Origin of the sequence: Citrobacter sp. TBCS-14 (genome assembly GCF_005280805.1) — a bacterium.
Classification (GTDB): domain Bacteria; phylum Pseudomonadota; class Gammaproteobacteria; order Enterobacterales; family Enterobacteriaceae; genus Citrobacter; species Citrobacter gillenii.
Window position 1 is genome coordinate 1 of sequence record NZ_SZWM01000164.1, and the last position, 57,218, is coordinate 57,218.

Here is a 57,218-nt window from a genome sequence, read left to right on the forward strand (position 1 = left end):
GTTAAAGGTATGAGCGGTGCGATCAACGCGAAAACCGTAACCTATGACTTCGAACGTCTGATGGACGGCGCTAAGCTGCTGAAATGTTCTGAGTTTGGTGACGCGATCATCGAAAACATGTAATCCACATTCTGGGTTGTATGAGAACGGGGGCCGATTGGCTCCCGTTTTTTTATACCTGTAAAATTCCTTCCCCAAAACTCTCGCCAAAACGTTTCCCCAAAACCAGGTTTGGCACTTATGTCAGCTTATCCGGTGCCAGGGGGGAAGAAACCGGACTGTTAGTTTAATTATCATTATATTAATGGATTGTTGTTCTCGACATCTTCCATGTATAAAAGTGTATCGTCGACAGAGTAGTAATACCGTTTGTTATCATTGACATCAGTAACCCATCGGAAAACGCCAGCACTAACAAGTGTTGTAATATATTCCCGAAATGTGGATTCCCCGGAAATATGTGTCTGGGCTGCTTTTTTTACTTGTTCAGGGTCCTTGGTTGTACTGACTTTTAATAAATCTCTTTTCCCTCTTATTAATATTACTTCATCATTCGCTGTAACAGCTCTGATGTTATCAGTAGCCAGGTAGTAAATATAATGAGCAATATTCTGGCGTTTTAGTTCAGAGTAAAACCACGAAAAATTATGTTCCTTTCTCACTTGCTCAAACATCTTTTCAAGAACAGTAACCTGATCCATCAGGGTTATAACCTATTGTTAGTTATGAGAGCGTGTAGTGTGCACGATCAGTTTTGTCGCTTCAATCTGGTCAGATCTCTTGGTGTGGTGCGGATAGCGAGGTCATGGGACGATTAAGGGTTCTCCCAGTAGGGGGGCCTTGCTACGGGGCGGGTGCGGCGCGTAGCAAGGCTGGTTTTTGCATTTTCATCGGCCATCACTGTTAGTATAATTTATTGATATTTAATGAGATAAATTTCATAGTGTCGAATATGTGCGCTTTGTTCATCACTGACGCCGTTTTTAAAAGGTGCTTGCAGGATGCAAGTTTTTTCCTCGGGTGAACTATGGATTGTGAACTAAAAAACTTACAACTAAATGTTAGCCAACTGGCCACATTGTCTGATGTGCATCGTCAGACCATTGCGGCGTGCATTAAAAATGACCGGCACCGCTCATTGCGTGAATATTCAGTAGTAGGGGAGACAGCCACAGATGTGGCTGTCGTTTCCATCCTTGGTTAGAAGTTGATGCGGAAACCTACGCTACCGGTTACCGGAGACTCGATATTCTCTCCTTTCTGGTAGTTTGCCTCAGCCCACACCCCTGCGTTTGGTGTCAACTGGGCACTCACCCCGACACCGTATTTACCTGTCGTGCCTGAGATATCGTTGGTAAAGTCATAGCGGTTGTTGATCTGCACCTTGTTGTTGTCCGAAAACTCGTGGCTGACCGCAGCCTTGAGGTACGGTTTGACTGTTTTTCCGGCAACGTCAAGATTCATACCCAGATTCACACCGGTCTCGGCCTGCAAAGACTTGGTTGCCCCGATGCTGGCTGTCATGCCGTTATTCAGGTTGATATCCTTCTCATCTGCCCGGAACGCCGTTGTCCGCACGTATGGCTGCGCCCATGTATTCTCATTCAGGTTGAAGGTCTTACCAGCTTCGAGACTGCCGCCAAAACCATTCTGGCTGTAATCTCCCTTCACCGCCGAGCCGTCACTCATCCAGGTGCGCAGCTCATTACTAAAGCGGTTGAATTTGATAACCCCGTCCACGTAGTAGCCGTCATTATCAAACCAGGTTGCGTACAAACCACCGCCTGTGCTGTCGATAGTACTTTTTCCACCACGGGCATGCTTAATGCTGTTGTCGGTGTAAGAGAAGAAAGCACCCACAGCTAAGTGGCTGTCACCCAGCTCAAAGACCTTGTCGCCACCAGTTTCGAAACCGTTCTGGGTCAGAGAATAGCCCGAGCTGGCCCCGCCGCTGATGCGGTTATCTGACCCTGTATAACGGCCCCATACTCCTCCTGGTGCACGGGTGTTCTGCATCACGTCACCGTGACGGAAACGCAGATTCTGCAGTTCGCTGTTGAAGACGTATGCCGGTGCTGTCGCCATGCCCAGTACCGCGTCGGCAGATTTTGTTGTGCGATGTGCAGGAGACGGCACACCTGCATCCGGGTTACCTGCATCCGGGGTGGTCGGCGGAGTAACCGGAGGTGGGGTGTCAGTCTTCAGATACCAGTTGGTATTTTCCTTGCTCAGGCTGTATTCCCAGGTACCAGCATCGACTTTCCCGCCTTTCAGGGTAAACGCGGCGTCACCGCCACCGGTCTGCACCACCTGAAGCGGCGCACCAGCGGATACTGGCTCCCGGCCGGTATTTTTGATATCCAGCACAAAGTTACCACTGGCGTTGCCCGCGACATTCAGCATATCTCCGGTATGCGACGCGATATCAGTGTTCATCCGGAATGTCCCGCTACCCGACAGGCTCCCGAGCGACAGCGAAACCGCCTGGAAGGCTGGCGTCAGACGTGTGGTTGTTGACGGACGGAAATCAACGGTCCCGTTATCCAGCGTTAATGCGCCGACAGTGGAGTCACCATCGAGATGCCAGACAGATGCACCTTTAATCGCCATGTCACCTGCGCCGGTGCTGTCTCCTGCAACGTTCCCCGTCAGGATAGTCCCGTTATCCAGAGTCAGGGTGGTGCCTGATTGTGTCGTCACATTGGCTTTAGCCTGAAGGGCATCCATCGTCATGGCACCGCCACTCTTAAGGACAATCCCACCGTCCTGAGACAACAGACCGCTGAAGCGGGTGTTTCCTCCTTCCTGTGTCAGGGTACCGGTCCCCGTCAAGGTACCTGCAAAGGCTGCAGCACTGTTGTTGAGGTAATACAGGTTGCCTTCATTTGTGACTACGTCACCGACCAGCGTCCCTTTATCAGTCAGGGTGGTGGTGCCGTAGAGCACACCGCCGCTGCGAATATCCAGCGTCCCGTTGCTGCCAACAGTTGTATCGCTGGCCTGATGACCGCTAAATACTGTCAGATAGCCTTCGTTCTCCAGCAGCATATTGGCTGCACTGCCGCCCGCGATACTGAAATTGCCATTATGGTTGGTACCACTCAGGACTGCACTGGTATTGGTGACGACAGCACCGCCACTGTTCTGGGTAACCTTAGAGGCTGAACCACCGGCCTCCACCTGCAGCATGCCGCCGCTTGTAATGGTCGTTTCTGTGACATTTCCATCGATGTAAACATGCTGACGTCCACCGCTGTAAACGGTTGTGTTAGTGGCGCTGCCACCACTGGAGACGTACTGGCGTCCGCCGTTGTAAATAGAGGTGCCCGTGGCACTTCCGCCGTAGAGATACACCCTCCCACCGGAATTAATTGTAGTGTTAGTGGCACTGCCGCCGCTGGAGACAAACTGGCGTCCAGTATCGTTAATCACGGTGTCTGTGGCACTGCCATCGCTTGAAACATACTGGATCCCGCCGCTGTTGATGGTGGTACTAGTGGCACTGCCGCCGCTGGAGACAAACTGGCGTCCAGTATCGTTAATCACGGTGTCCGTGGCACTTCCGCCGTAGATAAACTGCCCCCCACCGGAATTAATTGTAGCGTTAGTGGCACTGCCGCCGGTACTGACAATCTGTTGCCCACCGGAATTAATTGTAGTGTTAGTGGCACTACCACCGCTGGAGACAAACTGACGCCCAGTATTGTTAAGCACGGTGTCCGTGGCACTGCCGCCGTCACGGACATACTGGCGACCACCGCTATTAACAGAAGTCGCCTTGGCGATGCCGCCACTGGAGACAAACTGTCGCCCACCGTTTTCGACCGAGGCGTTCAATGCATTAGCACCGTTGTAGACATACTGGTCTCCACCGCTGTTAATTATGGTGTTCATGGCACTGCCGCCGCTGGAAACAAGCTGAACCCCGCCGTAGTTAATGGTGGTATTTGTTGCCGTATCATTAGCATTCAAAACCATGGATGAGTTTGCTCCGCCACTCTCCAGCGTCTGATTGTCGTAGGTCGCCGCCAGCACGGGCTGTGACGGCATAAGCAGGCCCGCAATCAGCCCTGCCAGCGCGGTTCGCTTGATTTGACGGGGGCGTCGGCCCCCTCTACGGGTCAGTTCTGAGGTTACGACCCACGTTCCTGTGGATTCATTCCAGACAGTGTTATAAACCTTATTCATTGCTTACTCCTTTTTTCAGGGTGGCCTCAACACCCTGTTCAGTTAAAGAACGGTGAAGTTTGTTGATGACGCCTTTGACCTGGGCGCCGGTTATCAGTCGGGTACATTCAAATTGCCGGTCGGTGTTTTTATGTCTCGGGCACCACAGAAAATCGTGGTGGTCAAAATTCAGCGATGTATCGTCCCAGCATCCGTAGCAGCCATGGGGGTTAAATACCCGCCACGGGGTATAAAATTCGCTGTTCGGGAGGCTGAAGCCACTTATCAGCACCACCGGAATACGGGCAGCCCATGCCAGCCATGACAGGCCGCTTGGCAGGCCAATGAAAAAGCTGGCATGGCGCAGCAGGTTCACCCGTTCCTGAAGGGGGAGCTTACCGGTAAAGTCTTCGGCTCCCCAGGGAATGTGATTCCAGACAAAACCCTGGCCATAATGGGCATCCCGGTCAATGCACAGCACCCGGTAACCCAGTGATTTCAGGTGTGCGACAACCTCACTCCAGCCGGTGCCGTTGTTCCAGTACTTCGCCTGACAGGTGGACTGTGTGGCGATACACACATAAGGCTCCTGGATAACTCGGGGTGCAGACAAGTCAAGCCGGACGGGGGCTTCACGCGGGTCAACGCCCAGAATGTAGCCTGCAGAACGATGGAAACCGACTTTGCGAAAATCCACGGGCTGATTATCTGTATCGCCACCAAAGTAGAGACCTACGCGGTAAGTTGCGTAAGGTGCTACCGTGCGTGGATTATCCGGCGTGGAAAACTGTATCTGCGGGTACTGAGGTGCCAGCAGGTCGATAATGTCCTGTGCCATCGTGCACTCCAGCTGGCACTTGTGCAGAGTCTGGAAGCGTTCGACATAAGGAAACCAGCCGAGCAGGTCGCCTAACGTCCCGGTGGGGAATGAAATCAGCACAGGCCGGTCTTTTAATTTCAGGGTTTCATCCAGCAGGGGAGTCTCTTCCCCCTGACGGAATACCTGAATGCGGAAGCGCACAAAATATTTCTTACTACTGGTCACCCACCCGTTATCTGCATCGCAGCAGAAAAGAATGTTATCGGAGTCGGCATCAAGCAAACGTACGTGCCATTTCCCTTCAGGAAGCAGAACACGAGCGCCATCATTAAAATCATAAAAGATATTTTCAGGTCCGGCCTGCGTTGGAATATCAGGCGGAGGGATAAAAAATGTATTCTTCAGCGTTGACATATTCCCACCTTAAAAATATATAAGCGTTGAAAAGTACAGAAATCATTAAGTATTAGTTGCGGAAAACTGACAGCAGTATCCGCAAACCTCATGCGCCCAGGATGTGTAATGATTTCAATATCGTCTACCGGTTACAAATTTGAGATGCTCTTAAAACTCACTGCATTACTCGAAAATATTGAATGGTTACGCAGGGAATTCATTCGGTCATTTCGCTTTTTGACATCTTATAATAATTAAGTAGCGCATTAACAACCTGGATGACATGCTCAAATCTGCTGATGCATACCCCAAAGTAGCCATTGCTAACACCATGTTTATCGCAACAGTGAGATCTTGGGCGATTCAATACAAAATAATCGTGCAACGCCCTGATGATTTTATCGCTGCGGATGGGTGTCAGTTCGATCAGAAACCAGAACTCATCATCAGACATATTTCCTGAAGGAAGAATATGATTCTTTTTTTCCAGGAAAGAGCCCTGCTGAGGTTGCTGGCTATGTTCTTTTATGTATTCCACCTTCGTCTCCATTAAGCATTATCTAATTCATAACAAGGACTGTCATCATTAAAAACAATACCATCCGGGAGCGGTTGGAAGTATACCAAAGTGAATTTCAAGAAAAAACAAAAACTAGTAGTGTAAAAATCTGACATAATAAATAATAGTATATTTTATGCTAATTAATGTTGGTTATTAAAAATATTATTTTGCAAAAATGTATTTTATTGGAATTATTATCTTTTTTTAACAATGTTGAATTTGTTTTGTTTTTTGAAATTAGCAACATTTCAAATATGGCTTATCTATGAAAATGGTAAACAATGTGATTGTTTGTTGAGATATCATCAGATGCTTAATTTTCTCAAGGAACAATGTTGCGTTAAACTATATAGCGTTGTATTAACTATTTTCACAATTTAACAAAGAAATCTTCAGGGGATTACCAAACCGTGCAGGGTGATAAGTACGACAATTCCAACCACGTCACTGCTTTGACTAAACGTGTTTAATTGCTGATATGAATATATACTGACCTTCAGCGATGAAGATTACTCCCCAACGACAGAGTGTGGAGGTTTAAATAACTTCATAGGAACTGCGCCACTCCTGGAGTTAACAGGAGATGAATCTATGAGTTTTTTACGTCATCATGAGTAATTTAATGAAATAATGACTGCCCCACATGGGTTGGACTGAAGCGGCTGACCTGATCGTTAAAGGTATGGACGGCGCGATTAACGCCAAGACCGTAACCTATGACTTCGAACCTCTGATGGACGGCGCTAATCTGCTGAAATGTTCAGAGTTTGGTGCCGCGATCATTGAAAATATGTAATCCAGATTCTGGGTTGTATGAGAACGGGAGCCGATGGGCTCCCTTTTTTTTATTTATGGAAGACCCCAAATAGGCTCTGTTTCTTAATCCTGCTATCTGATCAATAGACAGGACTAACCTGGAGGATATCTATTGCGGGCATGCTGATTTTTCAACGACGTGTATCAACGGACATTTCGCCATTCATACTGTTTACCCGTGGTATCCATGATGAAAATAGTTTTATCGTAATTCATTAACCAGGAACTCAGCGTATTGATTGGCGCACCCTGACGATGAATACCCAGCCACAACTCCGCAAGCGTATTAAGATCATCGGAAGACCACTGGGTACGATAATCCCCAGTGAGTTTAGTTTTTGCATCAACCAGTTGGCTGTACCAGATAAACATCGGAATATGCAGCGCCTCTTTTGGCGGTGTGACGCCACCGTGTGAATAAACGACTGCGCGCTTGGGGTCTCGGATCAGTGCATGATCGGAAAAATACATTACAGATGAGCGGGTATTTTGCAGTGCACTAAATATGTTGCCCATAAGTGTGTCAGTATAACGAATAGAGTTGTCGTAACAATCATCAGCCTGACTTTCCCCGGCTAATATAGTACTACTTTCAGGAAAACGCTCACAGGATGGTTCATGGCTGCCATAGAGATGCAGCACAATTAGTTTCTTACCGGACTTCTGTAAGGCATTTTGCAATAATGGCAGTAAGGCCTCATCATAGCCATGATCCACCCATTCTTGCTGATGGGCGTTCATGGCAATCCCGGTAATAATATTGTTATGCGCCCCCCCTTTTCCTTGACGACTATACCAATAAGTATCGTAACCAGCTTTGTTACTGATATTGATAACATTATCGCTATATTTTCGAGGATCGTGGGCGTTCACGGAATCCGCTGTCATTGCCATTGGGACAGCCATAATGGTCACCGGTGCCGGGGCAATCGCGTTTTGAAACAGCAAAAGCTGATGTTTTTGCTTGATGAGTTCAGGCGTTGTATCTCTTGGATAGCCATAGAGCCCCATATTTACCGCACGTGCAGACTCTCCAATAATAAGTACATAGTTTTCAATGCCGGTATCGGTTAAAGTAATTTTATAATCTGGTATATTGTTACCGATATCAGACATGATAGAGATATCCTGTATTGCCTGCATAAACACTTTGCCGGTACTGAGGGGAGTGGCAGACAGGACTCGTTGCATCAGGCTTTCAACATTACTTTTCCTTATTTGGTGTAGATATGCCTGGCCAACAAATGCAATGATGGTTATAGCAAGAAGAATAGGGGGATAGCGATGAAATCGATACGGTATCAGGTTTGCTCCAGTATTCGCCGCATATATAAAAAATGCTGCTAACGTGACAAACGAAAGACAATCGCGCCAGTATAACCCGAGCATCCCTTTGGCCTCACTCGGCGTAGTATCCAAAATACTTAGTGCGAAACCATAGCTAAATTCTGTTCTAAAGTTATGCCAGGCATATAATTGAATCGTAGTGTCCAATGCAACAGGGATCAAAATCACAACGGCCAGAGTATTTCTCAGTAAATTATGCTGTATGCATCGCAATGAAAACATGATCAATATAAATACTAGCGTCCGGTTGATTACCGCGTTATATTTCGCGGTTAAAATATTAACACCAAAAACTATTAGCACGGAAATAATGAGTGGGGAAACTTCAGATAGTCGCGAAACCTTTTCAGCTGTTTTAAGTCTAAGTTGGATGAACATAATTTATAATTAACTGATCCGATTTTTAAATTAGAGTAAAGCGTATGTAGCGAAATTGTCTCTAGCTTGTTCGCTCTTTTGTGTTTATTTATGCAACTGTGTACTGATGAATAAGTGATATGGCTACGACTCGTGTAGGCCTGCCTACGGCTGAGTACCCGTAACGTCAATGTAACTCGAATTATTTAGTTTTTATTCTGCTTATCCCGTTAGTTATGAAACAGAACGCATGCCTCAACGCGTTAATCTAATCACTGGCTGGCATTCAGGCGTGCGGGCACAACCACATCACTCTGATGAAAGCATTCCGTTCCTGTAAGAAATAAGCTTGGCTGATTTAATACTATACAGTTTTTGGACTGGATCAGCTAACATCATATGTATAAATGGATATTCCCCAAGATCTTCCGGCCATGTTACTGCTCGGAGCCGGTTGATTGTGTCGCAGGGACGGTGAGTTTTTATTTGCCACGAAGCAACACTTTTAGGCGTAGCAATCTGCTTTTTAGATCTTTTTTACCGTACATTTTGAACAAATAAAACCATCTGTTTTTTCCAAGGTAGTTTAGCTTTGTCAACTCCGGGTTTAAGTAATGGCACATGATGAAAATCCCTTGATCATCATCAACTATTTTATTTCTAAGGGTCTTTATTTGGCAGCGGCGTACCAGTTTATAAAACGCTTGCCATTTTTCTTGTGTCGCAACGATGGCACCGCCAATAATATAAGAGCGATTATTGATCATGTGTTCAAAAACATGATCAATGGATTTGGGGTTTAGACCACGTTTAACTGTGAATAAATTTACTTTACGTTTATCAAATGGATAATTCCATAAGGATAAACCGTTTGTGACTTCCGGGTTACGGCAATAGCCGAAATCAATCCAGGCAACCATCTCATTGTTAACAAGATTCATCTCTAACGCTTTGTTTATGAAATAAGCTTTCAGGTTACACACCAGCACGTACTCAGCGGACCAATATTCAGGGTTTATTAGCTGGCGCGTTTCAAGTCTGTTTCTGAAAGCATCATCTTTTTGGATGTCGTGAATTTTTTGCCGAATTGCAGTGAACTTAGTGTTAATGTCAAAGGTAACAACTGTGGTTTTTTTACCCGCTCTAATTTTTTCAATTGCTGGTTTAAGGTCGTAAGAGGTAAAAATGATCATTTCGTTATCCAGAGTGGATAAGTTTTTAAAATAATCAATGTAAGTTTCAGGCGTTCTCTCTAAATGTGGCGAGAAACCTTTATTGGCTGTCCAGTTACCTCGTCCAATATCAAAAAATGCTGTAACGATAGTTATCGATGAATCCATTTCCGTCAACCTGCGTACTTTGTACTTATCCAGTAGGTAATTATATAAAAATAATAAGTCTGACATTTTTAGACACAGTTTATCAGTCCCCACGCCAAACAGGAAGTTGAAATCCATACAGTAAGTGATACGCGGTGTTGATCTAAAATTCTGGTAGTTGACAGCAGTGAATATATTCTGTGATTTTACGGACTGTTTGCAGGTGCAGAGACAACATCAGAAAGAGGCCGGGCGATTCGTTATAGCCCGGCCTGTAGGTGAAAAACCAATTAGAACTGGTAGTTTAACGATACCCAGTAGTTGCGACCCGGATTGACGTATCCGGTTGTGGATTGTGCGGTCTGGAAGTAGTCGCCCGCGTAGGTGCTGCTGCGGCCAACCTGATACAGAGTGACGTCGCTAAAGTCTTTATCTAACACGTTATTTATCGCCGTATTCAGCGTCAGTTCTTTGGTCAGCTTATAGGACATGCCCATATCGAGAACGGTCCAGGCTTTTAAATTGGCCCCTTTATCATCGTACACGGCTTTTTGGACTGCACTAAGGTTGTCATAGTTTTCGGTAAAGCGTGGGGCTTTACCACGATAGCGTGCGCTTAACCAGGCATTCATATCTTCGGTTGCCTGCCAGTTCAAACGGGCGTTAGCCATATGTTTGGGGGTATAGCTCAGCGGTGCGCCTTTGTTTTCGCCATCTTTTTGTTTGCTCTGGGTATAGGTGTAGTTGAGCGATAAGCTCAGCACGTCAGACCAAAGCGGGAAGGTGCTGGCGAATTCAACGCCGTCCGTTCTCGCCTTGCCGCTGTTGGTATAGCTGTTGGTATTGTCATCGATGGAATACGAGACAATTTTATTTTTGTATTCGGTGTAGAAGCCAGTAACGTTGGCGTTCAGCCCCGCGTCGTTCTCATAGTACAACCCGGTTTCATAGCTGGTGCTTTCTTCGGGTTTAAGGTCGGGGTTGCCGACCGTATTGACGGTTCCCTGAGCAGTCACACCGCTGATGCCGTTGTGCAACTGGCTGAGTGACGGGGCTTTGTATCCGGTTGTGACGCCACCTTTCAGGGTCCATTCTTCCGATACGTCCCACACCATGTAAGCTCGTGGGCTAAGGTGTCCGCCAAAGACATCGTTATGCTCATAGCGAGTGCCTGCGGTCAACGCCAGCGAGTCGAGAATATGCCACTCATCTTCCGCGTAGGTCGCCCAGGTTTTCTGGTGGAATGTCTCACCGGTATTGGCCAGCACCACCCCATCTTTCATGCGGGCATCCCAGTATTCGCCGCCGAGAGTAAGCAGATGCGAATCACCCAATGGCGTCAGCAGGACCGAGTCCAGGATGACGTTGGTATTTTTCAATTCACGAGCGTCACCGGCCCGGCCCGCGTTTTCTGGCGTGAGTGCGGATGAGACCAGTTGGCGGCCTTTGTTCTCGGTTTCATTCCAGCCCACGGAGGATTTCCAGGTACCAAATGTTAATGCGGTATCGTGACCCAGCGTGACCTTATTACGTTCATAGCGCAGGGTTTTATCGTATCCGCCGGTGAGATTACCCAACTGCCCATCATCATTGTCGTAGCGCTGTCTGGCGGAGTCGAGATCCAGCCACAGCGTATTATTTGCGCCGGTTTTCCAGTCCAGACGGGTACCGATGTTGTAGTTTTCAGATTCCGTTGGATACGGCACGCGCGTCGATGTGGTATCGCTCAGAGAGGTGACGCTGGAGCCTTGTCGTTGTGTCGTGCTGCCGCGTACCTGCATGTCCAGCACGCCAGCAATTAGCGGGCCGCTTGACCAGAAGTTGGCTACCGTGCTGTTACCCCATTTATTGCTTTCTTGCAGGTTAACGCCGGTATTAATGGACGTGTTCCATTTGTCCGTACTTCTCTTGGTAATGATGTTAACGACACCGCCGATAGCATCTGAACCGTACAGCGTCGACATGGGACCGCGGATCACTTCAATATGATCGATGGCTGCCAGCGGAGGCATAAAACTGGTGTTCATGGCAGAGAAGCCGTTGGGCGTCACGTCACTACTGCCATTTTGACGAATACCGTCTATCAGGATCAGCGTATAGCTGGCAGGCATGCCGCGAATACTGACCTCCAGACCGCCGGTTTTACCGGTGCTGCTTTCAACATCAACCCCTTCAACGGAGCGCAGGGCTTCACCTAAGTCATTATATTTATTGGTTTGTAATTCTTGTTGAGAAATAACCGACACGCTGGCAGCCGCGTTGGTGATCTTTTTTTCGTAACCCGACGCGGTCACGACCATGACATCATCGGCGAAGGCATAAGTACCGCTGAATCCAAGGCAGGACAGAACGACAGAGGCAACAGGTTTTAAACGCATAGTCAAACTTCCTTTGTTAAAAATTCAAAGGCAGTAAGATAATTGATGAAAATGATAATACAAATAATTATCATTACAAATTTACATAACTTGTCACTCTATGTATATTTCTTGAATAAATATACATAAGTTGTCACTAATTTTAGATAGGGAGTAATGACAAAACGCGTGAGTAGTTTTTACGGTAATTATTAATATTCATTTAATATGAGATTGAATAATAGAGAAGGAGATAAAAATCACGGCAGTGAATCACTGCACGTCGAGAGGTGAGAATTCGACAGTTGTATGATGTTTTTTTGAAATCGTCATACTTTTCTGCGCTGTATCATTTTTTTAGCCAAAGTGGTCCGCCATAATCCCTTCCCCAGGAGACCTCACAACGGGTATGTGCTGTTGTGCGGTATAAAAACAACGCAAAAGCGGGATAAGGTAATGATTAACGGCAAGCTGGCACGGTTGACGTGCGCACTGACTCTGGCATTTTCGACCTCCCTTTTCGCAGCACAACCGGCGGTGGAAGGGCAAACATTGAAACTGGCAATTGGACCCGAACCCACGGAGGGATTCGACCCAATGCTAGGCTGGAGTCACGGCAGCTATTTGCTCCTGCATGCACCTTTGTTAAAACAAAATGCCGATATGAGCTGGGGAAGCCTGCTGACGGAGAAGGTGGAGACCAGCGCTGATGGGAAAACCTGGACATTAACCTTAAAACCCGATCTTAAATTCTCTGATGGCTCCCCGCTCACGGCGGAAGATGTGGTATTTACCTTCAACAAAGCCGCGAAAAGCGGTGGGAAAATCGACATGGGGAATTTCACCCATGCCCGCCTGAAAGATAATCGCACGGTAGAAATGACGCTACGCAGTCCGCAGAGTACGTTTGTGAACGTGCTGGGCTCGTTAGGCATTGTTCCGGCAAAACAATACGATGAAAAAACCTTTGCCAGAAATCCAATTGGCGCAGGCCCTTATCGGCTGGTGAGTTTTCAGCCGGGCCAACAGCTCATCGTCGAAGCGAACCCTTGGTACGCGGGTAAGAAAAATGATTTTAACCGGCTGGTGTTTGTCTTCCTGGACGAAGATAACGCTTACGCGGCCGCACGCAGTGGTCAACTGGGGCTGGTGCGTATTGCGCCATCAATGGCCGTTGCACCTCAGCAAGATAATTTGAAGCTGTGGGTTCGCAACAGCGTAGAGAACCGGGGGATCGTGTTCCCGATGGTCCCTGCGGGTAAAAAAGATGCTAACGGTTATCCGGTCGGTAACGATATAACGGCCGACGTCGCGATCAGACGGGCTATTAACTACGCCATCGATCGTAAGCAACTGGCTGAACAGGTTATGGAAGGCCACGCTATCCCGGCGTACAGCGCGGTGCAGGGACTGCCGTGGCAGGGACCATCGGTTGCGTTTAAAGATGGCGACAGTGACAAAGCGCGCGCGCTTCTGGAACAGGCTGGCTGGAAAGTTGGCCCGGATGGTGTGCGTGTAAAAGACGGCAAAGCAGCTCGTCTGACCTTATGGTATGCGAGCGGCGACAGTACGCGTCGTGATTTAGCCGAAGCGGTGCGTGCCATGCTCGAACCTGTTGGCATTGCGGTGGCCCTGCAATCCGGAAGCTGGGAAACCGTTGAGCGCCACATGCATTCGAATCCCACGCTGTTTGGTTGGGGGAGTTTAGATCCGATGGAGCTTTTCCATCACTACAGCGGGCAGGCCGCGGGCGTTGAGTATTACAACCCCGGTTATTACAGCAATCCTGCGGTTGAACAGCATCTCAAACAGGCCATTGATGCGCCGGACTGGCAAAAAGCAGTGCCTTTTTGGCAGCAGGTGGAGTGGGATGGCAAGCAGGGTGCAGGCGTTCAGGGTGACGCTGCGTGGGCATGGTTGCTGAATATCCAGCATACTTATCTGGCTAATCCGTGCATTGACCTGGGCAAAGGGGCGCCGGAAATTCACGGCAGCTGGTCCGTGCTCAACAATCTTGATGAATGGACCTGGACCTGCCGTTGATGAAGTCTGTTGTGGGTCATTTTCTGCGGCTGATCGTATTGTTGGTGCTGGTCGCTGCTGGCACCTTCATCTTGCTCAGCTTCTCGCCGGTCGATCCGATTCGTGCCTATATTGGTAACGATCTCCTGCATGTTCCGCCAGAACAGTATGCGCGTATCGCTGCACGCTGGGGGCTGGATCAGCCGCTGTGGGAGCGTTTCGGGCACTGGTTTGCACGCGTCTTACAGGGTGATCTCGGGTATTCGATGCTGTTTAATGCACCGGTCGCCAGCGTGATCAAAGAGCGTTTTGCGACCTCATTTGCTCTGCTCTGTGGCGCATGGTTGATGTCGGGGTTACTGGGTACGGCAATGGGGTTCGTTGCCGGGCGCTTCCTGAACCGTTGGCCGGATAAAATGATCTGCCGCCTCAGCTATCTGCTTTCATCGTTGCCAACCTTCTGGATAGGAATGCTGCTTCTGGCCGTGTTTGCGGTACGCTGGCCGGTGCTCCCGGTCTGCTGCGCGTGGGAGCCTGGCAACAGTGGTGATATGGCTGGCTTCACTGAGCGTCTGCGTCATCTGATTCTTCCGGTATGCGCCCTCAGTTTATTGGGGTTAGGGCAAATTACGCTGCACACTCGAGAAAGTATCGCCAGCGTGATGAAAAGCGACTTCGTTCGCTTTGCTCGCTCGCAGGGAGACAAGGGATGGTCGCTGCTGCGCCACCAGGTCCTGCGTCATGCGATAACGCCTGCGCTGTGCCTGCAATTTGCTTCGCTTGGCGAACTTTTTGGCGGCGCATTGCTGGCAGAAAAAGTCTTTGCGTATCCCGGACTGGGGCAGGCGACCATTGATGCCGGATTACGCGGCGATGTGCCGCTGCTGATGGGGATTGTCTTGTTCAGCACCGTTCTGGTGTTCATCGGCAACTCGCTCTCTTCCTGGTTAGTCCATGTGCTAAATCGCGCGGTGGAGCGTCCAGATGCTCTATAACCCAACCCCAACGTTGATTCGCCTTCTGCTGTCTGCGGGCGGTTTACTCTTCATCGCCATTTATGGCAACGCTACGCTGGATAACGCACTGAGCGTTAATCTGCTGGCCCGCCATCTGCCCCCGGATGCGCTGCACTGGTTTGGCACCGATAATCTCGGGCGTGATTTATGGGTGCGCTGCTTTCAGGGGGCGTTAACCAGCCTGCAAATTGGTATCGGCGCGGCGGTGTGTAGCGGGGTAATTGCTTTATTGATGGCGGCGGTTTCGCGTTTGCATCCGCGCATGGATGTTCTGATGCGCTTAGTCACCGACGCGATGTTGTCGATGCCGCATCTGCTGCTGCTGATTTTGATCTGCTTTACTCTCGGCGGTGGTAAAAGTGGGGTGGTGCTGGCGGTTGCGCTGACCCATTGGCCGCGTCTGGCCTTGATCCTGCGCGCGGAGGCGGAACGCGTCGCACACAGTGACTACCTGATGCTGACCCGACGGCTGGGACACGGGCATTTTTACTGCTGGCGTCATCACTACTTACCTGCGCTATTGCCACAATGGTTGACCGGGACGTTGTTGATGTTTCCGCACGCGGTGTTACATAGCGCGGCGTTAAGTTTTCTTGGTTTCGGGCTGGCGCCGCATGAGCCGTCGCTGGGTCTGTTGCTGGCGGATGCGCTGCGATTTATCAGCCACGGCAACTGGTGGCTGGTGCTGTTTCCGGGGTTAATGCTGTTCAGCCTGGTGATGTTATTTGATCAGTTTGCCCGGGCAGTACATCGTTTGTGGTTGAGAGGTGACGCATGTTGAGTTTACAGCAGGTCTCGCTGGACGTGGCGCGCTATCGTTGGTACGGCGCGAGAAAGTGGTCATCGCTACTCCAGGATATTTCTTTTGATATTGCTCCCGGTCAAATGGTGGCATTAGTCGGCGGCAGCGGGGAAGGTAAGAGTCTGCTGTTGCAGTGTCTGCTCGATCTGTTACCAGACAATCTGCGCGTTCAGGGCGCGATAACCCTCGATGGAAAAACGCTGGATCGTAATGACATCCGTGCATGTCGCGGCAATACCTTTAGTTATGTACCGCAAGGGGTTCATGCGCTTAATCCACTGCTGACCATTGAAAAGCATTTGAAAAGAGCGAGTCAACTCTCCGGTCATCCCTGGGACGCGGGGAAGGTAACACAACTTCTTGAACGGAGCCAACTGGACACCAGCGTATTAGGTGCTTTCCCGCGCCAACTGTCCGGTGGGATGGCAAAACGTGTTCTGGCGTGCCATGCGTCACTCAGTCAGGCGCGCTATATCCTTGCTGACGAAATTACCGCCTGGCTGGATGCGCCTTTGGCGAATCAACTGCTGGGGCATTTACGAGGCCTTTGCGAGCAGGGCTGCGGTGTGCTGTGGGTAACCCACGATCTCACGCTGGCTGCACGCCATGCGGACCGGATTGTTGCCCTGCATCAGGGACGGGTATCGGATAACGTGAGCCGGGAACAGCTGCTGCGTGGCGATATCAGCGAACATTTGCAGCGGCAATGGCGGGCGTTACCTGAGAGAAACCAACTATTTGGAGAGCTGAATGCTGTGCTGTCGTGATGTTGTTATACGCCAGGGCGGTAAGGTGCTGTGGCAAAACCTGACGTTCTCGCTGGCTGTTGGGGAGCGCATGGGGATTTGCGCTCCTAGCGGGACCGGGAAAACCACGTTGGGACGCGTGCTGGCTGGCTGGCAAAAACCAACCTCCGGTGAGATTTTAGTCGATGATAAACCGTTACCGGTCGGGCAATATTGCCCGGTACAACTGGTGCCGCAACATCCTGAATTGACGTTCAACCCCTGGCGAAGTACCGGTGATGCGGTGCGGGATGCCTGGCAGCCGGATGCCTCAACGCTCGCCCGTTTACATATCAATCCCGAGTGGTTAACCCGCCGACCCGGGCAGCTTTCTGGTGGTGAACTGGCGCGTATTGCGCTACTGCGCGCGCTTGATCCGCGCACGCGTTTTCTCATTGCCGATGAAATTACCGCCCAGCTTGACCCTTCTATTCAACGAGACATATGGGCGTTGCTTCTTGAAGAATGCCAGCGTCGTCCGTTAGGAATGCTCATCATTAGCCATCAGCAGGCATTGCTTGATCAGCTTTGTTCGCGAAGGTTGCCCTGGCCGTAGTCGTCCTTTCTCCGTGTGGCCGATTTATCGCTGCGGATGAATTTTGCATAACCTCGTTGATTAAAATGTTACGTTATATTATAACAATTCACTCGCAACCATATTGAGGGTGAAATTTTGGCTATTCGTTTGGAAAGACTGGCGGTTGTTTTCGGGATGCTGTTAGCCAGTAGCCAGGTACTGGCACATGGGCACCATTCCCATGGCGCACCGATGACAGAAATAGAGCAAAAAGCGTCAGAGGGCGTTTTTGATAATAGCCATGTGAAGGACAGGGCTCTGAGCGACTGGGATGGCGTGTGGCAGTCCGTTTACCCTTATCTGCAGAGCGGTGAACTGGATCCGGTATTCAAGCAGAAGGCCGAAAAGGATAAAAGTAAAACGGCGGAGGAGTATAAAACCTATTACCGCACAGGCTATGCCACTAGCGTGGACACTATCGGTATCGAGAACGGTGTGATGGAATTTCATACGGGTAATAAGGTCGCGTCGTGTAAATATGATTACGCCGGATACAAAATATTGACCTATACGTCAGGCAAGAAAGGTGTGCGGTATCTGTTTGAGTGCAAAGAGGCAAATAGTCAGGCGCCGAAATACGTTCAATTTAGCGATCATATTATCGCGCCACGCAAATCGAGCCACTATCACATCTTTATGGGAAATACCTCACAGGCAGCGCTGCTTGAAGAGATGGACAACTGGCCAACCTATTATCCGTATCAGCTCAAAGCAGAAGCGGTTATTGACGAGATGCTGCATCATTAATTCCCATCCGGCTGTATTTAAACCCGCCGATAACGGCGGGTTGATAAATTGCGGATATTATTTTCCGGAAGCCAGCGTGCTGTAACTGGTCATCAGGTTGCGATAGTCAGGAATATGGTTGGAAAACAGCGTGCCCAGCCCTTCAACGTCATTACGCCAGTCGCGGTGTAATTCACAGGCCAGACCGAACCAGGTCATCAACTGCACGCCGGCAGAAGACATACGGTTCCAGGCAGAGTCGCGGGTCAGCGGGTTAAAGGTGCCGGACGCATCGGTAACCACGAACACGTCGAACCCTGCCTCAATGGCCGATAGTGCAGGGAAGGCGACGCACACTTCGGTGACGACACCGGCAATGATCAGCTGTTTTTTACCCGTCGCTTTAATCGCGTTGACAAAATCGTCGTTGTCCCAGGCGTTAATCTGCCCCGGGCGGGCAATGTAAGGGGCGTCAGGAAACAGCGCTTTCAGCTCAGGAACCAGAGGGCCATTAGGACCGGTTTCAAAGCTGGTGGTCAGAATGGTGGGGAGTTTGAAGTACTTCGCCAGATCGGCCAGCGCCAGCACGTTGTTTTTAAACTTGTCGGGATCAATATCACGGACCAGCGACAGTAAACCTGCCTGGTGATCGACCAACAGTACGGCAGCCTGATCCTTATCCACACGTTTATAGGTAATCGTCATTTTTTCTTTCTCCAGGTGATGAGAGGGGGCCTCGACGGCGAAATCTATTGATAAACAGTAGTGGCTATCCGGGGTATTGGGTAGTCGCAAAAATGAGTTTCATCGTTGCAAATCTGGAACGAAAAATATTCTGCAACAGAGTGCGCTATTCATAAGCTTCTCTTTCCATCAGGTGATGCATTCGTTAGCATATTGTCTCGCAGCAAGTGCATGTGTTTTATCAGGAAGAGGTTAACGTGTTCGCAGAGTATGGAGTTCTGAATTACTGGACGTATTTGGTGGGGGCTATTTTTATTGTACTGGTACCGGGGCCCAATACGATATTCGTGCTGAAGAACAGCGTAGGGCGAGGGGTGAAGGGCGGTTACCTTGCAGCCTGCGGGGTGTTCATCGGTGATGCCGTGCTGATGTTTTTGGCCTACGCAGGTGTTGCGGCATTGATCAAAACAACGCCCGTTTTGTTTAATATCGTGCGTTATCTGGGGGCTTTTTATCTGTTATATCTCGGCGCGAAGATTCTGTATGCCACGTTAAAGTCGAAGGCCACGGAGACTGCGGCCGAAGAAACGCCCTTTGGTGCTATTTTCAAACGTGCATTAATTTTGAGTCTGACTAATCCCAAAGCCATTCTGTTTTATGTGTCGTTTTTCGTTCAATTTATTGACGTCAATGCACCACATTCAGGGTTGTCGTTCTTTATTTTGGCCATTACGCTTGAAATCGTGAGCTTCTTCTATCTGAGTTTCCTTATTTTCTCCGGTGCTTTTGTCACGCAGTATATTCGCACCAAGAAGAAACTGGCGAAGGTGGGCAATTCTCTCATCGGTTTAATTTTTGTGGGATTTGCCGCCCGTCTGGCGACGCTTCAGTCTTAACGCCATTAGCCCGCTCCTGGCGGCGGGCTTTGCGTTTTCCCCATTCTTATCATTGCCCATCAGTAAGAATACTAACCAATAAATGGTATTTTAAATGTATATTTTGAGGCGTACCCTGTTCACAGCAGCGATTCAATAAGGCTCGCTGGTTGTCGACTGGAAAAGGGAAGAAAGATGCTTCAAATTCCACAGAATCACATTCATACACGCTCAACGCCGTTCTGGAACAAAGACACTGCGCCTGCCGGAATTTTCGAACGCCACCTTGATAAAGGTACCCGTGCGGGGGTTTATCCTCGACTGTCGGTTATGCAGGGGGCGGTCAAATATCTCGGATTCGCAGATGAGCACAGCCCGGAACCCGTAGAGGTGATGATTATTGAAGCCGGTCAGTTTGGCGTTTTTCCACCGGAAAAATGGCACAACATTGAAGTGATGACCGACGACACCTACTTTAATATCGATTTTTTCGTTGCGCCTGAGGTTCTGATGGAGAGTGCTAATCAACGAAAAGTCGTGCGTACCGGCAAGGAGTGAGTCATGAGTAAAGCAACCTATACCGTCACCGTAACCAATAACAGCAATGGCGTTTCTGTTGATTATGAAACGGAAGCGCCAATGACGCTGTTGGTACCCGACGTGGCAGCCGAAGTGGTCAAAGATCTGGTGAATACCGTACGTTCGTACGATACAGAAAATGAGCACGATGTTTGCGGCTGGTAACGCCATAAACGCCGTTACTCTATGATTTATATAAAAAACCGCAGCATGCTGCGGTTTTTTTATTGACTGACATCCTGTGACTGGTTACTTAAACAGTCCGAAAAAAGAATTCTTAAGAAAACCTTAAGAACATCGCATTCATTGCTAATAGGCAACCATTCACAGGGGTTATGATCGGTACACAGTAACACTACAGAACATCTTGCTTATGAAATTGAACACCCAGCTTACATTACCCACACTCATTCTTGGATTGGTCATCGTCGCGATCCCGTTCACCGCAAACTGGAATCTTCCTCTGTTAAACGGCACCGTTGTCAGATGGATTGAAAATGGGCAGGCGCTGTGGCTACTGTTTGGCGCGATATTTACTCTCGTCTATATTCGGCCTTTATCTCGTCCTGAAGGTGAGAAGCAATTTTGGCTGTGGGCGGCAGTGTGGTGGCTGGTTTTACTGGGCAGAAGCACCAGTTGGGGACGTGATTATTTCCCTGAGCACCCTAAACTTCTGTTCAGAACCATTTCAGTCGTGTTAATTGCCATGATTATTCTGCCAGTGTTATTGTCGAAGCGCTTACGGCAGGATATTGCACATCGTGTACGTAATGAACCGCTGCCGATTTGGCTGCTGGCAATCACCACCTGTGCATTTTTAATATCTGACACCGTAGAACATCATCGCCTGCTGTCGCCACTGTTTCTGCATAATGCCCATTACGGCGATCTTATTGAAGAACTGTATGAACTGCCGTTTATGGTGGGATTATTTCTGATGAACCTTGGTTTTATGCGGCGAGATAAGAAGGAAGAATACGCATCTGTTCGTGTAGGCAAGCAACTGCTGGCTAAGTGATCGAAATAACAGCCTGAGCCTTGAACAAAAGACTCAGGCTGTGTGTACTGTTATTTACGCAATAGCCTCACATAAACGTGACTTCATCTCGCTATATGATTGCGCAGCATACTTCTCTGCCCAATGTTGATCGGTGATGTGTTCGATATTCACCGCGCAATACTTGGTTTCCGGCGTTTTCGAGATAGGATCAAGATTATCCTGGGTTAACTCGTTACATGCGCCAATCCACCACTGATACGTCATATACACCGTTCCGCTATTGATGCGCTCGGAGACATCGGCACGGCTGATGACTTTCCCTCGACGGGAACTCACCCACACCAGGTCACGATGACGGATCCCCTGTTTGGCGGCATCCTGAGTATTGATTTGCACATAGCCCGGTTCATCTGCCAGCGCCTGCAGTGCTGCGCAATTGCCGGTCATGGAACGACAGGAGTAATGCCCCACTTCGCGTACGGTACAGAGCACCATCGGGTATTTTTCATCCGGTACTTCGGCAGGGGCTCGCCACTGAGCGGCAAACAGCTTGCCCTTACCGTTGGCGGTATCAAACCGACTATTCTGATAGAGATACGGGGTGCCAGGGTGATCGAGATCCGGGCAAGGCCACTGAATATGGCCCATATCGCCCATTTTCTCATACGTTACCCCATAGAATAGCGGACAGAGTTCGCGCATCTCATCCCAGATTTGCTGGTTGTTTTGATACTGCATTGGGTAACCCATTTCGGTCGCCAACAGACTGATAATTTCCCAGTCGCGCTTCACATCCCCGGTGGGTTCGATCGCCTTCTCAAAACGCTGAAAACCACGATCGGCGCAGGTAAAGACGCCACCGTGTTCGCCCCATGAGGTTGCGGGCAGGATAACGTCGGCCATTTCCGCCGTCTTGGTCATGAAGATGTCCTGCACCACGATAAAATCAAGCGCGTTGAAGCCTTCTCGAACCAGGCCCAAATCGGCTTCGGTTTGCAGCGGATCTTCCCCATGATGTAGTAGGCTTTAACTTTGCCTTCAATCGCCAGATGCGGGACTTCGGTGATCCGTGTGCCCACCTTGTCATCCATCAGGTTGACGTCAATCCCCCAGGCTTGAGCAAATTTCGCTCTCACTGCGGGATCGGTAACGTCCTGATAGCCCGGAAATTGATTGGGAAGCACGCCCATGTCGCATGCGCCCTGAACGTTATTCTGCCCGCGTACCGGGCCGACGCCGACGTTAGGTCGACCCAGATTGCCGGTCAGCAAGGCCAGACTCGACAACCCACGCACGACGTCGACAGCCTGGCCGAACTGCGTCACGCCCATTCCCCACATCACCGTCGCTGACGGTGCGGCGGCAAAGGTGCGCATCGCCTGGCGTACCTGTTGAGCTGGCACCCCGGTGAGGTGTTCAACGGTTTCAGGCGCATAGTCCTTTACGGTTTCCCAATAGCTTTCCAGGCCTTCGGCATGCTTTTGTACGTATTCACGATCGTAGAGCTGCTCTTCAATCAGCACGTGTCCAAAGGCGTTGACCAGCGCCATGTTACAGCCATTTTTCAACTGCAGGTGCTGGTCTGCAATACGCGCGGTTTCAATGCGGCGAGGATCGCAGACAATGATTTTCGCCCCGTTCTGACGGGCTTTGATGACCCGGCGGGCGACTATCGGATGAGAGTCTGCGCAGTTATAGCCAAAGATGAGCAGGCATTTGGAATTTTCAATGTCGCTGATGGAATTGCTCATTGCGCCATTGCCTAAGGTTTCCTGCAATCCGGCAACGGAAGGGCCATGGCATACGCGAGCACAGCAATCGACGTTGTTGGTGTTGAGCACGCCACGTGCGAACTTTTGCATCACATAGTTGGTCTCATTTCCTGTTCCACGGGAAGAGCCAGTAGTCATGATGGCGCGGGGACCATGAGCCTTTTTGATGTCTGATAGGCGTTTTGCGGTGTAGCGAATGGCTTCATCCCAGCTGACGGGCGTGAACTTTCCCCCTTTTTCATAACGGATCAGCGGGCGAGTTAGACGGGGAGTCAGAAGGCGCGTGTCGTTAAGAAAATCCCAACCGTAGTAGCCTTTCAGACATAGCTGGTTTTGGTTGGTCACCCCTTCAGCGGCTTCGGCGCGGATGATTTTGTTATTTTCAACAACAAGCTTGAGCTTGCACCCGGCCCCGCAGTATGGGCATACACTGGTGATTTTTTTCATCAATAACAGACCTGTTAAATGCTGAAATAGCGCGAATTGTAGACGCAGCCACGTGAATAGGTCACGGGCTACGATGTATCGTAGTGACGGGCTGTTAAAGCATAAAGTGTGCCAGAATTGAAAACGTAGTCACGGTAGGGTTGGGCTGCGAAATTAAACGTAAAGTCACTGACGAAACGACATTAATGACGATAAACGTCAGAAAAGATCGCCATTTGCGGTGATCTAAGATCATGAAACATCGGAATAAGATGAAAATCCATGGTGATGGTGATCACAAATTTTAATTTTTCAGCGCTATGCTATGCTTTTAAATAACGAGTCAATCGTTCACGTAAAAACATAAGCGAGGAAAAAAATGGGTATACTTTCATGGATTATTTTCGGTCTTATCGCTGGGATATTGGCAAAATGGATTATGCCAGGCAAGGACGGCGGCGGATTCTTTATGACTATTATTTTAGGGGTTATCGGTGCAGTCGTTGGCGGTTGGATCAGTACATTGCTTGGCTTTGGCAAAGTGGATGGTTTCAACTTTGGCAGCTTTGCCGTGGCGATTATCGGCGCGCTCGTTGTTCTGTTTATCTACAGAAAAGTCAAAAGCTAAATCAAAACAGATATTGAAGTAGAGGCCACTTCGTGTGGCCTTTATTTTTTTACCACCAGCCCAATTCGGTGCCGAGTACCACAATAATGGCGACGCCAATCATGATGAGCGTTGTTTTTTTCATGGTTATGCTCCCGGAGCGGCGTAGCCGCCAATAAAGAACCAGGATAAAAAAACAACGGCGGAAATGAAGATAATGACAGGAAAAATAATACCAATCCGCATGGTTTCACCAGCCTACGTTATGTGAAGATGAGCCAGAATAACAGGGCTTAATGCGTGACAAAAGTAGTTTTGCCCTCGCGTTTTTTATCCAGGTACATCGCGCTATCAGCGTTATGAAGCGCACAGTTTAAGTCGGTTTCTCGCGGATCGACTTCAATCACGCCCAGGCTGGCGCCAGGATAAAACAGGCTGATAGCGCCAAGCTGATAGTCGCCGCAGAGTTGTTGTTGCAACTGGTCTTTAACCCTTTGCATGCGCGTGTGTTGATCTTCTTCACTTTTTTGTGACAGACCCGCGACGAGAAATTCGTCGCCGCCCAGTCGGCCGAGAATATCGTTTTCACTACACACATGGCGCAAACGTTGCCCAACCTGGATCAAAAATTGGTCACCAACTTCATGGCCAAAACGGTCATTGATTAGCTTGAAATCATCTAAATCAATATAGGCGACGATAATTTTTTGCTGCAAATGGCGAGCCAGCGAAAAGAGGGTTTCCATATTTTCGAAAATGGCCCGACGATTAGGTAATCCGGTGAGTGCGTCGGTGTAGGAGTGTGCAATGAGTGCCGCATTCGCTTCACGTAATTGCGCCACCAGTGACTCTTTTTGAATCGACTGGGCAATCAGACTCGCAAACAGATGCAGGACCTGCTCTCCGCGTTGGCTCAACGTTTGTTGCTGCCGGCTGGTGGCGCAAAGCGTGCCGTAAAATGTCCCATCCGGAAGGTGGACAGGCGTGCTCAAAAAGGTGGTAATTTCCAGCGCGCGTGCGGCGGCGCAGTCTGGCCAGCGAGCGGGGACGTTATCACTGTACAGGCAGTTTTCTTCGATTGCGCGCTTGCACAACGTTTCATCCCACGGCACCGACAAACCCTCGGGTATATGCATCTGTCGGCTGTTACGTGCATACAGAATATGCTGCAGGCGTGCATCTAAATCGACTTTGGTTAAATAGGTCGACTCCATGTCAGTCACCATTTCCAGCATCTCCAGAAGTTGCCGAACCAGACCCTCAACAGACTGTTCGGTGGCTAATGATTGTGAGACTCTGGCAAGGATCATGTCAGACATGAGAGGTAAATACTCCTGAGTAGTAACAACGACGGTGATGCCTGCATGATAAAACAACACTGTGAAAGATGAAACAAGCCGAACTGTATGAAATGTAAGCGGAGAATGAAAACGCATCAGTAAAACATGGAGGTAGGCGGGCAGTCAGGGTAATCTTCCGCAATAACATTATTTGCAGGAGCGGTCATGAAATCTATGTTTATTGTGTTGCCAAGTATGCTGATGTTAGCGGGATGTTCGACGCAACCCGATGCACCAATGCCACCGAAAGTGGGTATGGCGAATCCGGCATCCGTCTATTGCCAGCAAAAAGGAGGTTCGCTGACTGCGGTACAAACGCCGCAAGGGGTACGTTCTGACTGCAAGCTCCCCGGAGGAGAAGTAATCGACGAATGGGCGCTTTGGCGCAGAGATCACCCGGCTAAAACGCAGTGAGAGCCTGCTACCATTGACGTAGCCACTCGGCCAGCACGAGAGCGTGGTTTTGTTGCGTATTTTTTGCCGCATACAGTAGCGTGACGGTCTGTTGACGCGCGATGTCAGCAAGCCGTTTCCCTTCCTGCTGCTGTTGAGCAAGCTCGGCGCGGTATTGTTCAGCGAAATGTTTAAAATCAATAAGTTCAGCATGAAATGCTTTGCGTAATTCAGTCGAGGGCGTGAGCGCTTTATTCCACTCATCGCAGGCCAGGTCGGTTTTTTTTAACCCCCGTGGCCACAGTCTGTCGACCAGAACGCGATAACCATCATTTTGTTCAGCCGGGTCATACACGCGTTTACATTGAATATTCATTTCTCAATCCGCTCCGTTATGTCACCGAATGGAGACGTTTTATTATCGTCTTTACGGTACATTAAGATCGTAAAACGTGACCATTATAGCATTTTGTCGCGACTGACTCCCAATTTAAGGGATTGTGAAAACAACAAAATATCGGTAGGGTGAGGCTCCTTATGTTGTCCCTTATTGTCTGGACACAAGGAAACTCTCATGGACATTTCCCCTGTAAAAAATACACTTCGCATTGCGCTGGTCGGTGACTACAACCCTGACATTGTCGCGCATCAGGCGATTCCCCTTGCTATTGATGACGCTGCCGCGGTGCTGGAATTAATGGCGGATTACGACTGGCTAACCACATCGGATATTAATAGCGGTGAGGACCTGGTCGGCTATGACGCTATTTGGGTGGTGCCCGGTAGCCCGTATCAGCATCCAGAAGGTGCGCTGACGGCTATTCGTTACGCCCGTGAAAACAGTATTCCCTTTCTCGGCACCTGCGGTGGTTTTCAGCATGCCATCCTCGAATATGCCCGCAACGTGCTGGGTTGGCACGATGCCGCACACGCAGAAACGGATACCGAAGGTCGCATGGTAATTGCCCCGTTGAGCTGCTCGCTGGTCGAAAAAACGGATGATATCGAACTGCGGGCGAATACGCTGATCGCCAGAGCCTACAATCAGGAGGTGATCTCCGAAGGTTATCACTGCAACTACGGCGTATCGCAAGCCTTTGCCGACGAACTGGAGCGTGGGGATTTGCGCGTAACGGGCTGGGATGAGGCGGGAGATATTCGGGCCATTGAACTGGTGACGCATCCTTTTTATGTTGGCACGCTCTTTCAACATGAACGGGGTGCCTTGGCGGGGAAACCCGTGCCGCTGGTTCAGGCGATGTTACGCGCGGCGCGCGGATAAAAAGTCGGGCAGGTCTGCAATGAGCCTGCCCCATGCGTTATGGCGAGGTTATCTCACGGCTGCGTCCAGCATACAGGCCAAACACAGCCATCAGCGTCGCTAGCAGGGCGACGCCAATCAACGGTATCTTCCAGTTACCGTTGAGGTCGTGAATTTTGCCCATTAACGGCGGTCCACACGCCGCCAGCAAGTACCCCACAGACTGCGCCATACCGGATAGCGCAGCCGCCTGGTGCGCAGAACTGGCACGAAGTCCGATGAACGTCAGTCCGAGGATCATCGTCGCGCCCGAGCCAAAGCCAAATAAAATCGTCCACAACACGGCCTGGTTGGGTAGCAGCCAGAATCCTGCGGCTGCAATCGCACACATTAATGAGACCAAAGCGGCAATGGCGCGTTGATCCTTCAATTTAAGCAAGATTAAAGGGATCAGTAAGCCGGGTGCGGCAGTAGCGAGTTGCAGCAAACCGTGCAGCGAACCCGCCTGCGCCTCGCTGTAGCCATGGCTAATCAAAATAGCGGGCAACCAGCCGATAATCACGTAATAGACGAGTGAGTTGATCCCCAAAAACAGCGTCACCTGCCAGGCGAGGCTGGAGCGCCAGATCCCTCGGGAATGCAACGCGCGCGAGTTACTCATCGTGGCATGGCTCGTCTGGCGATACTGCGGTAGCCAGATAAACAGCGCCAGCAGCGGAAAGACCATCAACATCATCAGCGCACCGCGCCAGCCGAATCCGTTAAGCGCCAGCGGCACCACGATGGCTGAGCCAATGGCGGCCGCAGCTCCCATCGTCAACGAGTACGCCCCGGTAAGTTTTGCGACATGTTGTGAAAAATCACGCTTAATCAGCCCCGGAAGCAGCACGTTGCCTAATGCTATCCCACAGCCAATGAGGGTGGTTCCACCAAATAAGAATGGCGGCGAGGGCAATGAACGTATGGCAATACCGGCGCAAATCAGCAGCATGGCGGCAAACAGACTGCGCTCAATACCCCATCGACGGGCAACGCCCGCCGCCAGGGGGGAAACTAACGCAAAGGCCAGCAGCGGTAGGGTAGTCAGGAGCCCCGTCTGGGCGGTCGTCAGCGCGTAATCTGCGCGAATGGCATCCAGCAGCGGCGCTGCACCCGTAAAGGTAACGCGAAGCGTGGTGGCGATCATCAGGATACCCGCAATCAGCAATGCACCTTGCTTGCCGCGGGGGGAAGGGGAATAAGTCATCTTTTTCTCTTATCGTCAGGCGAGGCGATACCTTACCGTTTTTACACCATGGATGAATCAAGCTAAAATGACAGATTATCGCTAAAATCGGACAACGTTATGCTGGGACTGAGGCTGGACGGGTATGAACCGGATCGCTATCACGATGCTGCTGTGGCTTTTTGTATTCAGGCTCAGGAAGATGAACTCTTCAGCCCGCTGCATCAGCACCGTAAAGGCCAGTTGATCCTGGCATTGCATGGCGCGATTACCTGTGAAGTTGAACACGCCATGTGGATGGTGCCACCCCAGTACGCGGTGTGGATCCCGGGTGAGATCCCTCACAGCAATCACGTCACCGTTGGCGCTGAGCTGTGTTTTTTGTTTATTGAACCGCAGGCGGTGGTGATGCCTGAACGTTGCTGCACGCTGAAAATATCACCACTCTGCCGGGAACTGATTCTTTCGCTGGCGACCAGAACCGATGCCCAGCGGCTGGAGCCGTCAACGCAGCGGCTGACGCAGGTCTTGTTTGATGAACTTCCGCAGCAACCGCAGGAGCAAATGCAGCTGCCGGTTTCCGATCATCCGAAAATTCGCAGGATGGTCGCAACGATGGCGCAGGAGCCCGCGCAATGGCAGACCTTGGGCCAGTGGGCCAGCGTGTTTGCGATGAGCGAACGTAATCTTGCCCGGCTGGTGGTGAAAGAGACCGGGCTGAGTTTTCGCCGCTGGCGTCAGCAACTACAGTTGATTCTGGCATTACAGGCGCTGGTTGATGGTCGTAACGTCCAGCAGGTCGCCCACATGCTGGGTTACGATTCAACAACCGCCTTTATCACCATGTTCAAAAAAGGCCTGGGTCAAACCCCAGGCCGTTATCTGACGGGGCTGGCTACTGTTTCCCCACAATCAGCGAAACCAGACCCGCGGCGATGAGCGGCCCCACAGGGACGCCGCGAAACAGCGCAACGCCCAGTACCGTACCGACCAGCAACCCGGCGACTAACTGCGGCTGACTGCCCATCAGTGTGACGCCACGTCCACCCAGCCAGGAGACGAATACGCCGATAGCAATGGCGACCAGTGACTTCCAGTTTACGAAGGAGTTAATGAGCGTGGAGGGCGGTAGCGTTCCGCTGGCGATCGGTGCCATCACGCCAATCGTCAGGATAATAATCCCGACAGTCAGGCCCTGTTTTTCAATCCACGGGAAAAAGGTGTTCAGCGGGGTGACACGGACAATAATCAGCACCAGGATTGAAACGGCGACAGTGGTGTTGTGGCTGACAAAGCCCAGAGCTGCCAGTCCGAGCAGGATCAGCAGAGTGACATCAAACATCGTAGTTTCCTTGCCAAAAAAGATAAGCCTGCTTACTGTACGCGCAAATGCGTGGTGGAACAGGCTTTTTTTAGTGATGTATACGCTATTTGGGCGAACGCATAACCGTGCGTTTCTGTGCCGGTAACGGGGCGTTATAGCGTGTTATTGCGTGCGGCGAAACGTGACTAACTCCGGTTGCGCAATGCGCAGGTAATCTTGGGTGTCCATAATGACCGATTTTTCCAGCACCCCAGCGTTAAAGGCAATCTCATCAAAACGCTCGAACAAGAGTGGATCGGCGACCAGCTTGAGCTGAGGATGGAAGCTGAAGGGAGGAATGGCGCCAAAGACGCATCCCGTCAGTTCATCCACTTCAGCAGGGCTTGCCAGGGAGGCCCTCAAGCCGCCAAGATGGCTGGCGAGTTGGCTCAGATCAGCCTGTTGATCGGCAGAAAGAATAGCAAGCACATGCTGATTGACGCCATTGCCTTTCACTTTACACACCAAGGCTTTTGCACCCTGACCCAAGGCTGTGCCACGAATCTCTGATACCGCTTCGCATTTGCCGACGGCGTCGTGGCTGACCACGCGGTACGTTGCGCCGTGTTCCGACAATAACGCGAGCAAACGTTGATGGGTTACATTACCTGTATTTACTTCCGTCATCTCTTACTCCTGATACCACAATAAAAATCCTGCGCAGAAAAAGTATCACGAACGAGGGTGCTTTTTCTGTTTGTTGAGATACAGCTGGGCGTCAGAGGCTTTGTAAGCATCGTTAATGGTGTCACCCGGCTGCATATTATAAATGCCGGCGGAAAAGCTAACGGAGGTCCCCGGCGCAATAATGTGTAAGTTCTCGTCGATCCGTTCCAGCAACTGAGGAGTGAGCTCGGCAGGATAATCGATCAGAATCATGCAGAACTCATCGCCCCCGAGGCGAATAGCATAATCACTTTTGCGGATCGCGTTTTGAATCGCTTTGGCCAGAATAGTGATAATACGATCGCCTTCCTGGTGTCCCAGCGTGTCATTAATGGTTTTTAGCTTGTCACAATCAATAGCGATAAATGTCACCCGCGTTCCGGCGTTGACCAGTTGCTGCAAGCGTTGCTCAAGCGTTGGCGTTAAGATTTTACGGTTGTACAACCCGGTCATCGCATCGCTGATATTTTCGCGCCGGACGTTATGATACAAACGAAAGTGGGTTCTGACCAAATTCAGCAGTAGCGCGGTTGCTAGCAGGTAAAAAACGAAAATTTTCCAGGAAGAGACAATAAAGTACATTAAATCAAGGGAGAGTGTGATCCGTATTCCGCCGGGAATATCATTAACATATTGCACATACTGGAACAGGTTTGATTCACTCTGGTTGATGACGATCTCTTTTCCTGAACTGACGTCAGACAACGTGACGTTCAGATAACGCCAGACGAGGGGACGATCGCTGGTATAAAAAATATGCCGCAGATTGTCCTTGTTCACATCGACCATCACGACGCCTTTGAGTTTACCGGCGTAATAGACCGGGGTGATAAAGCTCATGACTTTTTCTTGCGTCAGATCATCCTCATAAATACTGGAAATGACGGTGCGGCCGGTAAAAACATCATCGATATCGTTCTGGTGAATTCCCAGCGTGCCTTTTTGCAAAAAAGACCAATGATTCATCGTGAACTGATTAGAGTTAATCAGGTTGTAGAAATAGATATAGTTATTATTTAAATCAATGTAATAACGAAATTTATACTCCAGTGTGGCTAATCCATGGCCATAATCGACCAGTTCACGATTGACGTTGACCGCCTGGTCGAAAGCGGGCAACAAGAATATGTCATCAAGTTGTTCAATACAGTTTGCTGAGTGGGTCTGTAAAGTACCGCGTAACGGCAGGTAGCTATGTGAGGTGAGATTCAGCCCGTACGTGCCGTTAACGTGCTCAAATGCCTGGCACAGTGCTTTTCGTTGTTCAGCAGAAACAGGGGCTTTGGGCGATGAAAAACGGCGCATTAAATGGGCGGCAATACTCTGATTAGTGTATTTATCATACAGGAAAGAAGAGTCGGCTTTCTCAATGACATAACGCATATAGGCGTTCATTGCCCGATCGCTGGCAATCAGTTCGTACACCAGAAAAGAAGAGGTCAAAACAATAACGCTTACGGAGATAAAGTGCCGGAGCGCTTTATGATGAAATTTCATAATGTTTTTCAGCCCTGTAAGTCCGATACTTCAGTTTATCACACGCTAAACGTCCACTCTAACGGTATGGGAATGACCCATTGTCGGCTATTTTTGTAATAAAAATCATTCGTACTCTTCACCTTTAATCTTTAATGTTGTATTTATAATGCAACTTATAGAAAAGGAGACAGGCCGATGAGTACGATGGAAAAAGCAGGCCATACATTTCTGGCCAGCCTGGGGAAAACCCGCCTGCGCCCGGGGGGTATAGAAGCCACAGAATGGCTGTTCAGCCAGTCGCAATTGACGTCAGACAGTCAGGTGCTTGAAGTGGCGTGTAACATGGCGACCACGGCGATTGAACTGGTGCAACGCTTTGGCTGCACTGTATACGCCATTGATATGGATAAAAATGCGCTGGTTAAGGCGAGAAATAACGTCGCCGTCCATGGGCTGGAAAATCACATTCATGTCATGGCCGCTAATGCGAATACTATTCCTTTCGCCGACAACAGTTTTGACGTGGTGATTAATGAAGCCATGCTCACGATGTACGGTGATAAGGCTAAGACGAAGTTGATCGCGGAATACCATCGGGTACTGAAACCTGGTGGACGCTTGTTAACCCATGACATTATGTTTACGGCGCAAAAACTGGGAGAGGGCGATCAAAACCAGCTTCAGCAGGTTGTGAAGTCAAATGTGAGTCCACTGACGCAGCAAGGCTGGCGCGATCTATTTCTGGGCGCGGGATTTGAACAGGTGCTACAGCAAAATGGTGAAATGTCGCTAATGTCGCCGCAGGGGTTAATTCGTGATGAGGGATTTAACGGTGCCCTTAAAATTGCTTATAACGGACTACGCACGCATGAGAATCGCCAGCGTTTTCTTAAGATGTTCCGTTTTTTCCGCGCACAGCGTCACCAACTCAACTATATCGCCTGCTGTTCCGTAAAGGGTAAATAAAAAGGATAAAGGGATGAATCTGGATAAAATGAAACATCAGCACGTTGATATTCTCGAAAAAATATCTTTTCTACGTACGTTAAGCCAGTCCGGGGTATCATCCAATGCGCAGCAAATTGCTGCGGCGATCGTGAGCATGAGTGCGATCATTAAAACGCATCTGTCAGCGGAAGATCAGTTTCTTTATCCTCAAATTGAACAGGATGGGAATAGTAAACTCAGACAGGTCAGTACCCAATTTCAACGTGAAATGGCGGATATTGTTGGTGAGTATGATGCGTTTTCGCGCCGCTGGAATATTGCCAGCAAGCTGATGGGTAATGACGAGGCGTTCAGACGCGACGCCAATACCGTATTACGCAAAGTGTTTGAGCGTATGCAGCGGGAAAATAAAGATTTCTATCCGCTGGTAGAAAGGATGTAATGTGCGTTAAGAACATAACTGAGTAAAGGGCTACTGGAATGTCAGAAAAACACTGGTCGAGAATGGAATATCTTCACCAGACAGTGACGAATCCCAATATCGTAATTAAAGGGACGCACAGTTATTACAGCGACTGCTGGGATAAAGGCTTTGAGGCTTCAGTCGTGCGATATTTACTTGGCGACGAGGTTAGCAGAGAGTGGGAACCGCTCGGGCATCTGGATAAGTTGATCATCGGTAATTTCGTCTGTATTGGTGCCGAGAGCGTGATTGTTATGGGGGGAAACAGTACCCACCGGTTGGACTGGATAAGTCTTTACCCCTTTATGGCGTCCATCAACGATGCCTACCAGTTTCGCGGAGACACGGTTCTCAAGGATGGCTGTTGGTTAGGTATGCGCGCGATGATTATGCCTGGCGTGACGGTTGGAGAAGGCGCTGTCGTGGCTGCGGGTGCTGTCGTGACCAAAGATGTACCTCCGTATGCGATTGTCGGCGGGAATCCGGCGAAGATCATAAGATATCGACTTCCCGAAGAGGATATTAAACGATTGCTGGCGCTGGATTTGTATCAACTGGCGGAAGAGACGCTGGTGGCGTTGCAACCGCTGTTGTCATCTGGCGATATTTCAGCGTTGGAGTTGAGCGTTGCCCGGCAGAGACAAGTGTAAACGGCGAATTGTGCGTAGAGTGGGCGTATCATGTTGAAAAATCAGCCAGAAACAGTACGTAACTGGCCGATCGTCAATGGTTCATCTCAACTTGTGGCACTCTGCTTATGAAACAGTTCCCGGAACACCGGATAGATATCATCCTGGTCACGGATATGTTGCATGGCAAAGTTATCAAAGGTCGATTGCAGATGCTCGTACTCACGCCATAAGGTCTGGTGCGCGCGGCGGGTGATTTCGATATAGCTATAATATCGCACCACCGGCAGCAGTTTTTTCGCCAGAATCTCATGGCACAACGGTGAGTCATCCGCCCAGTTATCGCCATCTGATGCCTGCGCCGCATAGATATTCCATTGGGCAGGATCGTAACGATCTTTCACCACTTCATCCATCAACTTCAGCGCGCTGGAGACGATGGTGCCCCCGGTTTCCTGAGAGTAGAAGAACTCATGCTCGTCCACCTCTTTTGCCTGGGTATGGTGGCGAATGTAAACCACTTCCACGTTTTTGTAGGTACGGCTTAAGAACAGATACAGCAGAATGTAAAACCGCTTGGCCATATCTTTCGTTGACTGATCCATCGAGCCGGAAACGTCCATCAGACAGAACATCACCGCCTGGCTGGAAGGATCGGGTCGTTTTTCATAATTTTTATAGCGTAAATCAAAGGTATCGATAAACGGGACGCGTTCAATTTTTGCCCGCAGTTCAGCAATCTCTTTGCGTAGGCGTTCTTCCTCCAGCAACTGCGCCGGTTCTGTATTGGCGATGGTCTCCAGGTCAGCTTCAAGCGCGTGCAGCTCCCGACGTTTACCTGCCGTCATCGCCGTGCGGCGCGCCAGTGAGTTTTGCAGGGAACGCACCACGCTGATATTGGCTGGCACCCCATTGGAGGTGAAGCCCGCACGGTGGGTTTTGTATTCCGTTAACTGACGTTGCTGATTTTGCTTCAGATTCGGCAGTGCCAAATCTTCAAACAGCAGATCCAGATACTCATCTTTAGAAATTTGAAACACGAACTCATCCTGGCCTTCTCCATCCTGGCTGGCCTGGCCTTGCCCGCTTCCTGAACCCCCGCCGCCGCCCTGAGGGCGTTCTATACGGTCGTTCTGCACAAAATGGTCGTTACCCGGATGTACGCGATGGCGCAGGCCTCCACGCCCCTGATGGAACATCGGTTCGCTAATATCATCGGTTGGGATAGAGACAGACTCGCCACTATCGACATCAGTCACCGAACGCTTATTAATGGCCTCGGAGATCGACTGTTTAATTTGTGATTTATAACGGCGCAAGAAGCGCTGGCGGTTAACCGTGCTCTTGTTTTTACCGTTAAGACGTCGGTCTATGAACCAGGTCATATGCCCCCCGTACTGCCAACTGTTCGCCATGTCTGTAAGTGCCGGATGGCGCTGGCGCTTATCCGGCCTACGGAACATTGTTTTGCATGCCCGGTAAGCGCATGCGCCACCGGGCACTTATGTTAAGACGATTTACGTACGCGCAAATACCATTCGCACAGTAAACGCACCTGTTTACGCGTGTAGCCTTTTTCCATCATGCGGTCGACAAAATCGTCGTGCTTTTTCTGCTCGTCAGTTGAGGTTTTAGCGTTAAACGAAATGACCGGCAGCAACTCCTCGGTGTTGGAGAACATTTTCTTCTCAATAACCGTGCGCAGTTTTTCGTAACTGGTCCAGTTTGGATTACGACCGCTGTTATTCGCTCTGGCGCGCAGAACAAAGTTGACGATCTCATTACGGAAATCTTTCGGGTTGCTGATACCCGCCGGTTTTTCAATTTTTTCCAGTTCTGAATTCAGCGACTCGCGGTCAAACAGCTGACCGGTATCCGGGTCACGGTATTCCTGATCCTGGATCCAAAAATCCGCATAGGTGACATAACGGTCAAAAATGTTCTGTCCATACTCGGAGTAGGATTCCAGATAGGCGGTCTGGATCTCTTTGCCAATAAATTCAGCGTATTTCGGGATCAGATAACCTTTCAGGAACTCGAGATAACGTTCGGACTGCTCCTGCGGGAACTGCTCGCGCTCAATTTGCTGCTCCAGAACATAGAACAGGTGCACCGGGTTGGCCGCCACTTCTACATGGTCAAAGTTAAACACGCGGGAGAGGATCTTAAACGCGAAGCGCGTTGACAGACCGTTCATCCCCTCATCGACTCCGGCGTAATCCCGGTACTCCTGATAGGATTTCGCTTTCGGATCGGTGTCTTTCAGGCTCTCGCCATCGTAAACGCGCATCTTCGAGTAGATGCTCGAGTTTTCTGGCTCTTTCAGGCGAGAAAGAATGGTAAAGCGAGACAGCGTTTCCAGCGTACCCGGTGCGCACGGCGCGTGGGTCAATTCACTGTGATTAAGCAATTTCTCGTAGATCTTGATCTCTTCGGAAATGCGTAAGCAATACGGAACCTTCACGATGTATACGCGGTCAAGGAAGGCTTCGTTATTTTTGTTGTTACGGAACGTCACCCATTCAGATTCGTTTGAGTGGGCAAGAATGATGCCGTTAAACGGCAGGGCAGAAATACCTTCTGTCCCGTTGTAGTTACCTTCCTGCGTTGCGGTCAGCAGAGGATGTAGCACTTTAATCGGTGCTTTAAACATCTCCACGAACTCCATAATCCCCTGGTTAGCCCGGCACAGTGCGCCGGAATAGCCGTAGGCATCCGGATCGTTCTGGGCGTGGTGTTCGAGTTTACGAATATCCACTTTGCCGACCAGCGCGGAAATGTCCTGGTTGTTCTCATCGCCCGGTTCCGTTTTGGCGATAGCGATTTGTTCCAGAATAGACGGCCACACTTTAACCACGCGGAATTTGGTGATGTCTCCACCAAAATCATGCAGACGCTTCGCGGCCCATGGCGACATAATGGTGCCAAGATAGCGACGTGGGATCCCGTACTCTTTCTCCAGGATTTGTGCATCTTCCTGTGGATTAAACAGGCATAACGGGTGATCGTTAACCGGGCTGCGTTCACCGTTGGCGCTCAGGACATAAATCGGTACCCTCTGCATCAGCGACTTCAGTCGCTCAGCAAGAGAGGATTTTCCTCCCCCTACAGGCCCCAGCAGATACAGGATCTGCTTCTTCTCTTCCAGCCCCTGCGCCGCGTGCTTCAGATAGGAGACAATCTGTTCAATCGCGTCTTCCATGCCGTAAAACTCTTCAAACGCGGGATAACGTGCAATAACCCGGTTAGAGAAGAGTCGAGAAAGTCGAGGTTCATGGGCAGTATCGACCATGACAGGCTCACCAATAGCCATTAATAGCCGCTCTGCCGCGTTGGCATAAGCACTGCGATCTTGCCGACAAGTGGTAAGAAACTCCTGCAGCGTGAACTCTTCGTCCTTGGCAGCTTCATAACGCTGGCGATAGTGATCGAATATATTCATGGTATGCCGTCCTTTCGTTTTTTAGCACATGTTAAGAGCCGTTCATATGAATAGTAGAGGCCCCTGAAGAGGTAAACTGAACGACGTCGCTGCTGGAAAAATAAGCAACTCTCATGCCATTTTGATGGTCAGAAGATCAACGTATTCGGTGATACACCTTCTAAAATTAAGCGTAGATGGCATTTGCAAAACTTGCCTGCGCGCGCAAACGAATTTCAATGGCATATCAATAACTCATCGGCAAAAAATAGACATCTTATGTAAAGAAATAGGGCGGAATTCATGCCTTGTTCATCGGACTGCAAGTAAAATGTCATCACTCGCTGAGAAATTAGAGGGTTACATAACGAGATGAATACGTAAAATAGTTGGGCTGTCACGCAATGACGGTTACACTTTGGGTGCTTTACATTTGAATAAGGAATTATGGACTGTGACCAAACTCAAACTTCTGGCACTTGGCGTGCTTATTGCCACTTCTTCCAGCGTAGCACAAGCAGAAAGCGACCTGTCGCTGGGCGCGGGCGTTGGTGTGGTTGAGAACGCTTATAAACAATACGATAACGACGTTTACCCGGTACCTGTAGTGACCTATGACAGTGAGAACTTCTGGTTCCGTGGGCTGGGGGGCGGTTACTACCTGTGGAATGACAATACCGATAAGTTGTCTGTCATGGCTTACTGGTCACCGATGTACTTTAAGCCGGGCGACAGCGATAACAGTCAATTGCGTCGACTGGATAAACGTAAGAGCACCATGATGGCCGGTCTGTCTTACGTCCACAATACGCAATACGGCTTCCTGCGCACCAGCCTTGCGGGAGACGCGCTGGACAACAGTAATGGTATCGTCTGGGATCTGGCGTGGTTATATCGTTACACTAACGGTGGCCTGACGCTGACGCCGGGGATCGGTGTCGAGTGGAACAGCGAAAACCAAAACGAATACTATTATGGTGTATCGCATCATGAATCCTCTCGCAGCGGCCTGCGTAGCTACGATCCAAATAGCAGCTGGAGCCCGTACCTGGAGCTGAGCGCAAATTATAACTTCATCGGCAACTGGAGTGCATACGCGACGGCGCGTTATACCCACCTGTCTGATGAAGTGACCGACAGTCCGATGGTAGACAAATCCTGGACGGGTCTGATCTCCACGGGTATTACCTACAAGTTCTGATAACTGACCATTCTAAACAGAAGCCCGCATTACAGCGGGCTTTTTTTTGTCTGCTGGCAGGCCGGGCAACAAATAGCCCAAACGATGATGGTGCAATTTGTGCACCATTACAGGACACATGCGCACTGTTTTGCTTTACTGTGGTGCAAAATACAGGAGAGTGCGATGACAGATAAACAGGTGATGTTTACCGGGCAGGCCACGCTTCCTGCTATCGGGCAAGGGACGTGGTATATGGGTGAAAACGCCCATTGCCGGGGAGCTGAAGTGGCGGCGCTGCGTGCTGGACTGGATCTGGGTTTGCGCCTTATTGATACTGCAGAAATGTACGCTGATGGTGCAGCGGAAGAGATTGTCGGCGAGGCGTTATTGGGGCGACGCGATGACGCTTTTCTGGTATCAAAAGTTTATCCCTGGAATGCTGGGGGCCAGAAAGCCATCGCGGCCTGCGAAGCGAGCCTGCGGCGACTGAAGACCGATTATCTGGATCTCTACTTACTGCATTGGACGGGTAATTTTTCATTTGCAGAGACGGTTGAGGCGATGGAAAGGTTGATCGCGCAAGGGAAAATCCGCCGCTGGGGCGTTTCTAACCTCGACTATGAAGACATGCAGGCGCTATGGCAGGTTACTGGTGGACAGCAGTGTGCCACGAATCAGGTGCTGTATCATCTGGCGTCACGCGGCATTGAGTTTGATTTGCTGCCATGGTGTCAGCAACGGCAGATACCGGTCATGGCCTACAGCCCGTTGGCCCAGGCGGGGCGTTTACGCAGTGATTTGCTCACTAATCCGGTGGTGAGTGAGATTGCGCACGCGCACAAGGCCAGCGCCGCGCAGATTTTATTGGCGTGGGTTATTCGACAACCGGGAGTGATAGCCATTCCGAAGGCGGCAAATGTCGCACACGTTGAGCAGAATGCCGCAGCGCTAAATATGACGCTTTCTGACGAGGAGTTGATGTTGTTAGACTCGGCTTTTCCTGCGCCAGCAGCTAAAACACCGCTAGATATGGCCTGATAAAACGCCAGTTGCCATCAGGCAACTGGCAAAATCTTAGCGCTTAGCAACACGAATTGTTTGTGCCAGGCGAGAAGGTTTCTCAGTGGTGGTTTTCTGCGGCGCGGTCGCGTAAGCGGTTTCTACGCAGACAAATGTTTTGTACCCGTCGTCCGGCATGTCACCCATGCTGACAGACAGGGCCGGCCCTGGGTTCCAGCCGACAACGTTCAGATGGTGATGGTGTACGACGTCGATGTTGCGGTTCAGTGAATCGTCATGGATGACGCTGCACGCTTCCGGGTTCAGATACACGCGGTCGGTGCGGTCCGGGAACGTCTGGATACCGTCAGCCAGGACATCTTCTTTCGCATCGTTAACTTTATCGATCAGACGGTCACCAAGGCCACTCACTTTCACCGCTGCAATGTCACCGACGTTAAAATAGGTGTGCAGCGCGGAGGTGGTTTCAAATTCACCGTGGGCTTCCAGTTCTATTTCACAAGTAGCACCCACGTTGAAACGCGCTAACAGCGTAAACTCATGCGGCCAAAGCTGACGCGTTTCAGCACTGCTTTGCAGTTCAAACGTCAGAACTACACCGTTGTCATCTTCGTTGTGCGCTTTCAGCGTCCACGGCAGATTACGGGCAAAACCGTGCGAGGGAAGCCCTGGCTGTGCCGCCGGGCCAAACCATGGCCAGCAAATAGGGACGCCACCACGCAGCGCTACGCCCGTTTTAAACGGCGTATTGTTGCTTAACCACAGGACCTCATCTTCGCCGGTCGGTTTCCATGACAGAAGATGCGCGCCCTGTAGGGCGAAAGAGGCTTTCACCTGCGGGTGATCGACCACCACGATCTCCAGTTCATCCAACTGACGACGGGAGAGGACAGGGGAAATTTGTTCGATTATCGGAAGTGCAAAAATTTTATTAATCATGATGCAATCCTTGATGTTGAAAACCATAAAAAAAGGCGACCGAGGTCGCCTTTTTGGATCAGATTTTCATCTCAACTTATTTGGAGATGTGAGCAATCAGATCCAGAACTTTGTTTGAGTAGCCGGTTTCGTTGTCGTACCAGGATACCAGTTTCACGAAGTTGTCGTTCAGTGCGATACCTGCTTTAGCATCGAACACGGAAGTGCAAACTTCACCGTTGAAATCGGTAGATACAACGTCGTCTTCGGTGTAACCCAGAACGCCTTTCATCGGGCCTTCGGAAGCAGCTTTGATTGCTTTCTTAATTTCTTCGTAAGAAGCAGCTTTTTCCAGACGAACGGTCAGGTCAACAACGGATACGTTCGGAGTAGGAACGCGGAACGCCATACCAGTCAGTTTGCCATTCAGTTCTGGCAGTACTTTACCTACTGCTTTAGCAGCACCGGTAGAGGACGGGATGATGTTCTGTGCTGCGCCACGACCGCCGCGCCAGTCTTTGTGAGACGGGCCATCAACGGTTTTCTGAGTCGCGGTGGTCGCGTGAACGGTAGTCATCAGACCTTCGATAATACCGAAGTTGTCGTTGATAACTTTAGCCAGCGGAGCCAGGCAGTTAGTGGTGCAGGAAGCGTTAGAAACGATGTCCTGACCTTCGTATTTGTCAAAGTTAGCGCCTTTAACAAACATCGGAGTGTTGTCTTTGGACGGGCCAGTCAGAACCACTTTTTTCGCGCCAGCAGTGATGTGCTTACGAGCGGTTTCGTCTGTCAGGAACAGGCCAGTAGCTTCAGCAACTACGTCAACACCAACTTCGTCCCATTTCAGGTTAGCCGGATCACGTTCAGCGGTAACACGGATTTTTTTACCGTTTACGATCAGATGACCGTCTTTCACTTCAACGGTACCGTTGAAACGGCCGTGAGTGGAGTCATATTTCAGCATGTAAGCCATGTAGTCAGCGTCTAACAGGTCGTTGATTGCAACGATCTCGATGTCAGAACGTTCTTGAGCAGCACGGAAAACAATGCGACCGATACGGCCAAAACCGTTGATACCTACTTTGATAGTCATATATTCCACCAGCTATTTGTTAGTGAATAAAAGGTTGCCTGTAAAATTACAAAAACCTTACGCAGCGTCAAGCGGAATCGTGTCAATCATTGCGACAAATCAATCTGCTGCCTAAGCTTTGCGCAACTGACTCGCCTCACTCTTCCTTTGGGCTTGAAACCACATGGGGGCGGCGGCCCGAATTTTAAAGGGCAATCAAGATAAAAACGTGATTGCTATCACGATTTATAGGCTGCCATTTCGCAATGATCAAGTTTAGAACAAAAGTTCGCCCTGCGGTGTTAATGTTTTGTTAGAATCTGTCTCGCAATGTGAGTTTAGATAAAGCGAGATGTGAGCAAATGGCTAATCAACCTTCTCCAGAAGACCTAAAGAAAAATTTATCCGAAATGCAGTTCTACGTGACACAAAATCATGGGACAGAACCGCCATTTACCGGGCGTTTGCTGCATAACAAGCGGGACGGTGTTTACCTCTGCCTGATCTGTGACAAACCGCTGTTTCGTTCTGATACAAAATACGATTCTGGCTGCGGCTGGCCTAGCTTTTACGAGCCTGTCAGTGAAGAGGCGATTCGTTACATTAAGGATACGTCACACGGCATGCAGCGCATTGAAATTCGTTGCGGCAACTGTGATGCGCATCTGGGACATGTCTTCCCGGATGGTCCAAAACCTACCGGTGAACGCTACTGCGTCAACTCAGCGTCTTTGAACTTTACTGACGATGAAAACGGTGAGCAGATTAAAGGCTGAAGAAACGATTCAGCAAATTATTCTACGGGAATGGGTTTAAGATGAATCTTGATGAGATGATTAACAGCATGACGCCGGAAGTTTATCAGCGCTTATCGACGGCCGTTGAGCTGGGAAAATGGCCGGATGGCGTCGCGCTGACGGCAGAACAAAAAGAGAACAGCATGCAACTGGTGATGCTATGGCAGGCGCGTAACAATATCGATGCGCAGCATATGACTATCGACACCAACGGTGAGATGGTCATGAAGAGTAAGCAGCAGCTGAAAGTTGAATTTGGGATAACGCCTGAGCCGATTGCGACGTTCAAATCCTGATTGCGGAAACAACATGAATTCGCAGGTCCGGCACGGCTTACCGTAACGGACCTGCAAAGTCTTACTTCTTGTTCATCATCGCCTTAAGGTCGGCAAACGGGTTGTATTTCGCCTCGCCGACGTCTTTCTGCGCATCTTCGCCCGCTACCACGGTAGAACCATACTGATCCACTTCGGTGTATTTCGAGTGCTCATGATCGTGGCAATACAGGCATAACATCTCCCAGTTACTGCCATCTTCCGGGTTATTGGAATGGTCATGATCGATATGGTGTACCGTCAGCTCGCGCAGGTTGGAATACACGAACTCGCGCGAACAGCGCCCGCAGACCCAGGGGAACAGTTTAAGCGCCTTTTCCCGGTATCCGACTTCCAGACGGGCGTAATTTTTAGGGATAAAAGCCATAAAACCTCGTGCTCCTGTAGAATATGAAAAGCTGCGCCAACGTCAGGCGCAGCAGATGGCGATAATCATAACCTATTGTGCATGACGTGGGGATCAGTGTTTAATCCCTAACGACTCAGCCAACTGCTTAGCCAGTTGGTTTTTATCGTCCGCGCCATACTCCCAGAACATGGCCCCGCCCAGCCCCTTGCTCTTGATGTAGTCTGCTTTGATTGCCACCGATCGTGGGTTCTCGTAAGAAAGGGCAAACAGCGCTTTGCCGTCGGCCGACTGCACCGACAGCCATGGCACTTTTGCTTCATCATCCCAGTGCTGGGTAAAGCGTTTTTGCGGATCGTTGATGAGCTTCGCCACAATGTCGTTGTATTTCACATAGGTATCTTTGGTCAGATCCACGCCCAGTGATTTGAACAGTTCAATTTGCTGGGCGCTGAAGTAGGGCTGGGTGACCGGATTTTTCTGCGCATCGGGTTTGCTCCAGTCAATCCCTGGCTCGACGGCGCGTTTAGGCACCCGGCCATAGAAACCAATTCCCAGGTTCATCTGGCTCGGTTTTAATCCTGCGGCAAGATAGTTACTAACCACAAAATCGGCGCTGTATTTATCTGCCGCCGCCACCGTTGGCCATTGTGTTGAATCATAGAGATTGGCGTTGAAGTACTGAGTGCCGTAAGCCATGTCATAGGTCATCAGATTGATGTAATCGAGCGACGGGGCTATCGCCTTCATGTCCACCCAGCTTTTCGGGCTATCCGCGTTTGCGCCCACGGCAATGGTGACCAGTTTTTGCTGGCCCATTGCGCTACGCAGTTCTTTCAGTAGCGAGGTAAAGTTATCCCGATCGGCGGGTTGGCTATCGACCAGTCCCCATGCACCGTTTACCGGGTACTCCCAGTCGAGATCGATACCATCCAGGCCGTATTTCTTCACAATCTCCTGTACGGACCGAATAAACACTGCTCGCGTTTCTTTGGTTGCCGCCGCACCTGAGAATCCGCGCGCCCCCCAGCCACCCACAGAAAGCAGCACTTTCAGGTTAGGGTTTTGCTTACGCAATGTGGGGATCTTCTGCAAATCAGCCTGTACTTTTGGCGACAGCCAAATCTGATGCAGCTTGCTGGCATCTTTTAATGCGTCATTGGTTTCGTCTTTTTCGTTGTTGTAGACCAGACCAAAGGAGTAATTGAGATGGGTAATCTGGCGGACGTCCAGTTTATCAATATCGCCACCGGGACCGGCAGTAACATCGCCACCGCCGTTAAAGTAACCGACAGACATCAGGGTATTAGCGGACACAACGCTCGCGCAGAGCAGGGGTAATGCTGCCAGCAAAGGCAAAAGTTTCATCGGTGTTCCTCTTTGACATTTAAACAAGCAAACACGCCACGATAATGGCGTGGCGAAAAAAACAGCTCTCGCAGGCTAGCAGTTTACAAAAAGGAAAAATGCGAAGGGGTTCACGCCATGTTTAGCGAAGCGGCTTCCATGGTCCTTTGAAATTTGGGATATGTTCACTTCTATTTGTGATCTGAGTTGTGAAATACAGATCATTATCTTTGTTTTAAAGATTTTATGTTGACCTTGAAGATGGCGTGGTTAAGTATTGGTGCCACTGATGCAAAACTAAACACAAAGGAAGATGCAATGAAAGCACTGGCAAGATTTGGTAAGGCCTTTGGCGGCTATAAGATGATTGACGTGCCGGAACCAGTATGTGGTCCGGATGACGTAGTGATTGAAATCAAAGCGGCGGTTATCTGCGGTGCGGATATGAAACACTACAACGTCGACAGCGGTTCCGATCAGTTCAACTCCGTTCGCGGTCACGAATTTGCCGGCAATATTGTGCAGGTAGGGGAAAAGGTCAAGGACTGGAAAGTTGGCCAGCGGGTGGTTTCTGACAATAGTGGGCACGTCTGCGGCGTTTGTCCGGCCTGTGAACAAGGTGATTTTCTGTGTTGTACAGAAAAAGTGAATTTGGGTCTGGATAACAATACCTGGGGCGGTGGATTTTCAAAATACTGTCTGGTACCGGGTGAGATCCTCAAAATTCACCGTCACGCGCTGTGGGAAATCCCGCAGGGTGTTGATTATGAAGAAGCTGCGGTGCTGGACCCTATCTGCAACGCTTATAAATCTATCGCTCAGCAATCAAAATTCCTTCCCGGTCAGGATGTGGTGGTCTTCGGTACCGGTCCATTAGGCCTCTTCTCGGTCCAGATGGCGCGCATTATGGGGGCCGTCAATATCGTGATGGTCGGGCTGGAGGAGGACGTTGCGGTGCGTTTCCCAATCGCCAAAGAATTGGGTGCGACGGCGGTAGTCAACGGTTCGACCGAAGATGTGGTCACGCGCTGCCAGGAAATCTGCGGGAAAGACAATCTGGGGCTGGTCATCGAATGCTCCGGTGCCAATATCGCCCTCAAACAATCGATCGAAATGCTGCGTCCAAACGGTGAAGTCGTCCGCGTGGGTATGGGCTTTAAACCGCTCGATTTCTCCATCAATGACATCACGGCGTGGAACAAAAGCATCATCGGTCATATGGCCTATGACTCCACGTCCTGGCGCAACGCGATTCGCCTGCTGGCCAGCGGCGCGATCAAAGTTAAACCGATGATCACTCACCGTATTGGCCTCTCACAATGGCGCGAAGGGTTTGACGCTATGGTCGATAAAACCGCGATTAAAGTGATCATGACTTACGACTTTGATGAATAACCTATTTATTAAAGGAACGTTATCGCATGGAAAAAATAACAAAACCGCACTGCGGCGCCAGGTTGGACAGGCTGCCTGACTGTCGCTGGCATTCATCGATGTTTGCCATGGTCGCCTTTGGATTACTGGTGTGCTGGAGCAATGCCGTCGGCGGATTAATTCTCGCACAGTTAAAAGAACTGGGCTGGACCGATAATTCCACTACCGCCACGTTTTCTGCAATTACCACGGCGGGCATGTTTCTTGGCGCGCTTGCCGGGGGAATTATCGGGGATAAAACCGGGCGCAAAAATGCCTTTATCCTGTATGAAACGATTCATATTATTGCCATGGTCGTGGGGGCGTTTTCGCCAAATATGGCCTTCCTGATCGCCTGCCGTTTTGTCATGGGGGTGGGATTTGGCGCGCTTCTGGTGACCTTATTTGCCGGGTTCACCGAATATATGCCTGGCAGAAATCGCGGTACCTGGTCCAGTAGGGTCTCGTTTATCGGTAACTGGTCTTATCCGCTGTGCTCGCTGATTGCAATGGGGCTGACGCCGTTAATCAGTGCTGAATGGAACTGGCGCGTGCAACTGCTGATCCCGGCGGTGCTGTCGCTGATTGCAACCGCTATTGCCTGGCGCTGGTTCCCCGAGTCGCCTCGCTGGCTGGAGTCTCGTGGGCGCTATCAGGAGGCTGAAAAGGTGATGCGGGCCATTGAGGAGGGCGTGGTTCAGCAGACGGGTAAACCGCTGCCGCCGGTGGTGATAGAAGATGACGGTAAGCCCCCACGCTCTGTCCCATATTCGGCTCTATTAACCGGCGTATTACTCAAGCGCGTTATTTTAGGTTCCTTCGTTCTGATTGCCATGAATGTCGTGCAGTACACCTTAATTAACTGGCTACCGACGATATTTATGACTCAGGGTATTAACCTAAAAGATTCCATTGTTTTAAATACCATGAGTATGTTCGGTGCGCCGTTTGGAATATTTATCGCCATGCTGGTGATGGATAAAATTCCCAGAAAGACCATGGGTGTGGGGTTATTAGTTTTAATCGCTGTGCTGGGATATATCTACTCACTGCAAACCAGCATGCTGCTAATTACGTTAATTGGCTTCTTCCTGATTACCTTTGTGTATATGTATGTTTGCTACGCTTCGGCGGTGTATGTTCCGGAAATATGGCCGACCGAAGCAAAACTGCGTGGCTCCGGACTGGCAAATGCGGTAGGGCGCATCAGCGGTATCGCCGCACCTTACGCGGTAGCCGTACTGCTTAACGGTTACGGTGTGACGGGGGTATTTGTGCTGCTGGGGGCGGTATCCATTATTGTCGCCATCGCCATTGCTACTATCGGAATTGAAACCAAAGGCGTCTCTGTCGAAAGTCTCGGTATTGATGCCGCGACCAGCAAATAATATTGATGGGAAAGAAAATGCAAAATTCAAAAGCAATATTAAAAACACCCGGCACGATGAAAATTATTACCGCCGATATGCCGGTACCGAAAGAGCATGAAGTGCTGATTAAAATTGAATACGTCGGTATTTGCGGCTCAGATGTTCACGGTTTTGAATCGGGCCCTTTTATTCCGCCGAAAGATCCGAATCAGGAAATCGGTCTCGGGCACGAATGTGCAGGTACCGTGGTGGCGGTAGGGAACCGCGTATCCAAATTCAAACCCGGCGACCGGGTCAATATCGAGCCTGGCGTGCCGTGCGGTCACTGTCGTTATTGTCTGGAAGGGAAATACAACATCTGCCCGGACGTCGATTTTATGGCCACCCAGCCAAACTATCGTGGTGCGCTAACCCACTATCTGTGCCATCCGGAGAGCTTCACCTACAAGCTGCCCGACAATATGGACACCCTGGAAGGGGCGCTGGTAGAGCCTGCGGCAGTGGGGATGCACGCTGCGATGCTGGCAGATGTTAAACCGGGTAAGAAAATCGTCATTCTGGGGGCAGGCTGTATCGGCTTAATGACTCTGCAAGCCTGTAAATGCCTGGGCGCAACCGATATTGCCGTCGTTGATGTGCTGGAAAAACGCCTGGCTATGGCCGAGCAGCTTGGGGCGACGACCGTCATCAACGGAGCTAAAGAGGACACGGTTGTCCGCTGCCAGCAGTTCTCTGGCGATATGGGGGCCGACATTGTTTTTGAAACCGCAGGCTCGGCGATCACCGTCAAGCAGGCCCCGTATCTGGTGATGCGCGGCGGCAAAATCATGATCGTCGGCACGGTGTCCGGTGATTCGGCAATTAATTTCCTCAAAATTAACCGTGAAGTCTCGATTCAGACCGTTTTCCGCTATGCCAACCGCTATCCGGTCACCATTGAGGCTATCTCCTCTGGTCGTTTCGATGTGAAGTCGATGGTGACGCATATTTACGATTATGAAGATGTGCAGCGCGCGTTTGATGAATCCGTTAATAACAAACGCGACATTATTAAAGGCGTTATTAAAATTAATCATTAATTAATTGAAAAGGGAGAAATAACCATGCTAGCAGATATTAAATATTGGGAAAATGATGCTCAGGATAAACATTACGCTATCGCTCACTTTAACGTGTGGAATGCGGAAATGTTAATGGGGGTAATTGATGCGGCGGAAGAGGCAAAATCGCCGGTCATTATCTCATTCGGCACCGGGTTTGTCGGTAATACCTCGTTTGAAGATTTTTCGCATATGATGGTTTCCATGGCGAAAAAGGCGGCGGTGCCGGTGATTACCCACTGGGATCACGGGCGCAGTATGGAGATTATCCATAACGCCTGGACCCACGGCATGAACTCGCTGATGCGTGATGCTTCCGCTTTTGATTTCGAGGAAAATATTCGCCTGACCAAAGAGGCGGTCGATTTCTTCCATCCGCTGGGTATTCCGGTGGAAGCCGAGTTGGGGCACGTGGGTAATGAAACGGTCTACGAAGAAGCGCTGGCCGGCTATCACTACACTGACCCAAGCCAGGCGGCTGAGTTTGTCGAGCGCACCGGCTGTGACTCGCTGGCGGTAGCGATTGGTAACCAGCACGGCGTCTACACCTCCGAACCGAAACTGAACTTTGACGTGGTTAAACGCGTGCGCCATGCGGTATCCGTTCCGCTGGTGCTGCATGGTGCTTCCGGCATCAGTGATGCGGATATTAAGAAAGCCATTTCATTAGGTATTTCGAAAATCAATATCCACACTGAACTGTGTCAGGCCGCGATGGTCGCGGTGCAAGAAAACCAGGACCAGCCGTTCCTGCACGTCGAGCGTGAAGTACGCAAGGCAGTTAAAGAGCGCGCGCTGGAGAAAATCAAATTGTTTGGTTCAGACGGTAAAGCGGAATGACAATATGGATAGAATCGAGGTTATTTGTATAGGGGCGGCCATTGTTGATATTCCCTTGCAGCCGGTAAGTAAAAATATCTTTGATGTAGACTCTTATCCGTTAGAACGTATTGCCATGACCACCGGGGGAGATGCGATTAATGAAGCGACGATTATTTCTCGCCTCGGTCATCGCACCGCGTTAATCAGTCGGGTAGGTAATGATGCCGCCGGGAATTTTATTCTCGACCACTGTCGACGCGAGAATATTGATATCCAGAGTCTGAAACAGGACGCGGATATTGATACTTCTATTAACGTGGGCTTAGTGACCGCCGATGGTGAACGCACCTTTGTCACTAACCGCAACGGCAGCCTGTGGAAACTGAATATAAACGATGTCGATTTTGACCGTTTCTCGCAGGCAAAGCTGCTATCGCTGGCAAGCATCTTTAATAGCCCCTTGTTGGACGGCAAAGCGTTAACGGAGATATTTATTCAGGCCAAAAAGCATCAGTTGATCATTTGTGCCGACATGATTAAGCCGCGGCTTAATGAAACGCTGGACGATATTCGCGAAGCGCTGAGCTATGTCGATTATCTGTTTCCCAATGTCGACGAGGCGAAACTGCTAACCGGGAAAGAGACGCTGGATGAGATAGCAGACAGTTTTCTGCACTGCGGTGTGAAAACGGTAGTGATTAAAACCGGTAAGAAAGGCTGCTTTATCAAGCGTGCTGATATGAAAATGGCGGTACCTGCGGTTTCGGGAATTACCGCTATCGACACCATCGGTGCGGGCGATAATTTCGCTTCGGGGTTTATCTCTGCGCTGCTTGAAGGCAAACCGCTACGCGACTGTGCGCTGTTTGCTAACGCGACGGCAGCGATATCGGTACTCAGCGTGGGCGCTACGACGGGCGTGAAAAACAGAAAACTGGTTGACCAACTTCTCGACGAATACGAAGGGTAATAGCGGCAGATGAAAATGATTCCTTTAGGCAGTACGGATATTACGCTTTCCCGCATGGGACTGGGCACCTGGGCCATCGGTGGCGGCCCGGCATGGAACGGCGATCTTGATTTGCAGGTTTGCATCGACACCATTATCGAAGCGCATCGTTGCGGCATTAATCTGATTGATACCGCACCGGGCTACAACTTCGGTAATAGCGAGAAGATTGTGGGTCAGGCGCTGAAAAAACTGCCGCGCAACGAGATTGTTGTCGAAACCAAATGCGGCATTGTCTGGGAGCGGGAAGGTAGCCTGTTCAATAAAGTGGGCGAACGCCAGCTGTATAAAAATCTCACGCCCGAGTCAATTCGTGAGGAGGTGGACGCCAGCCTGCAACGGCTCGGTATCGACAGCATTGATATTTATATGACCCACTGGCAGTCGGTAGAGCCTTGTTTTACACCGATTGCGGGAACGGTCGATACGCTCAACGCGCTCAAGAAAGAAGGGAAAATCCGTTCTATCGGCGCGGCGAACGTGGATGCTGAGCATATTCGGGAGTACGTAAAACACGGCGAGCTGGATATCGTGCAGGCTAAGTACAGCATCCTCGACCGGGCGCTGGAAACTGAGCTGCTGCCGCTCTGTCAGCGGCACGGCATTGTGGTTCAGGTCTATTCCCCGCTGGAACAGGGGCTGCTGACCGGAACTATCACACGGGATTATGTTCCCGGCGGCGCGCGGGCTAACAAAGTCTGGTTCCAGCGCGAAAATATGCTGCGCGTGATTGACATGCTAGAACGCTGGCAACCGCTGTGTGCTAAATACCGCTGCACAATCCCGGCGCTGGCGCTGGCGTGGATTTTAAAGCAAAGTGATTTAATCACCCTGTTAAGCGGAGCGACGGCGCCAGAGCAGGTTCGTGAAAACGTCGACGCCCTGACGATCGCGTTAACCGACGCGGATTCTTTATTGATGCGAGAAATGGCAGAAGCATTGAATAATAAATAGGTAAATAGAAAACGCCTCTGTTTCTGTGTAAAAGACCATAAAATCTGTGATTCAGACATGTTGTTTTGAAAATAAACATAGCCTGTGAGATACTGGTAACTTATCATGATGTTGAAGGAAACAGAGGTGTAATCGTGGCGGCAAAAGACAGAATTCAGGCTATCAAGCAAAGGGTAGCCAACGACAAGAAAGTAACGGTATCTAATCTGAGCGCTATTTTTCAGGTTACAGAAGAAACGATTCGCCGCGATCTTGAAAAGCTTGAAGATGAAGGTTTTCTGACCCGTACGTATGGTGGTGCGGTACTAAATACCGCCGCGCTGTCTGATAACATTCATTTTTACAAGCGAGCTAAATCATTCTATGAAGAAAAGCAGAAGGTCGCTCGCAACGCACTGCCGTTTATTAAAAATAAGACCACTATGGCGGCTGACTCCAGCAGTACTGCAATGGAGTTATTAAAGCTTCTGAAGGAACGTAATGACCTCACATTATTAACCAACTCGGCGGAAGCCTTTCATGAACTGGCACAGTCTGAGATTAATGTCGTTTCGACGGGGGGAGAATTAAACAAAAATACGCTGTCACTACAGGGGCGTATTACCAAAGAGATCATCAGCCGATATCACGTTGATATCATGGTGATGAGTTGTAAAGGACTGGATATCGCCAACGGTGCGCTTGATTCAAACGAAGCTGAAGCAGAGATCAAGAAAACCATGATTCGTCAGGCTGCTGAAGTAGCACTGTTGGTTGACCACTCAAAATTCGATCGTAAAGCATTTGTTCAGTTGGTAGATCTTAGTCATATTAATTACATAATAACAGATAAAGCACCGGGTGCAGAATGGATTTCCTTTTGCAAGGAAAATAATATCCAGCTCGTATACTAATAACGGGATTGTGATATCGATAGCGTTTTAGTTTGCATCCGGATAATGCCCAATAAAATGATGATGGTAAATGCGGCAAAGTTAACTCTGCCGCGCGTTGCCATAATTTATTATTTTATATTTTGCTGCATTTGAGGCATCCAGATGGAACAATATGAATATATCGGTGCAAGACTAGATCGCTTACCTTTCTCGCGATTTCATTTTCGTATTTTTGGTATCATAAGTTTTGGTTTATTACTGACCGGGTTTCTTAGTTATTCCGGTAACGTGGTACTGGCAAAGTTGGTTAGTAACGGTTGGTCAAATAATTATCTCAATGCAGCGTTTACGTCTGCGCTGATGTTTGGTTATTTCATCGGATCGCTGAGTGGTGGATTTATCGGTGATTATTTTGGTCGCCGTAAAGCATTTCGTATCAATCTACTGATTGTTGGCATTTCTGCAATCGCCGCATCTTTTGTTCCCAACATGTACTGGTTGATCTTCTTTCGAGGCCTGATGGGAACCGGCATGGGGGCGCTGATTATGGTGGGCTATGCCTCATTCACTGAGTTTATTCCGCCGGTGGTGCGCGGAAAATGGTCTGCGCGTCTGTCTTTTGTTGGCAACTGGTCGCCGATGCTGTCGGCGGCGGTTGGTGTGGTTGTTATCTCATACTTAAGCTGGCGAGCGATGTTTTTAGTCGGAGGCGTGGGAATGCTGCTGGCCTGGTACATTTCTGGAAAATACTTTATTGAGTCTCCCCGGTGGCTGGCAGGTAAAGGTCAGCAGGACATGGCGGAGAAGCATTTATTCGATGTTGAGTTGCAGGTAGAAACAGAAAAGCAAATCACATTACCATTGTGTCCAATACCGAAGAGAAAGAGCGAACTCCGCACCGTAGACGGGTCATTCTGGCTGTTATTCAAAGGACAGATGCTGCGTCGGACACTGGTGGCTATTACGGTATTGATTGCGATGAATATCTCACTGTATACCATTACCGTATGGATCCCGACTATTTTTGTTAACTCGGGTATTGCTGTGACGAAGTCCATTTTGATGACTGCGATTATTATGATTGGCGCACCGGTAGGTATTTTTATTGCGGCATTGATTATCGACCGCTTTCCGCGACGTCTCTTTGGTTCGTTGCTGTTAATTATTATTGCACTTTTGGGCTATTTTTATTCGATTCAAACGCAGGAGTGGGCGATTTTAAGCTGTGGTCTGGTCATGATTTTCTTTTTATATATGTATGTCTGTTTTGCCTCTGCGGTATATGTCCCGGAACTGTGGCCAACGCATCTCAGATTACGTGGTTCAGGTTTTGTCAATGCTGTGGGTCGAATTGTCGCCGTCTTTACACCCTATGGCGTTGCCGTATTATTGACTCAATATGACTCTGTTACCGTGTTTATCGTCCTGGGTATCATGCTGGTGGTATGTGCGCTGATCCTGTTTTGTTTTGGTATTGAAACCCGCCTGGTTTCACTAGAAGAAATCTCAACTTTGGGGTGATTACTTGCCTGATGGCTGTACCATCAGGCAACGTTCTATCTTTGCGTTTCTTCCCAGTCTGCCAGCGTATACAGCGTTGCACCCGCAGCGGCCATTTCCATAAACGCCTGCGTGCTGTCCTGAGGCTGAATATTCACCCCTCGACAACCGTCGGTAATGACGTTCACCGTATAGCCCAGTTCCAGCGCATCGAGGACGGTAAACTTCACGCAGTAGTCGGTTGCCAGCCCCATGATGATGAGGTCGGTAATACGCTGTTGCATAAGCCACGCATTCAGTTCCGTTGCCTGACGGCGACCGTTATCAAAAAATGCGCTGTAGCTGTCAACCTGCGGGTTTTCGCCCTTATAGAACGTCTTATCAATGCCGTGCTGATTCAGCAGAGGGTGCAGGGCCGCTCCCTGCGAGTTCTGTACACAGTGATCCGGCCAGAACGTCTGCGCCAGGCCGTCCAGTTGTCCCTGCGTGTAAGGGGCGACCTGATGCTGGCTGGCAAAGCTGCCGTGATTAGCCGGATGCCAGTCCAGACTGGAAACAACCTTCTCACCGCGCAGCGAACACCAGTCAATCAGGCGATTGGCGACATCCACGGTGCTATCACCTTCTGGAACGGCAAGTGCGCCTCCGGCACAAAAATCGTTTTGTAAATCAACCAGCAGTAATGCTCGTGCCATCGTCACTCCTCCTTCAATCATCCGGCGTCAGTTCACCGCGCAGGTTTTGCGTCATCGCGTCACGGATGGCCTGCGTGTCCAGACCCTGGCTCAGCAAATAATGCAGCTTGGTCAGTGTTGCTTCAACGGTCATATCCGCACCGCCAATCACGCCCGCATGTGCCAGCGCATTCCCCGTCGCATAACCGCCCATGTTGACCTTGCCGGACATGCACTGCGTGAGGTTAATGACCACAATACCGCGTGAGCTGGCATCCTCAAGCTCCTTCAGGAACTCTTTATTCTGCGGGGCATTGCCCACGCCGTAAGAACGCAGAATTAACGCTTTGACTGGCTGGCGCAGGAAGTTACGCACCACGTCTGCGGAAATTCCAGGATAAATCGTGACCACGCCAATCGGCTGCGGGGTGATAGGGTGCACAATCAGCTCGCCCGCACCGTGCGGCGCGGGCGGGGTGCCCAAACGACGGATGTGGATCCCGGCTTCCAGTAAAGGTGCAAGGTTAGGTGAAGCGAAGGCGTCAAAACCGTCGGCGTGCGCTTTGGTAGTGCGATTACCACGATACAGTCGGTTATTGAAGAACAGAGTGACTTCATTGATCGGATAATTGGCCGCAACGTACAACGCATTCAGCAAATTGATTTGTCCGTCTGAACGTAGCTCAGCCAGCGGGATTTGTGACCCTGTCACAATAACTGGCTTGCCCAGATTCTCCAGCATAAACGACAGCGCCGAGGCGGTGAACGCCATGGTGTCGGTGCCATGCAGGATCACAAAACCGTCGTATTCGTCGTAGTGAGCTTTAATATCTTCCGCAATATGCTGCCAGTCTTCTGGCGTCATATCGGAGGAATCCATCAGCGGGACATATTCGTGAATGGTGAAGTCTGGCATCTCAGGGCGGTGGAATTCAGGCATCAATGCCAGTTGACGCTGAAGATGGCCGGAAACCGGAATATAACCTTGTTCTGAGCGCTGCATACCGATGGTACCGCCGGTATAGGCAACGTAAATCGATTTCTTCTGCATGACTTTTCTTCTGTCTCAAAGAAAAACCCCTCTTCATCCCGAAGAGGGGTCAAGAGTTAGCGGACGTTGGCGCAGGTCAGGCAGAACGCATAACGGTTCTGCGGGTCGTTAAACGCGGCCAGCTTATCACTTTCGGTTTTTACCACGCTTGCCGCAGAGGCCAGTGGTGCCGGGAGCATGGCCTGAATGGCTTCTGGTAGCATAGCGCGAACGGAACCAGACATGCTGTCCATGACCATATCAACGAACGTGGGCTCGTCCTGATAATACTCAATATGCCATTGTTTCAGTTTCGCCAGTTCTGCCGCTTTTGCTACAGCGTCGTCGAAATCGCCGAGACTGTCGACCAGACCATTCGCTTTTGCATCCTGACCGGTCCAGACGTGGCCCTGGGCGATTTTATCAATCTGCTCTGGCGTTGTCTTACGTGCATCCGCGACCAGCGTGATGAAGCGCTTATAGCCGTTCTCGATGCTCAGTTGCATCATCTGCTGCACTTCCGGCGGTAACGCTTTGGTGACGGAAATATCGGCCAGCGGCGAGGTCGCCACGCCGTCGGTATGTACACCAATGGAATCGAGGCTGTTTTCAACGGTGTTGATCACGCCAAAGATGCCGATGGAGCCGGTCAGGGTGCTGGGGTTCGCCACAATGTAGTTTGCCGGGGTTGAGATCCAGTAACCGCCGGAGGCCGCCATGCCGCCCATGGAAACCACCACCGGTTTACCCGCCGCTTTTGCTGCAGCCAGCTCAGCGCGGATCACTTCCGAGGCGCTGACGCTGCCGCCTGGACTGTTAACGCGCAGGACAATGGCTTTTACCTTCGGGTCGAGACGCGCTTCACGGATTTGTGCCGCAGTGGTGTCGCCGCCGACGTTCCCCGGTGTTTCTTCTCCGTCCATGATCGCGCCATTGGCGAAGACTACGCCAATGCTGTCACCGGTATCCGCCGGGGTTTTTAGCGTGTAATCGTAATAGCTGACGGCACTGTAGTTCTTCTCTGTTTTGCTCCAGCCAAACTGTTTAGTCAGCAGTTTTTCCACTTCAGCGCTGGAGGCGAGAGCATCGACCAGTTTATTGTCGAGGGCGTACTTCGCGGTGTCGCCACCCACTTTCGTCAGGCCGTCAAGCATCGCCTGTGCGCCCGGGAACACTTGCTGCGCCGGGATCTGGCGGTTAGCAGCAACGGTATCGAGATAGTTCTGCCACAACTCGCCAATCCAGCGACTGTCGGCTTCACGTGCGGCCGGGGACATATCGTCGCGAATAAACGGCTCGACGGCGGACTTATAGGTACCGACGCGGAAAACGTGGGTGGAGACTTTTAGTTTATCCAGCAGAGACTTGTAATACAGACCGTTGGTCGCAAAGCCGTGCAGGTCAACCGAACCCTGCGGGGAGAGCCAAATTTTGTTGGCAAAGCTTGCGAGGTAATACTGTCCCTGGCTGAAGTTATCGCCCACGGCAAATACCGGTTTTCCACTGTCGCGGAATTCGCGCAGTGCTTTGCCGATATATTGCATGGACGGCTGATCGGCCCCGGCAAAGTTTTTTAAATCCATCACGATGCCGGTGATGTTGCGATCGTCTTTTGCCTGGCGAATGGTGTTAACGATATCGAACAGTGAGTTTTCTTGCAGGCGATCGGAACTGGCGCCAAACAGCTGACGTCCGATGACGCTTAAGCGGCTGGTGCTCGAGGGCTTATCGACAATAACGCCAGAGATATCGAGCAGCAGTGCGCCACGCTCCGCGTGTTCGCTGGAGGTGCTACTGCTGACCTGCATCCAGATCCCCACGCCCACCAGGACCAAAAAGATAAAGAACAGGTTCAGTACACATTCGCGGACGAAATTCAGTATTCGCCACGTCCATTTAAAAATTCCGGCAATAAAACGCCACAGGGTTTGCATGTATTCTCCCTACCGATGAACAACACGCCCCCCGTTTTACCGGAGAAGGCGTTAAGATGTGGCTATCGTAATGACCCGGCAGGCACTTGTCAGCAGGAATCACCGCCGGCGCTGTAACAAAATCCGCTCACGTGTTAATTTTGTGAACAAATTTCATTGTTGGAGTTAAGCAAATGGATGCACTCGAATTACTTCTTACCCGCCGTAGCGCCTCTCGTCTTGTTGAACCCGCTCCCGTGGGTGAGCAACTGCAAAATATCCTGCGGGCGGGGATGCGCGCCCCGGATCACAAATCGCTGCAGCCGTGGCGTTTCTTTGT

General features: G+C 50.1%; 55 protein-coding genes and 4 pseudogenes (1 of these 59 running past the window's edge). 33 read left to right on the forward strand and 26 right to left on the reverse strand.

The window, feature by feature from the left end; genetic code table 11:
• Positions 1-123, forward strand: a 123-nt coding sequence (locus FDX22_RS30865) for a hypothetical protein (RefSeq protein ID WP_255432804.1), incomplete at its 5' end; no start/stop codon positions are given.
• Positions 124-296: 173 nt separating this feature from the next.
• On the opposite strand, the gene FDX22_RS03700 is transcribed toward FDX22_RS30865, so the two are convergent.
• Positions 297-701: a DUF1398 family protein gene (locus tag FDX22_RS03700; protein ID WP_117342950.1), complete on the reverse strand. Its 405-nt coding sequence runs from the start codon at positions 699-701 to the stop codon at positions 297-299.
• A 326-nt stretch (positions 702-1,027) separates the two neighbouring features.
• Here FDX22_RS03700 and FDX22_RS30870 point away from each other — a divergent pair.
• Positions 1,028-1,123, forward strand: a pseudogene (locus FDX22_RS30870) (terminase); the annotation flags it as partial.
• 77 nt (positions 1,124-1,200) lie between these two features.
• On the opposite strand, the gene FDX22_RS03715 reads toward FDX22_RS30870, so the two are convergent.
• From FDX22_RS03715 to FDX22_RS03725, 3 genes are all read right to left on the reverse strand, one after another.
• Complete coding sequence (locus tag FDX22_RS03715; RefSeq protein ID WP_146716717.1) at positions 1,201-4,188, reverse strand: autotransporter outer membrane beta-barrel domain-containing protein; 2,988 nt, start codon at positions 4,186-4,188, stop codon at positions 1,201-1,203.
• Entirely contained in the window at positions 4,181-5,401 is a 1,221-nt protein-coding gene (locus FDX22_RS03720; RefSeq protein WP_146716718.1) for an autotransporter strand-loop-strand O-heptosyltransferase, read from the reverse strand. The genes FDX22_RS03715 and FDX22_RS03720 overlap by 8 nt, the downstream gene beginning before the upstream one ends.
• Positions 5,402-5,600: 199 nt before the next feature.
• Entirely contained in the window at positions 5,601-5,921 is a 321-nt protein-coding gene (locus FDX22_RS03725; RefSeq protein WP_255432727.1) for an adhesin biosynthesis transcription regulatory family protein, read from the reverse strand.
• A gap of 658 nt (positions 5,922-6,579) precedes the next feature.
• Between FDX22_RS03725 and FDX22_RS30415 the strand changes: the two are divergent.
• A pseudogene (locus FDX22_RS30415) lies at positions 6,580-6,741 on the forward strand (NADP-dependent isocitrate dehydrogenase); the annotation flags it as partial.
• Between the two features lie 164 nt (positions 6,742-6,905).
• On the opposite strand, the gene FDX22_RS03735 reads toward FDX22_RS30415, so the two are convergent.
• From FDX22_RS03735 to FDX22_RS03745, 3 genes are all read right to left on the reverse strand, one after another.
• Positions 6,906-8,486, reverse strand: coding sequence for a phosphoethanolamine transferase (locus FDX22_RS03735; RefSeq protein WP_146716721.1), 1,581 nt, complete (start codon positions 8,484-8,486; stop codon positions 6,906-6,908).
• A 461-nt stretch (positions 8,487-8,947) separates the two neighbouring features.
• On the reverse strand, positions 8,948-9,805 hold the full coding sequence (gene yibB / locus FDX22_RS03740) for a protein YibB (RefSeq protein ID WP_135912173.1): 858 nt from the start codon (positions 9,803-9,805) through the stop codon (positions 8,948-8,950).
• A 269-nt stretch (positions 9,806-10,074) separates the two neighbouring features.
• The gene (locus FDX22_RS03745) at positions 10,075-12,162 is read right to left on the reverse strand and encodes a TonB-dependent receptor (RefSeq protein ID WP_146716722.1); all 2,088 of its coding nucleotides are present in this window, start codon (positions 12,160-12,162) and stop codon (positions 10,075-10,077) included.
• A 435-nt stretch (positions 12,163-12,597) separates the two neighbouring features.
• On the opposite strand from FDX22_RS03745, the gene FDX22_RS03750 reads away from it, so the two are divergent.
• The 6 genes from FDX22_RS03750 (at position 12,598) to zinT (ending at position 18,090) form a co-directional block, all read left to right on the forward strand.
• Positions 12,598-14,184 (forward strand): ABC transporter substrate-binding protein, encoded by a 1,587-nt coding sequence (locus FDX22_RS03750; RefSeq protein WP_146716723.1) that lies wholly within the window; start codon positions 12,598-12,600, stop codon positions 14,182-14,184.
• Positions 14,184-15,158, forward strand: a complete 975-nt coding sequence (locus tag FDX22_RS03755; RefSeq protein ID WP_096759416.1) for an ABC transporter permease — start codon at positions 14,184-14,186, stop codon at positions 15,156-15,158. Before FDX22_RS03750 ends, FDX22_RS03755 begins: the two co-directional genes overlap by 1 nt.
• Positions 15,148-15,960 (forward strand): ABC transporter permease, encoded by an 813-nt coding sequence (locus FDX22_RS03760; protein WP_115258713.1) that lies wholly within the window; start codon positions 15,148-15,150, stop codon positions 15,958-15,960. The genes FDX22_RS03755 and FDX22_RS03760 overlap by 11 nt, the downstream gene beginning before the upstream one ends.
• A complete protein-coding gene (locus FDX22_RS03765; RefSeq protein ID WP_146716724.1) occupies positions 15,954-16,748 on the forward strand; it encodes an ATP-binding cassette domain-containing protein in 795 nt (264 codons plus the stop codon). Before FDX22_RS03760 ends, FDX22_RS03765 begins: the two co-directional genes overlap by 7 nt.
• Positions 16,732-17,322: an ATP-binding cassette domain-containing protein gene (locus FDX22_RS03770; RefSeq protein WP_135912170.1), complete on the forward strand. Its 591-nt coding sequence runs from the start codon at positions 16,732-16,734 to the stop codon at positions 17,320-17,322. The genes FDX22_RS03765 and FDX22_RS03770 overlap by 17 nt, the downstream gene beginning before the upstream one ends.
• Before the next feature lie 123 nt (positions 17,323-17,445).
• Positions 17,446-18,090 carry a metal-binding protein ZinT gene (gene zinT, locus FDX22_RS03775; RefSeq protein WP_370316926.1) on the forward strand — a complete coding sequence of 215 codons (645 nt, stop codon included), beginning with the start codon at positions 17,446-17,448 and terminating at the stop codon, positions 18,088-18,090.
• A 57-nt stretch (positions 18,091-18,147) separates the two neighbouring features.
• Here the strand turns inward: zinT and ycaC are convergent, their stop codons facing one another.
• The gene (ycaC, locus tag FDX22_RS03780) at positions 18,148-18,774 is read right to left on the reverse strand and encodes an isochorismate family cysteine hydrolase YcaC (RefSeq protein ID WP_096757333.1); all 627 of its coding nucleotides are present in this window, start codon (positions 18,772-18,774) and stop codon (positions 18,148-18,150) included.
• A gap of 236 nt (positions 18,775-19,010) precedes the next feature.
• On the opposite strand from ycaC, the gene leuE reads away from it, so the two are divergent.
• The 4 genes from leuE (at position 19,011) to FDX22_RS03800 (ending at position 21,225) form a co-directional block, all read left to right on the forward strand.
• The gene (gene leuE / locus FDX22_RS03785; protein WP_117343116.1) at positions 19,011-19,649 is read left to right on the forward strand and encodes a leucine efflux protein LeuE; all 639 of its coding nucleotides are present in this window, start codon (positions 19,011-19,013) and stop codon (positions 19,647-19,649) included.
• 174 nt (positions 19,650-19,823) lie between these two features.
• Positions 19,824-20,186, forward strand: a complete 363-nt coding sequence (gene yeaR, locus FDX22_RS03790) for a DUF1971 domain-containing protein YeaR (RefSeq protein WP_096757332.1) — start codon at positions 19,824-19,826, stop codon at positions 20,184-20,186.
• Positions 20,187-20,189: 3 nt separating this feature from the next.
• Positions 20,190-20,372, forward strand: a complete 183-nt coding sequence (locus tag FDX22_RS03795) for a DUF1869 domain-containing protein (RefSeq protein WP_096757331.1) — start codon at positions 20,190-20,192, stop codon at positions 20,370-20,372.
• A 208-nt stretch (positions 20,373-20,580) separates the two neighbouring features.
• Entirely contained in the window at positions 20,581-21,225 is a 645-nt protein-coding gene (locus FDX22_RS03800; RefSeq protein WP_146716725.1) for a hypothetical protein, read from the forward strand.
• A 54-nt stretch (positions 21,226-21,279) separates the two neighbouring features.
• Here the strand turns inward: FDX22_RS03800 and fdhF are convergent.
• Positions 21,280-23,426, reverse strand: a pseudogene (fdhF, locus tag FDX22_RS03805) (formate dehydrogenase subunit alpha).
• Positions 23,427-23,784: 358 nt separating this feature from the next.
• Here fdhF and FDX22_RS03810 point away from each other — a divergent pair.
• Positions 23,785-24,033 carry a GlsB/YeaQ/YmgE family stress response membrane protein gene (locus FDX22_RS03810; RefSeq protein ID WP_115258707.1) on the forward strand — a complete coding sequence of 83 codons (249 nt, stop codon included), beginning with the start codon at positions 23,785-23,787 and terminating at the stop codon, positions 24,031-24,033.
• Between the two features lie 49 nt (positions 24,034-24,082).
• Here FDX22_RS03810 and yoaJ read toward each other — a convergent pair whose 3' ends face one another.
• From yoaJ to FDX22_RS03825, 3 genes are read right to left on the reverse strand one after another with little or no spacing between them, the layout of a single operon-like run.
• On the reverse strand, positions 24,083-24,157 hold the full coding sequence (yoaJ, locus tag FDX22_RS03815) for a protein YoaJ (protein ID WP_099530266.1): 75 nt from the start codon (positions 24,155-24,157) through the stop codon (positions 24,083-24,085).
• Positions 24,158-24,159: 2 nt separating this feature from the next.
• Positions 24,160-24,258, reverse strand: a complete 99-nt coding sequence (locus FDX22_RS03820) for a YoaK family small membrane protein (protein ID WP_096757327.1) — start codon at positions 24,256-24,258, stop codon at positions 24,160-24,162.
• A 47-nt stretch (positions 24,259-24,305) separates the two neighbouring features.
• A complete protein-coding gene (locus tag FDX22_RS03825; protein ID WP_146716726.1) occupies positions 24,306-25,331 on the reverse strand; it encodes a sensor domain-containing diguanylate cyclase in 1,026 nt (341 codons plus the stop codon).
• A gap of 186 nt (positions 25,332-25,517) precedes the next feature.
• Here FDX22_RS03825 and FDX22_RS03830 point away from each other — a divergent pair, with 186 nt between their 5' ends.
• On the forward strand, positions 25,518-25,766 hold the full coding sequence (locus FDX22_RS03830) for a DUF333 domain-containing protein (RefSeq protein ID WP_146716727.1): 249 nt from the start codon (positions 25,518-25,520) through the stop codon (positions 25,764-25,766).
• A gap of 7 nt (positions 25,767-25,773) precedes the next feature.
• On the opposite strand, the gene FDX22_RS03835 is transcribed toward FDX22_RS03830, so the two are convergent.
• Positions 25,774-26,121 carry a DUF488 domain-containing protein gene (locus FDX22_RS03835; RefSeq protein WP_096757324.1) on the reverse strand — a complete coding sequence of 116 codons (348 nt, stop codon included), beginning with the start codon at positions 26,119-26,121 and terminating at the stop codon, positions 25,774-25,776.
• Positions 26,122-26,319: 198 nt separating this feature from the next.
• Here FDX22_RS03835 and FDX22_RS03840 point away from each other — a divergent pair, with 198 nt between their 5' ends.
• A complete protein-coding gene (locus FDX22_RS03840; RefSeq protein WP_117342964.1) occupies positions 26,320-27,027 on the forward strand; it encodes a CTP synthase in 708 nt (235 codons plus the stop codon).
• A 37-nt stretch (positions 27,028-27,064) separates the two neighbouring features.
• Here the strand turns inward: FDX22_RS03840 and FDX22_RS03845 are convergent, their stop codons facing one another.
• On the reverse strand, positions 27,065-28,252 hold the full coding sequence (locus FDX22_RS03845) for a CynX/NimT family MFS transporter (RefSeq protein ID WP_146716728.1): 1,188 nt from the start codon (positions 28,250-28,252) through the stop codon (positions 27,065-27,067).
• Positions 28,253-28,351: 99 nt separating this feature from the next.
• Between FDX22_RS03845 and FDX22_RS03850 the strand changes: the two are divergent.
• Positions 28,352-29,144 (forward strand): annotated as a pseudogene (locus FDX22_RS03850) (helix-turn-helix transcriptional regulator); the annotation flags it as partial.
• On the opposite strand, the gene FDX22_RS03855 reads toward FDX22_RS03850, so the two are convergent.
• From FDX22_RS03855 to dgcJ, 3 genes are all read right to left on the reverse strand, one after another.
• Positions 29,127-29,573 carry a DUF441 domain-containing protein gene (locus FDX22_RS03855; protein WP_146716729.1) on the reverse strand — a complete coding sequence of 149 codons (447 nt, stop codon included), beginning with the start codon at positions 29,571-29,573 and terminating at the stop codon, positions 29,127-29,129. The pseudogene FDX22_RS03850 and the gene FDX22_RS03855 overlap by 18 nt on opposite strands.
• Positions 29,574-29,717: 144 nt before the next feature.
• Positions 29,718-30,221: a YbaK/prolyl-tRNA synthetase associated domain-containing protein gene (locus tag FDX22_RS03860; RefSeq protein WP_146716730.1), complete on the reverse strand. Its 504-nt coding sequence runs from the start codon at positions 30,219-30,221 to the stop codon at positions 29,718-29,720.
• A gap of 45 nt (positions 30,222-30,266) precedes the next feature.
• Positions 30,267-31,757, reverse strand: a complete 1,491-nt coding sequence (gene dgcJ, locus FDX22_RS03865; RefSeq protein WP_146716731.1) for a diguanylate cyclase DgcJ — start codon at positions 31,755-31,757, stop codon at positions 30,267-30,269.
• A gap of 177 nt (positions 31,758-31,934) precedes the next feature.
• On the opposite strand from dgcJ, the gene FDX22_RS03870 reads away from it, so the two are divergent.
• The 3 genes from FDX22_RS03870 to FDX22_RS03880 are packed head-to-tail and all read left to right on the forward strand — an operon-like array spanning position 31,935 to position 33,800.
• A complete protein-coding gene (locus FDX22_RS03870) occupies positions 31,935-32,705 on the forward strand; it encodes a class I SAM-dependent methyltransferase (RefSeq protein ID WP_115258699.1) in 771 nt (256 codons plus the stop codon).
• A gap of 13 nt (positions 32,706-32,718) precedes the next feature.
• Positions 32,719-33,129, forward strand: coding sequence for a hemerythrin domain-containing protein (locus tag FDX22_RS03875; protein WP_117342968.1), 411 nt, complete (start codon positions 32,719-32,721; stop codon positions 33,127-33,129).
• 38 nt (positions 33,130-33,167) lie between these two features.
• The gene (locus tag FDX22_RS03880) at positions 33,168-33,800 is read left to right on the forward strand and encodes a CatB-related O-acetyltransferase (RefSeq protein WP_170973041.1); all 633 of its coding nucleotides are present in this window, start codon (positions 33,168-33,170) and stop codon (positions 33,798-33,800) included.
• An 86-nt stretch (positions 33,801-33,886) separates the two neighbouring features.
• Here FDX22_RS03880 and FDX22_RS03885 read toward each other — a convergent pair whose 3' ends face one another.
• On the reverse strand, positions 33,887-35,164 hold the full coding sequence (locus FDX22_RS03885; protein ID WP_096757316.1) for a YeaH/YhbH family protein: 1,278 nt from the start codon (positions 35,162-35,164) through the stop codon (positions 33,887-33,889).
• Between the two features lie 122 nt (positions 35,165-35,286).
• Complete coding sequence (yeaG, locus tag FDX22_RS03890; RefSeq protein ID WP_096757315.1) at positions 35,287-37,221, reverse strand: protein kinase YeaG; 1,935 nt, start codon at positions 37,219-37,221, stop codon at positions 35,287-35,289.
• 433 nt (positions 37,222-37,654) lie between these two features.
• Here yeaG and FDX22_RS03895 point away from each other — a divergent pair, with 433 nt between their 5' ends.
• Both FDX22_RS03895 and FDX22_RS03900 read left to right on the forward strand, forming a co-directional pair.
• Entirely contained in the window at positions 37,655-38,401 is a 747-nt protein-coding gene (locus FDX22_RS03895) for a MipA/OmpV family protein (protein WP_115258696.1), read from the forward strand.
• 165 nt (positions 38,402-38,566) lie between these two features.
• Positions 38,567-39,421, forward strand: coding sequence for an aldo/keto reductase (locus FDX22_RS03900; protein WP_146716732.1), 855 nt, complete (start codon positions 38,567-38,569; stop codon positions 39,419-39,421).
• A gap of 36 nt (positions 39,422-39,457) precedes the next feature.
• Here FDX22_RS03900 and FDX22_RS03905 read toward each other — a convergent pair whose 3' ends face one another.
• Together FDX22_RS03905 and gapA are read right to left on the reverse strand one after the other, a co-directional pair.
• A complete protein-coding gene (locus FDX22_RS03905) occupies positions 39,458-40,342 on the reverse strand; it encodes a D-hexose-6-phosphate mutarotase (RefSeq protein ID WP_146716733.1) in 885 nt (294 codons plus the stop codon).
• A gap of 76 nt (positions 40,343-40,418) precedes the next feature.
• Entirely contained in the window at positions 40,419-41,414 is a 996-nt protein-coding gene (gapA, locus tag FDX22_RS03910; protein WP_096757311.1) for a glyceraldehyde-3-phosphate dehydrogenase, read from the reverse strand.
• A 341-nt stretch (positions 41,415-41,755) separates the two neighbouring features.
• On the opposite strand from gapA, the gene msrB reads away from it, so the two are divergent.
• Both msrB and FDX22_RS03920 read left to right on the forward strand, forming a co-directional pair.
• Positions 41,756-42,169, forward strand: coding sequence for a peptide-methionine (R)-S-oxide reductase MsrB (gene msrB / locus FDX22_RS03915; RefSeq protein ID WP_186805278.1), 414 nt, complete (start codon positions 41,756-41,758; stop codon positions 42,167-42,169).
• Positions 42,170-42,210: 41 nt separating this feature from the next.
• Entirely contained in the window at positions 42,211-42,486 is a 276-nt protein-coding gene (locus tag FDX22_RS03920; protein WP_115258693.1) for a YeaC family protein, read from the forward strand.
• Between the two features lie 61 nt (positions 42,487-42,547).
• Here FDX22_RS03920 and yajD read toward each other — a convergent pair whose 3' ends face one another.
• Together yajD and FDX22_RS03930 are read right to left on the reverse strand one after the other, a co-directional pair.
• The gene (gene yajD / locus FDX22_RS03925) at positions 42,548-42,892 is read right to left on the reverse strand and encodes an HNH nuclease YajD (RefSeq protein ID WP_003030690.1); all 345 of its coding nucleotides are present in this window, start codon (positions 42,890-42,892) and stop codon (positions 42,548-42,550) included.
• Positions 42,893-42,985: 93 nt separating this feature from the next.
• The gene (locus FDX22_RS03930) at positions 42,986-44,239 is read right to left on the reverse strand and encodes a glycoside hydrolase family 18 protein (RefSeq protein ID WP_146716735.1); all 1,254 of its coding nucleotides are present in this window, start codon (positions 44,237-44,239) and stop codon (positions 42,986-42,988) included.
• 297 nt (positions 44,240-44,536) lie between these two features.
• Here FDX22_RS03930 and FDX22_RS03935 point away from each other — a divergent pair, with 297 nt between their 5' ends.
• From FDX22_RS03935 to FDX22_RS03970, 8 genes are all read left to right on the forward strand, one after another.
• Positions 44,537-45,613 (forward strand): zinc-binding dehydrogenase, encoded by a 1,077-nt coding sequence (locus FDX22_RS03935; RefSeq protein ID WP_146716736.1) that lies wholly within the window; start codon positions 44,537-44,539, stop codon positions 45,611-45,613.
• 26 nt (positions 45,614-45,639) lie between these two features.
• The gene (locus FDX22_RS03940) at positions 45,640-47,019 is read left to right on the forward strand and encodes an MFS transporter (protein ID WP_146716737.1); all 1,380 of its coding nucleotides are present in this window, start codon (positions 45,640-45,642) and stop codon (positions 47,017-47,019) included.
• 17 nt (positions 47,020-47,036) lie between these two features.
• A complete protein-coding gene (locus tag FDX22_RS03945) occupies positions 47,037-48,080 on the forward strand; it encodes an NAD(P)-dependent alcohol dehydrogenase (RefSeq protein ID WP_137399338.1) in 1,044 nt (347 codons plus the stop codon).
• 24 nt (positions 48,081-48,104) lie between these two features.
• A complete protein-coding gene (locus tag FDX22_RS03950; protein ID WP_146716738.1) occupies positions 48,105-48,941 on the forward strand; it encodes a ketose-bisphosphate aldolase in 837 nt (278 codons plus the stop codon).
• 4 nt (positions 48,942-48,945) lie between these two features.
• The gene (locus FDX22_RS03955) at positions 48,946-49,893 is read left to right on the forward strand and encodes a sugar kinase (protein WP_146716739.1); all 948 of its coding nucleotides are present in this window, start codon (positions 48,946-48,948) and stop codon (positions 49,891-49,893) included.
• Between the two features lie 9 nt (positions 49,894-49,902).
• Positions 49,903-50,886: an aldo/keto reductase gene (locus FDX22_RS03960; RefSeq protein WP_146716740.1), complete on the forward strand. Its 984-nt coding sequence runs from the start codon at positions 49,903-49,905 to the stop codon at positions 50,884-50,886.
• Between the two features lie 134 nt (positions 50,887-51,020).
• Positions 51,021-51,779, forward strand: coding sequence for a DeoR/GlpR family DNA-binding transcription regulator (locus FDX22_RS03965; protein WP_096757301.1), 759 nt, complete (start codon positions 51,021-51,023; stop codon positions 51,777-51,779).
• A 144-nt stretch (positions 51,780-51,923) separates the two neighbouring features.
• Positions 51,924-53,282 carry an MFS transporter gene (locus FDX22_RS03970; RefSeq protein WP_137399336.1) on the forward strand — a complete coding sequence of 453 codons (1,359 nt, stop codon included), beginning with the start codon at positions 51,924-51,926 and terminating at the stop codon, positions 53,280-53,282.
• 35 nt (positions 53,283-53,317) lie between these two features.
• On the opposite strand, the gene pncA is transcribed toward FDX22_RS03970, so the two are convergent.
• From pncA to sppA, 3 genes are read right to left on the reverse strand one after another with little or no spacing between them, the layout of a single operon-like run.
• Positions 53,318-53,956, reverse strand: a complete 639-nt coding sequence (gene pncA, locus FDX22_RS03975; RefSeq protein ID WP_146716741.1) for a bifunctional nicotinamidase/pyrazinamidase — start codon at positions 53,954-53,956, stop codon at positions 53,318-53,320.
• A gap of 13 nt (positions 53,957-53,969) precedes the next feature.
• Positions 53,970-54,986, reverse strand: a complete 1,017-nt coding sequence (ansA, locus tag FDX22_RS03980; RefSeq protein WP_096757298.1) for an asparaginase — start codon at positions 54,984-54,986, stop codon at positions 53,970-53,972.
• A 56-nt stretch (positions 54,987-55,042) separates the two neighbouring features.
• Complete coding sequence (gene sppA, locus FDX22_RS03985) at positions 55,043-56,899, reverse strand: signal peptide peptidase SppA (protein WP_135912159.1); 1,857 nt, start codon at positions 56,897-56,899, stop codon at positions 55,043-55,045.
• Positions 56,900-57,072: 173 nt separating this feature from the next.
• On the opposite strand from sppA, the gene FDX22_RS03990 reads away from it, so the two are divergent.
• Positions 57,073-57,218 carry the 5' portion of an NAD(P)H nitroreductase gene (locus FDX22_RS03990; RefSeq protein ID WP_096757296.1) on the forward strand. Its footprint extends 406 nt past the window's final position, so the window shows 146 of its 552 coding nt (coding positions 1-146); it begins with the start codon at positions 57,073-57,075; its stop codon lies off the right edge, out of view.

Excerpts from the sequence above, each read along its gene's own strand:
- FDX22_RS03700 (WP_117342950.1), bottom strand. The coding sequence starts at position 701 with ATGGATCAGGTTACTGTTCTTGAAAAGATGTTTGAGCAAGTGAGAAAG.
- FDX22_RS03715 (WP_146716717.1), bottom strand. The coding sequence starts at position 4,188 with ATGAATAAGGTTTATAACACTGTCTGGAATGAATCCACAGGAACGTGG.
- FDX22_RS03720 (WP_146716718.1), bottom strand. The coding sequence starts at position 5,401 with ATGTCAACGCTGAAGAATACATTTTTTATCCCTCCGCCTGATATTCCA.
- FDX22_RS03735 (WP_146716721.1), bottom strand. The coding sequence starts at position 8,486 with ATGTTCATCCAACTTAGACTTAAAACAGCTGAAAAGGTTTCGCGACTA.
- yibB (WP_135912173.1), bottom strand. The coding sequence starts at position 9,805 with ATGGATTCATCGATAACTATCGTTACAGCATTTTTTGATATTGGACGA.
- FDX22_RS03745 (WP_146716722.1), bottom strand. The coding sequence starts at position 12,162 with ATGCGTTTAAAACCTGTTGCCTCTGTCGTTCTGTCCTGCCTTGGATTC.
- FDX22_RS03750 (WP_146716723.1), top strand. The coding sequence starts at position 12,598 with ATGATTAACGGCAAGCTGGCACGGTTGACGTGCGCACTGACTCTGGCA.
- FDX22_RS03755 (WP_096759416.1), top strand. The coding sequence starts at position 14,184 with ATGAAGTCTGTTGTGGGTCATTTTCTGCGGCTGATCGTATTGTTGGTG.
- FDX22_RS03760 (WP_115258713.1), top strand. The coding sequence starts at position 15,148 with ATGCTCTATAACCCAACCCCAACGTTGATTCGCCTTCTGCTGTCTGCG.
- FDX22_RS03765 (WP_146716724.1), top strand. The coding sequence starts at position 15,954 with ATGTTGAGTTTACAGCAGGTCTCGCTGGACGTGGCGCGCTATCGTTGG.
- FDX22_RS03770 (WP_135912170.1), top strand. The coding sequence starts at position 16,732 with ATGCTGTGCTGTCGTGATGTTGTTATACGCCAGGGCGGTAAGGTGCTG.
- ycaC (WP_096757333.1), bottom strand. The coding sequence starts at position 18,774 with ATGACGATTACCTATAAACGTGTGGATAAGGATCAGGCTGCCGTACTG.
- yeaR (WP_096757332.1), top strand. The coding sequence starts at position 19,824 with ATGCTTCAAATTCCACAGAATCACATTCATACACGCTCAACGCCGTTC.
- FDX22_RS03795 (WP_096757331.1), top strand. The coding sequence starts at position 20,190 with ATGAGTAAAGCAACCTATACCGTCACCGTAACCAATAACAGCAATGGC.
- FDX22_RS03800 (WP_146716725.1), top strand. The coding sequence starts at position 20,581 with ATGAAATTGAACACCCAGCTTACATTACCCACACTCATTCTTGGATTG.
- FDX22_RS03810 (WP_115258707.1), top strand. The coding sequence starts at position 23,785 with ATGGGTATACTTTCATGGATTATTTTCGGTCTTATCGCTGGGATATTG.
- FDX22_RS03820 (WP_096757327.1), bottom strand. The coding sequence starts at position 24,258 with ATGCGGATTGGTATTATTTTTCCTGTCATTATCTTCATTTCCGCCGTT.
- FDX22_RS03825 (WP_146716726.1), bottom strand. The coding sequence starts at position 25,331 with ATGTCTGACATGATCCTTGCCAGAGTCTCACAATCATTAGCCACCGAA.
- FDX22_RS03830 (WP_146716727.1), top strand. The coding sequence starts at position 25,518 with ATGAAATCTATGTTTATTGTGTTGCCAAGTATGCTGATGTTAGCGGGA.
- FDX22_RS03835 (WP_096757324.1), bottom strand. The coding sequence starts at position 26,121 with ATGAATATTCAATGTAAACGCGTGTATGACCCGGCTGAACAAAATGAT.
- FDX22_RS03840 (WP_117342964.1), top strand. The coding sequence starts at position 26,320 with ATGGACATTTCCCCTGTAAAAAATACACTTCGCATTGCGCTGGTCGGT.
- FDX22_RS03845 (WP_146716728.1), bottom strand. The coding sequence starts at position 28,252 with ATGACTTATTCCCCTTCCCCCCGCGGCAAGCAAGGTGCATTGCTGATT.
- FDX22_RS03855 (WP_146716729.1), bottom strand. The coding sequence starts at position 29,573 with ATGTTTGATGTCACTCTGCTGATCCTGCTCGGACTGGCAGCTCTGGGC.
- FDX22_RS03860 (WP_146716730.1), bottom strand. The coding sequence starts at position 30,221 with ATGACGGAAGTAAATACAGGTAATGTAACCCATCAACGTTTGCTCGCG.
- dgcJ (WP_146716731.1), bottom strand. The coding sequence starts at position 31,757 with ATGAAATTTCATCATAAAGCGCTCCGGCACTTTATCTCCGTAAGCGTT.
- FDX22_RS03870 (WP_115258699.1), top strand. The coding sequence starts at position 31,935 with ATGAGTACGATGGAAAAAGCAGGCCATACATTTCTGGCCAGCCTGGGG.
- FDX22_RS03875 (WP_117342968.1), top strand. The coding sequence starts at position 32,719 with ATGAATCTGGATAAAATGAAACATCAGCACGTTGATATTCTCGAAAAA.
- FDX22_RS03880 (WP_170973041.1), top strand. The coding sequence starts at position 33,168 with ATGTCAGAAAAACACTGGTCGAGAATGGAATATCTTCACCAGACAGTG.
- FDX22_RS03885 (WP_096757316.1), bottom strand. The coding sequence starts at position 35,164 with ATGACCTGGTTCATAGACCGACGTCTTAACGGTAAAAACAAGAGCACG.
- yeaG (WP_096757315.1), bottom strand. The coding sequence starts at position 37,221 with ATGAATATATTCGATCACTATCGCCAGCGTTATGAAGCTGCCAAGGAC.
- FDX22_RS03900 (WP_146716732.1), top strand. The coding sequence starts at position 38,567 with ATGACAGATAAACAGGTGATGTTTACCGGGCAGGCCACGCTTCCTGCT.
- FDX22_RS03905 (WP_146716733.1), bottom strand. The coding sequence starts at position 40,342 with ATGATTAATAAAATTTTTGCACTTCCGATAATCGAACAAATTTCCCCT.
- gapA (WP_096757311.1), bottom strand. The coding sequence starts at position 41,414 with ATGACTATCAAAGTAGGTATCAACGGTTTTGGCCGTATCGGTCGCATT.
- msrB (WP_186805278.1), top strand. The coding sequence starts at position 41,756 with ATGGCTAATCAACCTTCTCCAGAAGACCTAAAGAAAAATTTATCCGAA.
- FDX22_RS03920 (WP_115258693.1), top strand. The coding sequence starts at position 42,211 with ATGAATCTTGATGAGATGATTAACAGCATGACGCCGGAAGTTTATCAG.
- yajD (WP_003030690.1), bottom strand. The coding sequence starts at position 42,892 with ATGGCTTTTATCCCTAAAAATTACGCCCGTCTGGAAGTCGGATACCGG.
- FDX22_RS03930 (WP_146716735.1), bottom strand. The coding sequence starts at position 44,239 with ATGAAACTTTTGCCTTTGCTGGCAGCATTACCCCTGCTCTGCGCGAGC.
- FDX22_RS03935 (WP_146716736.1), top strand. The coding sequence starts at position 44,537 with ATGAAAGCACTGGCAAGATTTGGTAAGGCCTTTGGCGGCTATAAGATG.
- FDX22_RS03940 (WP_146716737.1), top strand. The coding sequence starts at position 45,640 with ATGGAAAAAATAACAAAACCGCACTGCGGCGCCAGGTTGGACAGGCTG.
- FDX22_RS03945 (WP_137399338.1), top strand. The coding sequence starts at position 47,037 with ATGCAAAATTCAAAAGCAATATTAAAAACACCCGGCACGATGAAAATT.
- FDX22_RS03950 (WP_146716738.1), top strand. The coding sequence starts at position 48,105 with ATGCTAGCAGATATTAAATATTGGGAAAATGATGCTCAGGATAAACAT.
- FDX22_RS03955 (WP_146716739.1), top strand. The coding sequence starts at position 48,946 with ATGGATAGAATCGAGGTTATTTGTATAGGGGCGGCCATTGTTGATATT.
- FDX22_RS03960 (WP_146716740.1), top strand. The coding sequence starts at position 49,903 with ATGAAAATGATTCCTTTAGGCAGTACGGATATTACGCTTTCCCGCATG.
- FDX22_RS03970 (WP_137399336.1), top strand. The coding sequence starts at position 51,924 with ATGGAACAATATGAATATATCGGTGCAAGACTAGATCGCTTACCTTTC.
- pncA (WP_146716741.1), bottom strand. The coding sequence starts at position 53,956 with ATGGCACGAGCATTACTGCTGGTTGATTTACAAAACGATTTTTGTGCC.
- ansA (WP_096757298.1), bottom strand. The coding sequence starts at position 54,986 with ATGCAGAAGAAATCGATTTACGTTGCCTATACCGGCGGTACCATCGGT.
- sppA (WP_135912159.1), bottom strand. The coding sequence starts at position 56,899 with ATGCAAACCCTGTGGCGTTTTATTGCCGGAATTTTTAAATGGACGTGG.